This window comes from Acidobacterium sp. FHG110202_01, assembly GCF_059115305.1.
This window is the reverse complement of record NZ_JBZYWJ010000001.1, coordinates 286,005-343,675: the sequence shown is the minus strand read 5'-3', so window position 1 is coordinate 343,675 and position 57,671 is coordinate 286,005. Positions and strand designations below refer to the sequence as shown.

42 protein-coding genes (2 of these 42 cut by a window edge) are annotated in these 57,671 nt (G+C 55.9%); 17 read left to right on the top strand and 25 right to left on the bottom strand.

Features of this window, described 5'->3' with window-relative positions:
* The 3 genes from AC5S16_RS01375 to dcd all read right to left on the bottom strand — a co-directional run.
* A protein-coding gene (locus AC5S16_RS01375; RefSeq protein WP_493928207.1) for a lipid-binding SYLF domain-containing protein crosses the window boundary here: on the bottom strand, nucleotides 1–21 show its start. It extends 663 nt beyond the left edge of the window; the window shows 21 of its 684 coding nt (coding positions 1–21); its start codon is at nucleotides 19–21; the stop codon falls past the left edge of the window.
* 339 nt (nucleotides 22–360) lie between these two features.
* On the bottom strand, nucleotides 361–1,023 hold the full coding sequence (locus tag AC5S16_RS01370; protein ID WP_493928206.1) for a LuxR C-terminal-related transcriptional regulator: 663 nt from the start codon (nucleotides 1,021–1,023) through the stop codon (nucleotides 361–363).
* Nucleotides 1,023–1,577, bottom strand: coding sequence for a dCTP deaminase (dcd, locus tag AC5S16_RS01365; protein ID WP_493928205.1), 555 nt, complete (start codon nucleotides 1,575–1,577; stop codon nucleotides 1,023–1,025). Before dcd ends, AC5S16_RS01370 begins: the two co-directional genes overlap by 1 nt.
* Before the next feature lie 159 nt (nucleotides 1,578–1,736).
* Here dcd and AC5S16_RS01360 point away from each other — a divergent pair, with 159 nt between their 5' ends.
* Nucleotides 1,737–2,006, top strand: coding sequence for an HU family DNA-binding protein (locus AC5S16_RS01360; protein WP_493928204.1), 270 nt, complete (start codon nucleotides 1,737–1,739; stop codon nucleotides 2,004–2,006).
* Between the two features lie 152 nt (nucleotides 2,007–2,158).
* On the opposite strand, the gene priA is transcribed toward AC5S16_RS01360, so the two are convergent.
* On the bottom strand, nucleotides 2,159–4,759 hold the full coding sequence (gene priA / locus AC5S16_RS01355; RefSeq protein WP_493928203.1) for a replication restart helicase PriA: 2,601 nt from the start codon (nucleotides 4,757–4,759) through the stop codon (nucleotides 2,159–2,161).
* Between the two features lie 127 nt (nucleotides 4,760–4,886).
* Here priA and AC5S16_RS01350 point away from each other — a divergent pair, with 127 nt between their 5' ends.
* Nucleotides 4,887–5,624: an SDR family oxidoreductase gene (locus AC5S16_RS01350; protein ID WP_493928202.1), complete on the top strand. Its 738-nt coding sequence runs from the start codon at nucleotides 4,887–4,889 to the stop codon at nucleotides 5,622–5,624.
* Nucleotides 5,625–5,727: 103 nt separating this feature from the next.
* On the opposite strand, the gene lysA is transcribed toward AC5S16_RS01350, so the two are convergent.
* Nucleotides 5,728–7,002 carry a diaminopimelate decarboxylase gene (gene lysA / locus AC5S16_RS01345; protein ID WP_493928201.1) on the bottom strand — a complete coding sequence of 425 codons (1,275 nt, stop codon included), beginning with the start codon at nucleotides 7,000–7,002 and terminating at the stop codon, nucleotides 5,728–5,730.
* A 79-nt stretch (nucleotides 7,003–7,081) separates the two neighbouring features.
* Here lysA and AC5S16_RS01340 point away from each other — a divergent pair, with 79 nt between their 5' ends.
* On the top strand, nucleotides 7,082–7,360 hold the full coding sequence (locus tag AC5S16_RS01340) for a hypothetical protein (RefSeq protein WP_493928200.1): 279 nt from the start codon (nucleotides 7,082–7,084) through the stop codon (nucleotides 7,358–7,360).
* Nucleotides 7,351–7,767: a PIN domain-containing protein gene (locus AC5S16_RS01335; RefSeq protein ID WP_493928199.1), complete on the top strand. Its 417-nt coding sequence runs from the start codon at nucleotides 7,351–7,353 to the stop codon at nucleotides 7,765–7,767. Before AC5S16_RS01340 ends, AC5S16_RS01335 begins: the two co-directional genes overlap by 10 nt.
* Nucleotides 7,768–7,770: 3 nt before the next feature.
* Here the strand turns inward: AC5S16_RS01335 and AC5S16_RS01330 are convergent, their stop codons facing one another.
* The 3 genes from AC5S16_RS01330 to AC5S16_RS01320 are packed head-to-tail and all read right to left on the bottom strand — an operon-like array spanning nucleotide 7,771 to nucleotide 9,442.
* Nucleotides 7,771–8,250 (bottom strand): hypothetical protein, encoded by a 480-nt coding sequence (locus AC5S16_RS01330; protein WP_493928198.1) that lies wholly within the window; start codon nucleotides 8,248–8,250, stop codon nucleotides 7,771–7,773.
* A 46-nt stretch (nucleotides 8,251–8,296) separates the two neighbouring features.
* Nucleotides 8,297–9,103, bottom strand: a complete 807-nt coding sequence (locus AC5S16_RS01325) for an alpha/beta fold hydrolase (protein ID WP_493928197.1) — start codon at nucleotides 9,101–9,103, stop codon at nucleotides 8,297–8,299.
* A 3-nt stretch (nucleotides 9,104–9,106) separates the two neighbouring features.
* On the bottom strand, nucleotides 9,107–9,442 hold the full coding sequence (locus AC5S16_RS01320; protein ID WP_493928196.1) for a PspC domain-containing protein: 336 nt from the start codon (nucleotides 9,440–9,442) through the stop codon (nucleotides 9,107–9,109).
* 347 nt (nucleotides 9,443–9,789) lie between these two features.
* On the opposite strand from AC5S16_RS01320, the gene AC5S16_RS01315 reads away from it, so the two are divergent.
* Nucleotides 9,790–11,304, top strand: coding sequence for a M20/M25/M40 family metallo-hydrolase (locus tag AC5S16_RS01315; protein ID WP_493928195.1), 1,515 nt, complete (start codon nucleotides 9,790–9,792; stop codon nucleotides 11,302–11,304).
* Between the two features lie 4 nt (nucleotides 11,305–11,308).
* Here AC5S16_RS01315 and AC5S16_RS01310 read toward each other — a convergent pair whose 3' ends face one another.
* The 8 genes from AC5S16_RS01310 to AC5S16_RS01275 form a co-directional block, all read right to left on the bottom strand.
* Nucleotides 11,309–12,325 carry an aldolase gene (locus AC5S16_RS01310; RefSeq protein ID WP_493928194.1) on the bottom strand — a complete coding sequence of 339 codons (1,017 nt, stop codon included), beginning with the start codon at nucleotides 12,323–12,325 and terminating at the stop codon, nucleotides 11,309–11,311.
* A gap of 134 nt (nucleotides 12,326–12,459) precedes the next feature.
* Nucleotides 12,460–14,382 carry a primary-amine oxidase gene (locus AC5S16_RS01305; protein WP_493928193.1) on the bottom strand — a complete coding sequence of 641 codons (1,923 nt, stop codon included), beginning with the start codon at nucleotides 14,380–14,382 and terminating at the stop codon, nucleotides 12,460–12,462.
* 26 nt (nucleotides 14,383–14,408) lie between these two features.
* Nucleotides 14,409–15,674, bottom strand: coding sequence for an MFS transporter (locus AC5S16_RS01300; protein ID WP_493928192.1), 1,266 nt, complete (start codon nucleotides 15,672–15,674; stop codon nucleotides 14,409–14,411).
* On the bottom strand, nucleotides 15,667–16,605 hold the full coding sequence (locus AC5S16_RS01295) for an ROK family protein (RefSeq protein WP_493928191.1): 939 nt from the start codon (nucleotides 16,603–16,605) through the stop codon (nucleotides 15,667–15,669). The genes AC5S16_RS01300 and AC5S16_RS01295 overlap by 8 nt, the downstream gene beginning before the upstream one ends.
* A gap of 6 nt (nucleotides 16,606–16,611) precedes the next feature.
* Nucleotides 16,612–17,691, bottom strand: a complete 1,080-nt coding sequence (locus AC5S16_RS01290; protein ID WP_493928190.1) for an SIS domain-containing protein — start codon at nucleotides 17,689–17,691, stop codon at nucleotides 16,612–16,614.
* A 19-nt stretch (nucleotides 17,692–17,710) separates the two neighbouring features.
* On the bottom strand, nucleotides 17,711–18,652 hold the full coding sequence (locus tag AC5S16_RS01285; RefSeq protein ID WP_493928189.1) for a 3-keto-disaccharide hydrolase: 942 nt from the start codon (nucleotides 18,650–18,652) through the stop codon (nucleotides 17,711–17,713).
* Between the two features lie 46 nt (nucleotides 18,653–18,698).
* Nucleotides 18,699–20,057 (bottom strand): Gfo/Idh/MocA family protein, encoded by a 1,359-nt coding sequence (locus AC5S16_RS01280; RefSeq protein WP_493928188.1) that lies wholly within the window; start codon nucleotides 20,055–20,057, stop codon nucleotides 18,699–18,701.
* Between the two features lie 93 nt (nucleotides 20,058–20,150).
* Nucleotides 20,151–23,459 (bottom strand): TonB-dependent receptor, encoded by a 3,309-nt coding sequence (locus tag AC5S16_RS01275; RefSeq protein ID WP_493928187.1) that lies wholly within the window; start codon nucleotides 23,457–23,459, stop codon nucleotides 20,151–20,153.
* Between the two features lie 348 nt (nucleotides 23,460–23,807).
* On the opposite strand from AC5S16_RS01275, the gene AC5S16_RS01270 reads away from it, so the two are divergent.
* Nucleotides 23,808–24,824 (top strand): LacI family DNA-binding transcriptional regulator, encoded by a 1,017-nt coding sequence (locus AC5S16_RS01270; RefSeq protein WP_493928186.1) that lies wholly within the window; start codon nucleotides 23,808–23,810, stop codon nucleotides 24,822–24,824.
* A 3-nt stretch (nucleotides 24,825–24,827) separates the two neighbouring features.
* Here AC5S16_RS01270 and AC5S16_RS01265 read toward each other — a convergent pair whose 3' ends face one another.
* Nucleotides 24,828–27,962 (bottom strand): VPS10 domain-containing protein, encoded by a 3,135-nt coding sequence (locus AC5S16_RS01265; protein WP_493928185.1) that lies wholly within the window; start codon nucleotides 27,960–27,962, stop codon nucleotides 24,828–24,830.
* A gap of 311 nt (nucleotides 27,963–28,273) precedes the next feature.
* On the opposite strand from AC5S16_RS01265, the gene AC5S16_RS01260 reads away from it, so the two are divergent.
* A complete protein-coding gene (locus AC5S16_RS01260; RefSeq protein WP_493928184.1) occupies nucleotides 28,274–31,129 on the top strand; it encodes a M14 family metallopeptidase in 2,856 nt (951 codons plus the stop codon).
* Between the two features lie 194 nt (nucleotides 31,130–31,323).
* On the opposite strand, the gene AC5S16_RS01255 is transcribed toward AC5S16_RS01260, so the two are convergent.
* Both AC5S16_RS01255 and AC5S16_RS01250 read right to left on the bottom strand, forming a co-directional pair.
* Nucleotides 31,324–31,671 (bottom strand): hypothetical protein, encoded by a 348-nt coding sequence (locus tag AC5S16_RS01255; protein WP_493928183.1) that lies wholly within the window; start codon nucleotides 31,669–31,671, stop codon nucleotides 31,324–31,326.
* Between the two features lie 52 nt (nucleotides 31,672–31,723).
* Nucleotides 31,724–32,824 carry an alpha/beta hydrolase gene (locus AC5S16_RS01250; protein ID WP_493928182.1) on the bottom strand — a complete coding sequence of 367 codons (1,101 nt, stop codon included), beginning with the start codon at nucleotides 32,822–32,824 and terminating at the stop codon, nucleotides 31,724–31,726.
* Nucleotides 32,825–32,964: 140 nt separating this feature from the next.
* On the opposite strand from AC5S16_RS01250, the gene AC5S16_RS01245 reads away from it, so the two are divergent.
* From AC5S16_RS01245 to AC5S16_RS01225, 5 genes are read left to right on the top strand one after another with little or no spacing between them, the layout of a single operon-like run.
* Nucleotides 32,965–33,906, top strand: a complete 942-nt coding sequence (locus tag AC5S16_RS01245) for a universal stress protein (protein WP_493928181.1) — start codon at nucleotides 32,965–32,967, stop codon at nucleotides 33,904–33,906.
* Nucleotides 33,907–33,941: 35 nt separating this feature from the next.
* Complete coding sequence (locus tag AC5S16_RS01240) at nucleotides 33,942–35,060, top strand: ABC transporter permease (protein ID WP_493928180.1); 1,119 nt, start codon at nucleotides 33,942–33,944, stop codon at nucleotides 35,058–35,060.
* 1 nt (nucleotide 35,061) lies between these two features.
* The gene (locus AC5S16_RS01235) at nucleotides 35,062–35,757 is read left to right on the top strand and encodes an ABC transporter ATP-binding protein (protein WP_493928179.1); all 696 of its coding nucleotides are present in this window, start codon (nucleotides 35,062–35,064) and stop codon (nucleotides 35,755–35,757) included.
* Nucleotides 35,754–36,836, top strand: a complete 1,083-nt coding sequence (locus AC5S16_RS01230; protein WP_493928178.1) for an HlyD family secretion protein — start codon at nucleotides 35,754–35,756, stop codon at nucleotides 36,834–36,836. The genes AC5S16_RS01235 and AC5S16_RS01230 overlap by 4 nt, the downstream gene beginning before the upstream one ends.
* Entirely contained in the window at nucleotides 36,817–38,304 is a 1,488-nt protein-coding gene (locus tag AC5S16_RS01225) for an efflux transporter outer membrane subunit (RefSeq protein ID WP_493928177.1), read from the top strand. Before AC5S16_RS01230 ends, AC5S16_RS01225 begins: the two co-directional genes overlap by 20 nt.
* On the opposite strand, the gene AC5S16_RS01220 is transcribed toward AC5S16_RS01225, so the two are convergent.
* Together AC5S16_RS01220 and AC5S16_RS01215 are read right to left on the bottom strand one after the other, a co-directional pair.
* Nucleotides 38,301–40,184, bottom strand: a complete 1,884-nt coding sequence (locus AC5S16_RS01220) for a pyruvate kinase (RefSeq protein WP_493928176.1) — start codon at nucleotides 40,182–40,184, stop codon at nucleotides 38,301–38,303. The genes AC5S16_RS01225 and AC5S16_RS01220 overlap by 4 nt on opposite strands.
* A gap of 16 nt (nucleotides 40,185–40,200) precedes the next feature.
* On the bottom strand, nucleotides 40,201–41,070 hold the full coding sequence (locus AC5S16_RS01215) for a universal stress protein (RefSeq protein ID WP_493928175.1): 870 nt from the start codon (nucleotides 41,068–41,070) through the stop codon (nucleotides 40,201–40,203).
* Between the two features lie 191 nt (nucleotides 41,071–41,261).
* On the opposite strand from AC5S16_RS01215, the gene AC5S16_RS01210 reads away from it, so the two are divergent.
* Entirely contained in the window at nucleotides 41,262–42,140 is an 879-nt protein-coding gene (locus tag AC5S16_RS01210; protein WP_493928174.1) for a universal stress protein, read from the top strand.
* A 115-nt stretch (nucleotides 42,141–42,255) separates the two neighbouring features.
* The gene (locus tag AC5S16_RS01205) at nucleotides 42,256–44,826 is read left to right on the top strand and encodes a bifunctional YncE family protein/alkaline phosphatase family protein (RefSeq protein WP_493928173.1); all 2,571 of its coding nucleotides are present in this window, start codon (nucleotides 42,256–42,258) and stop codon (nucleotides 44,824–44,826) included.
* A 74-nt stretch (nucleotides 44,827–44,900) separates the two neighbouring features.
* Here the strand turns inward: AC5S16_RS01205 and AC5S16_RS01200 are convergent, their stop codons facing one another.
* The gene (locus tag AC5S16_RS01200) at nucleotides 44,901–45,887 is read right to left on the bottom strand and encodes an SDR family NAD(P)-dependent oxidoreductase (protein WP_493928172.1); all 987 of its coding nucleotides are present in this window, start codon (nucleotides 45,885–45,887) and stop codon (nucleotides 44,901–44,903) included.
* Nucleotides 45,888–46,016: 129 nt separating this feature from the next.
* Between AC5S16_RS01200 and AC5S16_RS01195 the strand changes: the two genes are divergently transcribed.
* Both AC5S16_RS01195 and AC5S16_RS01190 read left to right on the top strand, forming a co-directional pair.
* Nucleotides 46,017–46,652 (top strand): TetR/AcrR family transcriptional regulator, encoded by a 636-nt coding sequence (locus tag AC5S16_RS01195; RefSeq protein ID WP_493928171.1) that lies wholly within the window; start codon nucleotides 46,017–46,019, stop codon nucleotides 46,650–46,652.
* Nucleotides 46,653–46,672: 20 nt separating this feature from the next.
* A complete protein-coding gene (locus AC5S16_RS01190; RefSeq protein WP_493928170.1) occupies nucleotides 46,673–48,220 on the top strand; it encodes a glycoside hydrolase family 32 protein in 1,548 nt (515 codons plus the stop codon).
* A 231-nt stretch (nucleotides 48,221–48,451) separates the two neighbouring features.
* On the opposite strand, the gene AC5S16_RS01185 is transcribed toward AC5S16_RS01190, so the two are convergent.
* The 3 genes from AC5S16_RS01185 to AC5S16_RS01175 form a co-directional block, all read right to left on the bottom strand.
* Entirely contained in the window at nucleotides 48,452–52,258 is a 3,807-nt protein-coding gene (locus AC5S16_RS01185) for a TonB-dependent receptor (RefSeq protein WP_493928169.1), read from the bottom strand.
* A 344-nt stretch (nucleotides 52,259–52,602) separates the two neighbouring features.
* Complete coding sequence (locus AC5S16_RS01180) at nucleotides 52,603–53,613, bottom strand: tetratricopeptide repeat protein (RefSeq protein ID WP_493928168.1); 1,011 nt, start codon at nucleotides 53,611–53,613, stop codon at nucleotides 52,603–52,605.
* Nucleotides 53,614–53,739: 126 nt separating this feature from the next.
* A complete protein-coding gene (locus tag AC5S16_RS01175; protein ID WP_493928167.1) occupies nucleotides 53,740–55,734 on the bottom strand; it encodes a glycoside hydrolase family 127 protein in 1,995 nt (664 codons plus the stop codon).
* A gap of 211 nt (nucleotides 55,735–55,945) precedes the next feature.
* Between AC5S16_RS01175 and AC5S16_RS01170 the strand changes: the two genes are divergently transcribed.
* Nucleotides 55,946–57,671: the 5' portion of a DUF5695 domain-containing protein gene (locus tag AC5S16_RS01170; protein ID WP_493928166.1), read on the top strand. Its footprint extends 1,013 nt past the window's final position; 1,726 of the gene's 2,739 nt are visible here — the first part of the coding sequence; its start codon is at nucleotides 55,946–55,948; the stop codon falls past the right edge of the window.

Below are 57,671 nucleotides of genomic sequence, written 5' to 3'. Positions count from 1 at the left end.
CAAAGTCAAAAATTTCTTCATATCGATTTTCGATCTCCCTTTTCATTGGCGTGTCTGTTCCTCGGAATGACAGCCACATCTAAACATCTCATTTTTCTCGTTTTTGCGGGAATACAGGCCGCTTCCACATACTCGGATGCGAAGTGCTCTCGATAGGTTGAAGAGGGAGTGTCAGGAAGAACACAGAAATACAACGGAAGGAAACGATACCAAAAAAGGGGGGCTGTATCTTGACAGCCCCGTTCCCCAGATCTGCGTTGTTGCTGATTACGTTTGTAAGCCATGGAAGTTTCCTGCACAAGATAACGGAGGTAGTATGTACCTCCGTGCAATTTGAATGAGAAGGAAAGAAAGGAGAGCTTAAGAATCCTGGCCGGTAGTACCCAGGGAATGCTTGGCGGCATGGATCGAGAGAGCGATCCGGTTACCCACGCCAACCTTCTTCATCATCCGCCCAATATAAGACTTTACTGTGCGAACTTCAATTCCCAGTGCCTGGGCAATTTCCCGGTTTGACCGCGCCGATACCAGCAGCTGCAGCACTTCCAGCTCACGATTGGTAAACTGAGGCGCTGAACGTGCAGAGAGAGGTCCGCTCGCAAGAATGCGGTCGACCAGCATCGATAAGGTATGCCGCGGGGCCCAGATCGAGCCGCTGGCCACCAGTTCCACCGCCTGCATCACTTCCTCAGGAGTAGCCGTGTCTGCCAAGTAGCCTTTGGCGCCGGCAGAGATCGCCGCAATGATGCTCTCATCATCGCGATCCGGGCTCATAACAATTACGCGGAGTGCCGGGCGCTCGGTCCAAAGCTGGGTTACCGACGTTAAAACTTCTTCATGGTCTACCAGGCTGACTATGGCAATATCCACATTCTCGACGCGGAGTAAGCCCTCGAAACCCTGGTCCACCAGCTCGATTCCGCGGACATCTTCGAGTACGCTGCACAGTCCGGCGTGGCGTATTGGCTCAACGGCAAACAGCCCGACCCGCAGATTCTTTCCGTATTGGCGCTGATCTTCCATCAAAGCTTAGGTAATACAATGCCCTGCTGCTTCTGGTACTTCCCTTTACGGTCAGCGTAGCTTATCTCGCAAACTTCGTCCGACTGGAAAAAGAGAATCTGGCAAAGTCCTTCATTCGCATAGACGCGAGCTGGTAGCGGCGTCGTATTCGATATCTCCAGGGTCACGTACCCCTCCCACTCTGGCTCAAACGGGGTTACGTTTACGATGATTCCACACCGTGCATAGGTTGACTTGCCTACGCAAATTGTTAAAACATCCCGCGGAATCTTGAAATATTCAACCGAGCGCGCCAGCGCAAACGAATTCGGCGGAACAATCACCGAATCAGCCTGCACGGTCACAAAGGACCGCTCATCAAAGTTCTTAGGATCTATAATAGCGCTATTTACGTTTGTAAATATTTTAAATTCATCAGAAACTCGCAAATCGTAGCCGTACGAAGACAATCCAAAGGAAACTACGCCTTCTTTCACCTGTTTTTCGCTGAAAGGATGGATCATTCCGTGCTTCGTGGCCATTTCGCGGATCCAGCGGTCACTCTTAATCGACATTGAACTCCTTGCCTATACCGTTAGAAAAAATCAGAATAATTACCCCGAAATCTGCATCTTAAGGGACATCCGGCGCATTGACAAATAGTGGAAAAGCTTTCTACTATCCAAGTTAGTTTCAGCGTGCAGGTAAAACTTTGAAAACAGAGGGTGAAGGCATTGATTAAACAAGATATTATTCACCATGTGATTGAGCGCACCGGCCTGCCCCGCAACAAGGCCGAGGCCGCCGTAGACAAAGTTTTTGAAAGCCTGAAGAAGGCCCTTGCCGCCGGCGACCGCATTGAACTCCGCGGCTTCGGCGTCTTCAACGTGCGTCCACGCAAGACCGGGATAGGCCGCAATCCCCGCACGGGAGCCGAGGTCAACATCACTCCCGGCAAAGCAGTCCGTTTCAAGCCCGGCAAAGAACTCCACCTGATCGACTGACAACTTATTGCTGTCATCCTGAGCGCAGCGAAGTCGAAGGACCTGCTTTTTGTGTTGGTTGCCCATAACCTCGGGTGCCCCATCCTTTGCGAAGCAAAATGGTGGGAGGGTTATAAATCAGATGACTGCGCGTGTCGCTGGACGCGAAGTCCCTACATAAGAGAAACAGCATCCACATCCACCACCAGGTTCCTTCGAGGAATCCCCCGCTCCTCCGCATGCGCCAGCATCGCCCGCAGAGCCTGCGCCAGCAACTGCCGTTTTTCCGACTTCATAATCAGATGAAACCGGTAAATACGCTTGATCTTCGCAATAGGAGCAGTCGCCGGCCCCAGCACGCGCACGCCCGTCAGCTGCGTCTGCTGCAGCCACCGCCCCAGAGTAGCCGCCCATCCTGCAGCTTCTTCAAACTGCTGGCTCTGAATCAGTACATTGGCCAGCGCATTGAATGGCGGATAATGCATCCACCGACGATACTTCATCTCCCGCGTTACAAAGCTGTGAAAGTCGTGCTTCGCCGCATACTCAATCGCATAATGGTCAGGATGGTAAGTCTGAACAATCACCTTCCCTGGAAGCTCGCCGCGTCCCGCGCGTCCTGAAACCTGCGTCATCAACTGAAAAACACGCTCCGCCGCCCGAAAATCCGGCATCCCCAGTGCATGGTCGCAGCCCACCACACCAACCAGGGTGACTCCGTGAATATCATGCCCCTTGGCAATCATCTGCGTCCCTACCAGCAGATTGATCTCCCCCGAATGCAACCGGACCAGCAACCGCTCCAGATCATGCCGTCCTCGCACCGTGTCGCGATCCATACGCCCGATGCGCGCGCCGGGAAAAATCTCCTGCAGCCGTTCCTCACCCTGCTGCGACCCCGCTCCGAGAAAATACAGGTGCTCGCTCTCGCACTTCGGACAAAGCTTCGGCACCGTCCTTTTGTACCCGCAGTAGTGACATTCCAGCCGCTGCCCCACATGCGCGCGCGCATCCTCGCTCGGGACCGCCTTGTGATACGTGAGTGAAATCGCGCAGTTCTCGCACTCCAGCTTTTCGCCGCACGCCCGGCACATCACCACAAACGAATAGCCGCGCCGGTTCAGCAGAATGATCGCCTGTTCGCCGCGATCAAGCGTTGCCTTGGTCTCCTCGATCAGTGCGCGCGAAAACAGATGCTCCTGCCCTGTTTCCTGAAACTCGCGCCGCATGTCTACCAGCTCCACCACAGGCAGCGGACGCTGGTTCACACGCTCATGCATCTCGATCTTCATGTACCGTCCGCGCTCCGCATTCTGCCACGATTCAAGCGATGGAGTAGCCGACCCCAGCACGATAGCCGCCGAAGACAGCTTCGCCCGCATCACCGCCACATCGCGCGCATGGTACCGCGGCGTTTCCTCCTGCTTGTAGCTCGAATCATGCTCCTCATCGACTACGATCAATCCCAGATCCTTCACCGGTGCAAACACTGCCGACCGCGTGCCCACCACAATCCGCGCCTCACCCTTGCGGATACGGTGCCACTGCTCCGCCCGCTCCTCCGGAGTCAGCGCCGAATGCAGCAACGCCACCTCCGTTCCAAAGACATGATGCAGCTGTGCCGCCATCGCCGGAGTCAACCCGATCTCCGGAACCAGCAGAATCGCCGACTTCCCCGCATCGAGCGCATACCGCATCGCCGCCAGATATACCGCCGTCTTGCCCGACCCCGTCACACCATGCAACAAATGCGGACGAAACTCCCCTGAAGCCACCGCCGAAGTGATCGCATCAAACGCCGCCTTCTGCTGCGCATTCAACTCATATTCAGGATGGTTCACGCCCAGCCGTGTCAGGTGAAAATCCGCAGCTCGCTCCTCGACCGCAACCAGCCCGCGCTTCACCAGAGTTGCCAGCGTCGACTGCGGCACCTCCAGCCTGCGCAATTCCGCCATCGGAAGCTCGCCACCCGCTCCAGCCAGCTCCGCCAGAATCAGTTGCTGATTCTCATTCAATTTAGGCAGTCGCTTCCCTGCCATTGAATCCAGGTTCTCTACAAGTTTGTCCTCCTGAGGCGAAGCCGAAGGATCTGCTTTTTGCGATATATCGGTAAACACGACATCGGACACACCATCCTTTGCATCAGCAAAGGATGGGAGAACAATCCCTCGACCAGCCAGCACCACATACCGTACCAACCGCCGCGCATCCCGCGCATCCGCCTGAGTCTCCCGTACAATCCACTTCTTACGAAGCATCCCCAGAAGTAAACCCATTCCAGCCCCGGTAGCCGAACGCACCCGCGCAACCCGGGCCAGTTCTCCATTCTCGAGATAATTCAGAACCGCATATTCAATCTTCTGCTCTTCCGGAGAAAGCTTCGACCGCCGCGACGATCCCTTCTCCGCGCCCTCATACAACACCTGCCGCCCCATATCCGTAATCCGGAACAGCGTCACATGCCGTACTTCAGCCATCAACGGCAGCATTCCGCGCAGAACCTCGCCAATAGGGGCGATATAGTACTGAGCAATCCATTGCGCCAGTTCGAGCAGCGTTCCCGACACAACCGGCTCGCGGTCCAGCACCGTAAGCAGCGCCTTCGCCTCCACCGGAGGAGCATCATCATGCCCCCGCACCACAACCCCGGCCATCTTCTCGTTACGAAATGGAACCAGTACACGGCAGCCCACATCCGGAATCTCGCCGTTCAACGCATACGTAAACGCGCGGTCCAGCGGAACAGGCAAAGCAACATCGCAAAATGCAGGCATGATCCCTATTGTTTCAGAGATGTTTCAATCGGAGCCTCTGTGCTCTCTGTGGTAGATTCCTTTGCAAGCTCTCTCGAATCCGATTTCGCCCACCAGCATCAGATGAACTACATCTGGGAGGAAGAAAATGGCTACAAAGAAAGTCGCATTCATCACCGGCGGAAACCGGGGCATCGGCTTGGAAACCGCCCGTCAGCTGGGAAAACTTGATGGCATTAAGGTTGTCATCGGCTCGCGCGACCTTGCAAAGGGGAAGGAAGCTGCTGAAGCCCTGAGCTCAGAAGGAGCCGATGTAGAGGCCATCCGCTTCGACATCACCAAACCCTCTGATTACAAGGAAGCCTACGATTACTTCGACAAAAACTATGGCAAGCTCGATATCCTCATCAACAATGCCGGCGTCTCAAAAGCAGACTTCCTCAAAGAAAATGCTAGCAGCGTTTCACAGTCGGTTCTGCGCGAAACTTTTGACACAAACTTTTTCGGAACCATCGAACTGACACAAACACTGCTGCCGCTGATCAGGAAAGCCCCTGAAGGCCGCATCGTAAACCTGTCAAGCATTCTTGGATCGCTCACTCTGCACGCCGATCCTGGCTCACCCATCGCCGGCGCCAAGGAACTGGCGTACAACGCATCCAAGACCGCCTTGAATGCCTTTACTATCCACCTCGCGTATGAGCTTCGCGACACGAAGATCAAGGTCAACTCTGCTCATCCGGGCTGGGTAAAGACCGAAATGGGCACAGAAGCCGCCCCCATGGAAATCCCCGACGGCGCAAAGACAAGCGTGGCACTCGCCACGCTGCCAGCCGACGGCCCCACGGGTGCTTACATTCACCTCGGCGAAGCCCTCCCCTGGTAAATTCGGGTACCGGGTGCCCCAGAGCCTGCCCTGAGCGAAGTCGAATGGGTTCGCTCAGCTAACCTGGGGTTTCTTAGGGTCCTTAGCGGCTGGGCAGTATTTTCTAAAGGACTTCAGCGTCCAGCAGATCGTTCATCGTCTCGCGTCTGCGGATGAGGCGTGCGCGCTTGCCTTCGACCAATACCTCGGCCGGACGGGGCCGCGAATTGTAGTTCGAGCTAAGCGAAAGCCCATAGGCGCCAGCGTCCAAAATAGCCACCAGATCGCCCGATTTGAGTTCCGGCAGCTCACGGTCGCGGGCGAAAAAATCCCCTGTCTCGCATACAGGGCCAACTACATCGACAACACGCTTGCGCGCGCCTTTGAGCCTCACTACCGGAACAATGTCGTGGTAAGCCTGATAGAGAGCAGGACGGATAAGATCGTTCATCGCAGCATCCGTAACAACGAAGGTCTTCTCGCCATTCTTCTTGACATAGAGCACGCGCGTCACCAAGGCTCCAGCCTGGGCTATGATGAAGCGCCCCGGTTCAAGCAATAATTGCAGATCTTCGATCGGCTTGAGCGCCTTGAGCAGAGCCGACGCATATTGGTGAATCTTCTCTTCAGGATGAAAGCTGTGGTCTGCGTGATATTCGATGCCCAGGCCACCGCCTACATCTACGGAGCGGATAGGCAATCCATCGGCGCGGAGATCAAGTACCAGCTGCGCAACGCGTTGTGCAGCTGCTCCAAATGGATCGGCGCTCCGAATCTGCGAGCCAATATGTACGCTGACGCCATACGGCTCAAGATACTTCTGCTTCGCCGCGAGTTTATAAACCTTTTTTGCTTCTTTGATATCGATGCCGAACTTGTGCTCCCGTAGTCCGGTGGAGATATAAGGATGTGTTTCAGCAAACACATCGGGGTTAACGCGCAGAGCCACGCGCGCGCGGATACGCAATTTGCTGGCGCGCTCAGCCAGCAGCTCGAGTTCTGCCGCGCTCTCCACGTTGAAGATGAGAATCCGGGAACGAAGCGCGAGATCCATTTCTGCTGCGGTCTTCCCTACTCCGGAGAAGACCACGCGCCCTGCTGCTTTTTGATTCACGCGCAGTACACGCTCCAGCTCACCGCCGGAGACAATGTCGAAGCCTGCACCCTTCTCTTCAAGGAGCTTGAGAATTGCCAGCGAGGAATTAGCCTTTACCGAGTAGCAGACCAGGTGCGATACGGACTGAAAGGCATCGGCAAACAACTGCAGGCGATAAAGGATCTGATTCGCAGAGTAAACATAAAGTGGCGTGCCGTGTTTCTTTGCGAGCAAGTCTAGACGAACGCCATCGCAGCCAAGCGGCGACTGAGCATCAGGATGAGCAAACGGACGTGAATTCAAGCAGCCTCAAAAAGTGAATAAGAACAGAGGGAATATTTAAAACTTATACCAGATATGGGTTAAGCAGTATCATCAATGCATGGCCGTGATTCACATCTCGGAAGCTGATGCCGCGCGGGACTTTGCTTCCCTGATAGCGCGTGTGCGTGAAGGCACTGAGGTTGTAATTGAGAGCGGAACACGTGCTGTCGCCGTTGTAAAACCAGCTGCTGTTCGTCCTGGTCGCCTATTGTCCGAATCCATAGCTTCTGCTGAGGAGCGCGGTTCCAATACAACGCTGGATGAGAATTTCGGCCACGATCTTGAAGAGATTATCAACAGTCATAGGGAACCACTTAATCCACCGGAATGGGACTGATTCTCGACTCCAGCATCATTATTGCAGCAGAGCGGCGAGGTGACACAGTCGCTCAATTGCTGAAACAAGTCGTTTCCACTGCTGGAGACCAGGAAGCTGTACTTTCAGCCATAGGCCTTACCGAACTCGTTCATGCCATCTATCGAGCGCAAATTCCTGCTATCCGCGACCGCCGCGATCGCTTCATTCAGGAACTGCTGCTCGACATCGAGGTGCTTCCATATACAAAAGAAACCGCCCTGCTCGCAGGTAAAATTGACGGCCAGCAACGAGCTCAAGGCATCACAATCCCATCCGTAGATTTATTCATCGGGGCTTCCGCGCTTGAATATGGATATGCGCTCGTCACATTAAATCTGCGCCACTTCCAGATGATTCCTGGACTGCGCGTGATTGAACTCCAATAAGGTTCATCGGATCGGTGGCGGAGGCATCGGATATGCAGCGTACTTTCTTCGGCGCACAAAAGAGATCAATCCGTAGATCATCAAACCGAGAACGATGAATGGCAGCAGAACCAGAATCAACGGAAAGTTGACCGTATCGCCGCCAATAGTGCTGTTGCCCCGCCGATGAATCGGCCCTCCAAAAACAACGCAGTCTCCGTCAATGCGTGATTCGTCGCTCATGGCCACATCGCCGAAAAAGGAGACCACATCGCCGCCAATTTCACCGTTCAGGTGTATCCCTCCCAAAAATGCCACAGCATCGCCGCTCAGTTTTCCATCCACGCGGATCGAACACAGAAAACAGACAGCATCATCGACTTCTTCTGTATCGTTCACGGTGATGTCATGGAAAAAGGAGACGCGATCCGCAGAGGCATGCGCCTGAGGAACAAGACCGCCGATCAGGAAAAGCACACTGCAAAGTACAGGCCAACGTAACATGAATGCTCCTCGACTGTCGTACGCAAAGTGAACTACCGGAGTTCCCTTAACCAATTACAGAATCAAAGAAGCGCCGCAGTATCGGGCCGACAGTCTCCGGCTGTTCCCACGGAGCATAGTGCCCGGCATCATGCAGCACATGGAAATCGGCGCCGTAGCCACCATTGCGGATCGTCTCAGCGAGCAGCTTCATGTCTTCCACAGTGCTGCCCGTATCTTCCGCTCCAGCGACAACGCAGCACGGCACACGGATGCTGCCTGCCGTGGCTACCGAATCGGGGCGCGCGCCTAGTCCCTGCTGCACAGCGATGACAGCGTTAGCAGACATCGCCTGCATCATCTCACGCGCTTCGCCGATCTTCTGCGGAAAGCGGCGGCGCGCTGTCGGGCCGATCAGGCTGTTCAGCATCTGCTCAAAGAAGTCGCCTGTGCCGCGCAGCTGGATGCCTTCGACCCACTCCCTGCGTTTGGCGCGGTTTGCGTCTGCATCGGCCTGCGGCTTCGAGCAGCAGAATGCGAGCGCGGTGATGCGCTCGGGCATCCTGCGCCAGAGTTCGTAGAGCGTATAGCCGCCGATTGAGCACCCGGCAAAAAGCGCTTTGCGGATGCCAAGTTCATCGAGCAGACGCTCTATGTCTGCTCCGAGCCTTTCTATCGTGATTGGCCCTTCGCCCGATTCGGACTGCCCATGACCGCGCAGATCGGGCATGATGACGCGATACTTCTGTGCCAGAATTTCCGCCACCGGGGCCCAGAATGCATTATGAACAGGCGTGGGGTGGAGCAGGATTACATCCTGCCCCTCGCCCATGGTCTCTACAAAAAGCCGCGCTCCATTCGAGGAATAGAACACAGGCTAGTTACCGTTCGACTGCGTATAGGTAGTTGTTACCGACGGCAGAAGGTAAGGCTCATCAGGCATGACCAGCCAGAAGACAATATATGCGATGAGACCAGCGCCGCTTGAAAAGATCGTTGCCAATACGGTAACGACGCGCACCCATACTACGTCCCAGCGATAGTTGTTTGCCAGTCCCTGGCACACCCCGGCAATAATACGTCCAGACCGTGGCCGAACCATCCGTGTTTGCACAAATGCTGGAGTTGCAGGATATACCTGCCTTCCGCAGGCGGAACAGAAACGCGCATCATCTCCAAGAGACTTGCCGCAATTACCGCAATAGACTGCCATGTATCACTCCTTCAAACCAGAAATACGAAAATCCCCGGTTCGCGGTTCCCTTCTGTAACCTGCCTAACATTCTATTAGCCCACTCTGCAATCCAAATCTGCAGGCCGGCTTATGGGTTCGTGAAAACAACGACGGTCGCACTTAAAAAGTCAGGTGTGAGACTCAAAATTACTTGCACAAGATCCCTTTATTGTCATAAATTTACAGCAAATACTTCATTAAGACATTTATTGTTTTCAGGCAGTTCCAGTTATCTGGCGAAATCAGGTTTTTTTGAAGCAGGCAGCGCGTGCGTCTATTCCAGGCGCGCGCGTCTCTAGTGCAACCCAGCAGTCAGGAGATGGATCGTGAAAGTTTTGGCTCTCGCCGCAGCCGGCGTCGTCCTCTGTATTGGAAGCGCGGCTCAAGCTCAGAAACTGGATTTCCTCGACACCGGCGCCCCGCTGAAACCAGCTCCCACTGATCCGCAGATAGCTGCTGCTCTGCGTGATGTCTCACCCGAGAAGATTCACAAAAATATCGAGACACTGGTCAACTTCAAGAACCGGAGCACCCTCAGCAGCATGGAAACCGATCTGCCTCCGGGCACCGGAGTCCTTGCCGCCGCCGACTATATCAAGGGCCAGTTCGAAGCGATCTCCAAAGAGTGCGGCGGATGTCTTGAAGTAAAGACTGACGACTTTATTCTCCCCGGCTCCAATGCCCCCGGTTCGCGCGTCACCAAAGACACGCGCCTCGTCAATGTCTATGCCGTGCTCAAGGGAACGGATCCGGCGCAGGCCAAACGCATCTATCTCGTCTCCGGACATTACGACACACGCAACAGTGACAACTTCAACACGCATGACCCTGCTCCCGGCGCGAATGATGACACCAGCGGCACAGCCGTCAGCATGGAATGCGCCCGCGTTCTCAGCAAGCACAAGTTCCCTGCCACGATTATCTTCCTCACGGTTCCCGGCGAAGAACAGGGCCTGAACGGCAGCGCGCATTTCGCCAAAATGGCGAAGGACCAGGGTTGGGACCTCGAAGGCGTGCTCAACAACGACATCGTTGGCGGCAACACCACTCCCGGGGAAGCACACCAGAGCAAAACCCGCGTTCGCATCTTCTCAGAAAACGTCCCTCAGAATGCGACTGTCGAAGAGATGCGCCGCCTCGTCATGTACGGCAATGAGAGCGACACGCCATCGCGCGAGCTCGCGCGTGAAGTGCTCGACGTATCGCGCATCTATTTCCATGTCCCGTCCAGTGCCTCTGCAGAATCAAAAGCGCCTTACGCGATTCAGCCGGTCATGGAGATGCGGCTTGATCGCTACGGCCGTGGAGGCGATCATCGCTCCTTTAACCAGGAAGGCTTCGCCGGTGTGCGCGTCACAGAGTGGCGCGAGGATTACAACCATCAACATCAGAATGTCCGCACTGAGAATGGCATTGAATACGGCGACCTGCTCAAGTTTGATGACTTCGATTACATTGCCAGGGTAGCGCGCATCAATGCTGCGACTCTTGCAACCATGGCCTCCGCGCCTGGACAGCCGAAGAACGCAACCATGTCAGCGCGCAATCAGGACAATAACTCTGTAATGAAGTTCACCGCTCCTGATGGAGCTCCCTCCGACACGTGGTATCAGGTTGTATGGCGCGAAACCAATGCATCTGACTGGCAATATGCAGGCGACGCAGCGCAATACAACGACAAGGTAGATGGCATCACGCACACCATCACCGTCCCCATATCAAAAGACAATGTCTACTTCGGCATCCGCTCCTGCGATAAGAAAGGACATTGCAGCGCGGCCGCTGCTCCCTATCCCGAGATCCCAAGCCGCACAAGCACGCGTCCTGCAGCAGCCCAGTAATCTTTCAGAGAAAATCATCGCCCTCCCGCACCAGCATCCGCAGCCTGTCAATGGCGTCTTCCAGCCGGCTGTAACGAAGCTCGAACACCTCGGCGGTCAGCAGCCGCTCTATTGCCGCGCGTTGCGCGGGGAGCGATTCAGGCGGCCCGAAAAGCATTTGCTGCATGAAGTGCCGCGCCACATCTTTACGATAGGGCACAAGCTCGGCACCTCCATGCGCGCTTCGCTTCAGGAAAACCATGAAGTCAACCCTTGTGGTATCCGTGCAGGTAATGTGCTTCATCGGAGCAGTGGGCAATTCAACGGACGGTTTGCCCGCAGCCCGCGGCGTAGTCGGAAGTCCCGTGAGCTCAGGAAAAAGTTCCGCGGCTGATGGACGAAAACGCACCTGATGCGAGTTCCCGATAACGATGCGCTCCCCTCCGCCGTTGAAAAGATAGCATGCATCGTCGCTCACATAGGTCCATCCGGCGCAGGCGCAGGCGTACGACAAAGTTGACTTCCCTGCTCCCGAATCACCACACAGCAGAACACCGCATCCATCCAGTGCCACGCATCCGGCATGGATCGGCGTTGCATGTCGTGATGCCAGGCAGCAGATCGAAGCTCCCAGTAGAAAATATTCAGAATAGAGCGGATACCGCAGCGCAGCGCGGGAGATAGCGATCTTCGTTACACAGCGCTCAAGATCGACAATGCTGTAATTGTCTGCGTCTGCGACGAACATAAGAAGCGGCTGCATGATGCGATAGCTCGGTGCTGGCGGGCACTCGGTTGAATCGCTTTCCACAAGTTGTACGTCGGTGACGAACGGCTCAGTGTCATGCAGTTTCTCGAACTTCCCCCAGAGCTCTTCATACTGCTCCAGCACTTCACGGGAATTGGTCCGCACCTCGGCAGGAAAGCCATACGGATAAAAAGTTGCCCTCAGTGAAAGCTCAGGCGCTTCAATATCGTGCCGCGAGAAATCGAGCGGCAAAGAAACATCGCAGGCAGACTCAATCTCTGCAATGGTCAGCATCGTAAAATTCCGCAGGGTGTTTTCATACTCATCGCTCGACAGCGTTGTTGCGTTAAGCCCGAGTATCAAGCGCCCGCGGCAGTCAGTTGTTACTCATTTGTCATTTCTTTGTCCCTATATAAGATGGCCAGATCTCAAGAGCAATGATGGCACTCTTTATGATCTGATGCAGCCTGCGACGGAGGCACATCGTTTGCAGGATTCTGATCAAAGAAGCCGTTCGGCTTCAGCAGAAATCCGATATACGCCGTTGGCATCACAGGATAGTCTTCCGGGCGCGGAATATGCGTATGCCCGAAGGTATACCAGAAAATAATGTCAGTATTCGCGATAGGCCGGTCGGCCTCGGTCCACTTTATAAGGCCATCGCCTCCGCTGCTCTGGTTGGGATAATCGCCCGCCGCGTACTTCTCGTTTTCCTCATAGGGCGTCACCCACACGTGATGATTTACAAATCCGGCGCGCTTGCGCCACCAGGCAGTCCGGGAGGCCAAAGGAACACAATTGTCACCGGGAAAGAATTTGTAACCGACCGGGTTACCAACTGCATTCTTCACCGAAGGGTTGATAATCTTCCACGTCCTCGCAGTCTCTACATTGAGGCCTGCTCTGGCCTGCTTCTCTGTTTCCAGATCGGTGGTCTTCAGATAGAAGGCATTTTCAAACGGGTTCGCTTCATCCAGCGCATCCGCCACTACATCCTGCTGCTGCACCGTGTTGTTGATTCCATCGATGCCCATATCCAGGCGCACATTGAAGAAGTGCTGATGATTCGGTGCATATAACAACGGCGCAATCATCGTTCCATGAATGGGCGTTTCGCCTTCATGAACAGTGCCGAGAGAAAGAATGCCGGTCAATTTAATCTCGAACTGTATATTGCCGTCCTGATAGAAGTACCAGAAGAATCCATATTCGTAGTTCTCCACCGTCGAGATGGAAGAGACGACCAGACGGCGCGACCGGCGCACTTCAGGAGCATACGGAAGACGGCGGTCCGTATGCTTCCAGAGAATTCCATAATCCTCTTCGTGAATGCAGATTGCATTAGGGATAGTCAGCTCGCGCCCATGGCTATCGCAGAGATGCGCATCGAGATACTGAATATAGCCCAGACAATCGCAACCCAGCCGCAGGCTGTTCGCGCACATTCCCATGCCATATTCACCGACATCAAATGCATTCTTGCGGGCCTGCGTCGGACGGGGATCACCATAAGGCACCACCATCTCCGTGAGCGAGCCACGGTACAGGATCGGGCGTTTCCGGCCTTTATCCGAGTAGCGCACGTGATGAATAGTGAGTCCTTCGCGCGCGTTGAAGCCGATGACAAAATCCCAGTTCTGCCAGCTGATGTGGTTGCCTTCGAGCGTGAAGCTCGGGCCATCGGGCTGCGTAATCACCAGTGGCTTGATGTCCGTGCGGTGTTCCGTCACTTTCTCAGCAGAGTAGTTGCCGGGATTCGGAGGAAGCGGCCACTTGCCATACTCTTCCACGCGAATCACCTGCATCAGATTCAGATCAACGACTGGGCGAATCCCTTCAATGGGACGCGCATAACCATTATCTGTAGGATCGCTGCGCAAAAAACAAAGAGGCCTCGTCAGTCTGCGTGTGCGGTCTTCTTCCGATCCATAATTTCCGGCGCTCCATATATCGACCATAACCAGTGATGTATCTGTTATGCCGTAATGCTTCTCGAGAGCCGCCTTGAACTCCTCGCTCGCCAGGACAGCCTGCTCGCATTCGGTCTGCTCATCCATCGAAAGTGTCGGCTGTGAATGAGGCGGAGCCTTTTCAAGCTTCACCAACGCACCGGAAGTAAGATTCAACGTGGCCGTCGACGCAGCGTTCACAGCATTGTCCAGAAGAACAGCAATGGCCTCGCGGTCCGGGATATCGCCATTAGGCCACGCATGCACACTCGACTTGGCCGGCTCTTTCAGCATGAGACTGATGATCCGTGTTGTGGAAGTAAAGAATGGCTGCGCCTGCAGCAACTTGACTGCAGCCTGCATCTCGGATGAAGACAGCGGCTCTAATGGATGGGCCGGCATAACTCTGGCTCCTTTATTGGGGATATTCAAACAGCCGTAGAAAGATCAGTCCGCTTCATGCGAAGCGTAGCGTTATTCACCAGGGGCTTCGCCCAGAAGCCAACGCTGAAAATAAAACCGAAGGTCAAATACAGAAGCATCAGCCCGCTTCGCAATCCAAAGTGGTCGCCGATGCGCCCGATAATTGCCGGCAGTATCGCGCCTCCCATGATTCCAGTAGCGAGAATGCCGGTGAACGAGCCGTGATATTCCGCGACTGAATTGAGCGCGAGCGAAATCAGAATGGGCCACATGACCGACGCAAACAAGCCCACGAGAGGAAATGCAATCTCTGATGTCCCAGCCGGGCCGAACAGTGCGAAAGAAAGAAAGAAGAGCGCGCCTGCCGATGCGCCGATCAACACGTAACGGCTATCGATGAGTTTCAGCAGCAGCACGCCTACCAGGCAGCCGAAAGTCATCAGCCCCCAGAACCACGCAACAGCACGCGCTCCGGCCGTATGAGGATCGAGATGGTGATACTGGCTCAGAAATTGCGACATCCAGTTGGCGGAACCCTGCTCGCATCCAACATAAGCAAAGATCGCAAGAAAATAGAGCCACACCAGACGCCGGCTTATCAGGCTTTTGTACATCTCGAAGGTGCCCGGCCGCTCTTCGTCTTTGTGCTCAACGCGTGGAAACTTCGACACGCACAGCACCAGAATCATTGCGAGAGCAACCGCCGTGAAAATCCAGTACAGAGAAACCCACGGCAGCGCAGTAGGAGTGACTTTTCCAAGGGCCCCAAGTAGCAGGCTCGAATTCTGCGAGCTGCGATTCAGATTCAGGACAAGGTACGAATAGATATGGGGACTGAGAAACGACGCGGAGCCAAATAATAATTGCGCCAGCACCTCATTAAAGGCAAAGTGTTCTTCGCCGCCCGAGACGCGCAGCAGCGGATTGATGGCAACCTGCAGAATCGCCATCCCCGCTCCAATAACAAACAGCGAAATGACAGCCACTTTGTATTCCGGAAAAAGCGCAAAGCTCAGGGAGCCGACAGCCGCAGCAACAAAGGCTGAAATCATGACAGGCTTTTCTGCGTAACGCTCTACCAGAAATCCCGCAGGAATCGACATCACTCCATATGCAATAAAAAAAGAAAAGACCAGAAACCCTGCAGCTGTCAGACTCACATGAAAGTTGTTGATGATATCTGGCACAATTGGACCGAGAATGTTCGTGAGCAGAGAGATCACGAAGAATGTAAGCAGGACCAGGCAGACCATGTAGCGATTTCTAGCCATAGACACCATCCGTTGCGAAGCGATGATGCCAGGCGCGGGCCGCTCCAATCAGGTTTGCGTCTTCACCTAGCGAAGCCAGAGCAAGCTCCACTTTTTCCAGCGGCACGAATCTACAACCCTGATGCATCACCTTGCGGATTCCGTCAAGAAAGAGACCAGCGCTCTTCATCACGCTTCCACCCAGCACCAATGCATCAGGAGCAAACATGTTCACCAAATTGGCAAGTCCAAGCCCCAGATAAAAGCTCTCTCTCTGGACAGCGCTCAGCGCCAGTCCATCCTCAGAATAAGCAAGCTCGCAGACCAGCTTCGCCGTAAGCTCTTCGTCGCCGGAATACTCGGGATGGCTCTCCATCCACAATGCCATGGCGGGACCGGAAGCCAATGCTTCCCAGCACCCATGCAATCCGCAAGAGCATAAAGGCCCGGATGTATCGATTACCTGATGGCCGATCTCTGGATGCGCTCCATCCACGCCGCGATAGAGCTCTCCATCCAGAATGATCCCTCCACCGATTCCTGTTCCGACAGTGACGTAGATCAGCCGCGACTTGCTTCGTCCCGCACCCCAGCCCGCTTCAGCCAGTGCTGCAGCATCGGCATCGTTTTCAAGCGCCACCGGAACATGAAAGCTCTGCTCAAGATCATCCACAATGCTTTCGCCGCTCCACTGCGGAAGAAAGTCGACATTCCCGAATCGTCCCGTAGATGGCTCGACCGGGCCGGTTGAACCGACACCGATCCCTGCAATATTCAGGCCTGTTTCCCGCATCGCCTTGCGCAACATTTCTGCGATAAGACTCACTCCATCGCGATAAGCTCCGACTTCACTCGACGGAGCTTCCATGCGTGACAGGAGATGGCCGTTTTCATCGACAATGCCAACGGCTATCTTCGTCCCGCCAATATCTATTGCGCCAATCGCAGTCATAGACAACTATGCTTCACTTACCTTCGATCCAGTAATTCCGTTAGGCAGAAGGCCGTGATCATCTTCCACAATGTAGGAAGCGAACCGGAATGAATCGCAGTCAACTCCGGCCAGATGCGCCAGACGCTCCGCAGCAAGCTGCGCCGGAAAAACATCCACCAGAAACTGCCACTGTCGAGGCAATCGAGGAAGCTCAAATACCAGGTCCCCGGAATCAGACGGTATGTCATAGCCCGTAAGCACTACGGATGCGCCCAGATCCCGCAGGTCATGAGCGATGGCCAGATCCTGTTCGCGCATCTGCTCTTCATCAATCCAGATGGCAATGCGAACATCCTGCATCATCACTTCCTGCGGCCCATGGCGAAAGCTGCCGGTTCCCATCGCGGTTGCCGGCAATTTGACTCCTTCTTCCCAAAGGAGTGCGGATTCATAAGCGCTCGCCAGGCTCACGCCGCGCGCCAGAAAATAATACGGAGCACCAGGCAGAAGCCACGACGCATGCTTAAGCTGCTGTTGCCACTGCGGAATTCTCCTTGCAGTTTCCGCAACAGCGCCCGAGAGAGCAGCGGCCAGTTGAGCATCAAACGAACTCACTGTGGCGCTCGCAATGGCTGCTGCTGCTGTTGCAAGTGCAGAGTAAGTATTCACGGATATCCCATGATCAGCTTTCACAGGAATCACAAAGGGAATATCCGCTTCCTGTGCCAGTGGACCATCTTCAAAATTGGTCACGCCGATCACAGTCGAGCCAGCCGCGCGAAACTTGTCCAGCAATTTTACGATCTCTATACTCTTGCCGCTGCGCGAGAGAACCAGAATCGCTGTATCCGTAGGAATTTTTCCGAACTGCAGCAACTCCGACGCATCAAGCATGTACGCGGGCCGGCCGCCGGCATGAAAGATCGATCCCGCGCTCAGCGCCGCATTCCAGCTGGCGCCTATACCGGTGACGTAAACGTGGCGCGCACCGCGAATCGTCTGGGCAGCAGATTCGAGCATGGCCCGCCCCGCCCCATTCAGGTAATCGATCACTCGCAGCAGTTCATCCGGTTGACGAAGTATGTCCTGCAAAAAACGGGTCATTCATTTCCCTCAGCATGGCTTACTTCGCCGGCGTAATCACGATATTGCGAAAGGCAACGTGCCCCTTCTCGCTGCCCTGCAGGTAGATCGGCCCTGGCTGTGCTTCGTGGCTGTCCACTGCGCCGCCGGTAATGCCGGGAATCTCCTGGTTGTCGATAACGGTCTTGCCATTTAGAACTACGGTGACTTTTCTCCCGATCAGAGTAATGTCATATGTCTGCCATACATCCGGCGTGCGCGGCTGCTCTGGTGTTGGATTAAGAAAACCGTACACGCCTCCCGTATGGTGACTCGGAGGCTCTGCTTCTGACTCTGTTTCAATCTGCACTTCGTAGCGTCCACGAATATAGACTCCGCTGTTTGCATCCTTACCGCAGTTGAATTCAAGATGCAGTTTGAAGTCCTGAAATTTCGCGTCGCTGATGAGCTCAGGACCATTCCCTGGACTGACGATGTTTCCATCCTTCACTGTCCACTCCGGCGGACCGGGCTTGCTCATCTTCCATCCGGTCAGGTCCTTTCCGTTGAACAGCTGCACCGGTTTGCCCCACACTGGAGTGCCACTTTTTATCAGAGCCGGCGCCTTTACGCCGACCCACTGCCATGTCTTTCCATCCGGACCATTGACTGTGCCCGTCAGAGTCTTGCCTGTGAGCTTGCCCTGAAATACTAGATCAGATTTGCTGCCTTCCTCATCCTTAGGAGAAACAAATGTGAGCTGGCCATTGGATACTTCAACTTTGGGCAACGGGCGCGCATTCCCCCAGCGGCCAGTCATCTGCGCCTTCAACTCACCGCCTTCTTCTTTTACTTCAAGCCACGAAGGATGCTCACCATCCGGGGCCTTCAAAGTAAGGTCCCACCGCCCAAGAAAAGGCGCGGCGGAATTGCCTGCTGTCTGTGAATACATCAAGACACTGACAAAGAATACTGCAACGAAACCAATTCTCTTTAACTTCACCAATCCGAACTCCTTAGGTTTCTTACTTTGAATTCCGAAGGTAGACTCATCCGACCGCCTTGATCTTCTCAGCTGCTGCATCCCAATACACCGGACTCTTGCGGAAGTACGACTCATTCGCAAGATGACATGCCAATGCTGCATTGTGGCCGAAGACCGCATCCTGCAGCACAGGCTTCCGCGACCGGACCGCTTCGAAGAACTTCCACAGATGCGGCTTGAGATCGTCATAGTCGTTTCCGTTATAGGTAATCGACTCCGGCGCCGGTTCCTGCCCCGGCACAGGATCATTCTTCTCATGCCATTGCTTCACGTACGCGCTCCTCATGCTCGATGGAAACGACGCCGAATAATAACTCGGCGATGTATCCACACCCGGCTGCGGAATATAGGTCACACTGAATTCGCGCAGCTCGATCGCGCCCTTCGGTCCTTGAAAGCGCGTGACTTCAGTCGACTCGCACGCAAGCGTCAACCGCATATAAACAGGAATGTTTCCATACTCGAAAAGAACAGGATGCACGTCCGGCATATTGCGCCCGTCCTTCCAGTGAAAAATGCCCCCGAAGGCCGACACGCGCTTCGGCACTTCATTGATGCCTAGAACAGTTTGCATGCCGCTGATCAGATGCACGAGCAGGTCTCCCGCTACTCCTGTTCCATACTCCTTCCAGCAGCGCCAGCGCGCGAATTTTGCCGCATCGAAAGGTATCTTCGGGACTGTCCCCTGCCATGTATCCCAATCCAGAGTCTGAGGCGACAAATCCGTTGGCAGAGGATATTCCCACGCGCCATTAGGATCGTTGCGCCCATACGTCGCTTCCACCAGGTTCAGTTCTCCAATGGCTCCCTTCTCATACAGCTCTTTCGCTTTTGCGCAAAGCACGGAGCTCGTGCGCTGCGCGCCGATCTGAACAATGCGATCGGTCTTCTTTGCCGCCGCCACCATCGCCAGTCCGTCTTGCGGATTGTGCGACATGGGCTTCTCACAATACACATCCTTGCCCGCGGCCAGCGCGTCCACTACCACCTGCTTATGCCAATGGTCAGGAACAGCCACAATGATGGCGTCGATGTCCTTCGAGTCGAGCAGTTCCTTATAGCGGCGCGTCGTCCGGATCGGCTTGCCGACAATCTCCTTCGCCACCTCATGCCGTCCGTCATAAAGATCGGCAGCAGCCACGCACTCCACGCCGCGGAGCTGAATGGCCGTCGTAAGCAGTCCCGAGCCTTCCATCCCTACGCCTATAATTCCAAAGCGAACCTGATCGCTGGGCGCAACTGCCTGCGACGCAGAAGGAATAGGCTCAGCGCTGAGAAAGTTAGCTCCTGAAATCAACGAAGCACCCGCGGCGCCTGCAGTTGTCTGCAGAAATTTGCGCCGCGAAAAGAGGGCTTTACTCATAGTTCCGATTCTCCTCTCCGGTTTGACCGGTACAAAGTCCGGAGTCATTACAAGCTCTTACTGATAAGGTTTTCAACTTCTTTCTTCACGCAGCTAGAAGATGAACCTGAGGCCAAACTGCATCTCACGCTCGCCCGTGCCCGTTCCCCCCAGGCTGGAGGTAGCCGTGCTTGTCGAGAGTCCGAAGCTCGAGCTGCCGATGCTCCCGCTGGGCGTCCCGAACGTCGGATGGTTGAAGATGTTGAAGAATTCAGCGCGGAACTGCATATTGAGTGCTTCCGTCAAACGAGTGTCTTTCAGCACCGAGAAATCCATGTTCCACCAGCCTGGCCCGGTGTAAGTATTGCGCCCCAGGTTTCCCGGCGCCGTCTGCACAGTGCCAACGCCCGCGACAGTGCTGGTCATAGTCGGCTCACTGAAATAGGCACTGGTATTGTTAATTGCGTCGCTCGTGAAAAACTGCTCGCGATGCTGCGGATCGCGCTGTGCCCACTTGATGAAGAAAGGCCGCGCGCCAACACCATTTAAAGTGTCAAATCCGAATTGGTTGGTGCCCAACGGACCGACAATGGTGAACGGAAATCCGCTCTGCGCTGAATAAATGCCCAACAACTGCCAACCTTTGCTGAGAGCTGTGGGAACGAACCCCCATACACCCGGTACGTTATAGGAAAAGTTGGCAACGAAACGCTGCCTCAAGTCATAGCTGGCGCGCGCATACTCGCAAGGAATACAGGTGGGATTGTTCTGCGTAACGCCACCGCTCGTGCCCGGAGCGCTCCAGACTGCATCAGCATCCGTCAGATTCTTCCCCCATGTGTAGTTGATCTGGTACTGCAGCCCATGCAGCGGAGATATCTTTCGCATCTGTAGCTGCATGGCGTTGTAGTGAGAGATAGCATTGTTGTAAAAGACCTCTACCTCGCCAAGCCCCGGAGTCACATTTGTGAATGGAGTGTACTGCGGTTGCGCGCCGGTAAATGCATTGGGATAGCTGCTCTGATAAAGACTGATTCCGTTGTTGGTGATAAATGACATTTGCAGAGCGAGATCGCCCGGCAGCTGCTGCTCAATCGTGAAGTTGCCGGTCAGCGTATAACCATTCTTCATTTTGTCTGATGGCCAGTCACCGATGATCGGTCCCGTCTGTGCGGCAATCGGAGACAGATCAACAGGCGTGTTCGCTGGAATCTTCTTCGTTCCACCGCTCGGCGGCATCACTGCGCCTGACGTGCTCAGCAGAGTCGGCAGACTCACAGGTAGAGGAGTAAGAGAGTATGGCGGATTTGAAAGGGAGCTGTAACTGGCTAGCGGAAAATTCACTGCAGCCTGATCGGGATAAACCATCGGAATCGTATTTGTAAAGATGGCGATGCCGCCGCGCAGGATTGTCTTCTCCTTCGCCTGGTAGGCAATTCCAAAGCGCGGCGCGAAGCTCAAACGATCAGGCGGATAAAGAGGCTTCGGATTCAGTACAAAGTGCCCATACAGCGAGCCCGTATCCGCAATGCCGCCAAGACGGCTTTCAATCTCATACGGCACGGAGTTGTATTCATACCTCAAGCCCAGGTTTACCGTGAGCTTGGGCGTGAACTTGATATCGTCCTGTATAAAGGGTGCAATGTGCCACACACGCAGTCCCCAGTGAACACCACCACCTCCCGGAGGACCAAAACCCGGAATCGTTGTCGAGCGCTTGTAGCTTTGCGCGTCGCCCGCCATAAGGCTGACAAGACCGCTGGGGCTGCCGGTTCCCGCTGTGATCGTAGGGCCGCCATTCGTCGAAGGAATATCTTCTGTGAGCGGAGTGCCTGCAGTAAATGTATATTGCCCGTTCGGGCCGGCACTCGTCACACCGAAGCCATTGTCCTGCCCATAGCGATAGTCTCCCCCAATCGAAAGATAATGCCGCCCCCAGTTCCATCGCAGCTTATCTGAGGCAATGTAATAGGTCTCTACATACTTAGTGATAAAAGTGTCCGGGCCCCAGTTTGAGAGCGTCCCATCACCCGTCGAGGTCTGTGTGTACTGCTGCGACAGCGGCGTGCTGCCCTCAATCTGCCGGTTGACCGAAAAGGTGAGATTGTTGATCACGGCGGGCGAGAAGATATGCGTCTCGCTGATCGCATAATTGCGCGGGTTATTGATATTTTCCGCCGAGAAAGATGGATCTTCGATGGCAGCTATCGGATCAGTATCTTTCTGGCTGTTGTTGATATAGGAGGCGCGGCCAAAGATGCTGTCCTTGTCGGAAATCTTGTGATCGATACGCACAGAAAATTGATCGACATCTGTCGGTTGCTTGAAGAGCGTGTTATAGGTCTGGTCGCCGTAGATTCCCGACGGCTGGTTGGGCAACGGATACTTGCTCAGTACCTGTTGCGCAACCGAGTTCAAAGGAACCTGATACTGGTAGCCATTAATGGTGACAAGGCCGTTTCGTTGATCCTGGGTCGGGACTTCCATCACCGTTGTCTGGCCATATCGCTGACGGAAGCCCGCATACTCGCCAAAGAAGAATGTCTTGTTCCGGATGATCGGTCCACCGATCGTTGCCCCGAATTCATTCCTCTGAAAAGGTGAAACACCTGATGATGAAAAATAATTGGCCGCATCGAATACGCTGTTGCGAATGAACTCGAACGCACTTCCATGAAACTGGTTCGTGCCTGATTTGCTTACGATCTGCGTGATCGTGCCGCCGCCTTGCCCAAACTCAGCCGAATAATTCGCCTGCTGTACCTTGAACTCCGCGATGGCGTCCAGGTTGAAATTCCAGAACTGCACCGTGCCCATTTCTGTGTCCGTAGCATCGGAGCCATCGAGCGTCGCGACCTCCGTCTCTCCCCGGTTGCCGTTGCTGATCCATTGCGGAGCAAGCCATCCCATGCTGCCCGAGTCCTGCGCCATGCCCGGCTGCAGCATCACCAGGTTCTGTATGCTGCGCCCGTTCAGCGGCAGAGATTGCACCTGTTGCTCAGACACCAATCCGGCCAGTGACCCATCGCTCGTATTGATCAGTGGCGGAGCGGCAGTCACTTCAGCCGTTTGCACTGTTCCCGCAGCTGTAAGGTGGAAATCAACATTGCGTTGCTGGCTCACATCAAGCGTAATTCCCGAGATGCTTCTTGCCGAAAAGCCCACTGCGTCGACCTGAACGGTATAAGTTCCGACCGGCAGGTTCGGAATCAGAAAGGTTCCGGAATCGTTTGTCACCGTAGAATGGCCGACCTTCGTGTCCTCGCGCACAGCCGTTACCTTCGCGTGGGTGATGACAGCACCGCTAGGGTCAGTGACTGTGCCCGCGATGGATCCCACAGCCTGTGCAGAAAGCCTCACCGCAGCCAGGCTCATTGCCGCAAGCAGCCAGCTCCAGCATATGCGTCTTCTGTTGATGTTCATGGCCATCAATCCTCCGAAAACAACTGCTCCGATTTCGTTTGAAACCTGTTCCTGGGCGTCCAGTGATACGCGCAGCAGCTATCTCCTCAAAGGGGAACGCCTGTAAAATTATCGATAGGAAATCGGTTTCAGAAATCGATTTCCGAAATTCTCAACCTCTGGGCCATGGTTGTCAAACAAATATTTTCAGGATTGATATTTTTTATCCGGCGCTTCGCGCTATTTCATGCCGCCGTGTTACTTTTTGAGGTGGATTTTTCAAGACTCTGCTGCAAAAACATTGCCGTCGCTCTTCTTCCTGAAATACCGTTTGTAAGTTGGCTCGAATTACACCCACGAGGAAGGTGAATGGCTCATACGATGAAGGAAGTTGCGAAACTGGCCGGGGTTTCCCCTGCCACGGTGTCGCGCGTCCTCAATAACACGCATTACATTTCTGCCGAAACTGAAAAGCGCGTGCTTGAAGCAGTCAGCAAGCTCAACTACTACAAGAATGTTCATGCGAAGCGGCTCTCCACCGGCCAGAGCGACCTCTTCGGCCTCGTGATTTCAGAAATTGCCAACCCCTATTTCCCTGAAATCATCCGCGGCTTTCAGGCCGCCGCATGGGATCGCGGTTTCGATGTCCTGCTCTGCAATACCGAGTACAGCCCCGAGCGCACCGCGTCCGTGATCGATAAATTGATACAAAGCGATGTTCGCGGCGTCGCCATCGTGACCTCTTCCATCGACAACAGCATGACCTCCGACCTCATCAAGGCAGGCATCGGCGTGGTCTTCTGCAACCTGTGCCCGCCGGGCAAGCTCGTCAGCAATATTTCGATTGATTATGCGCGCGGCGTGCTGCAGGCAATCGAGCACGTCGTGGCACTCGGACATCAACGTGCCGCCGTCATCGCCGGGCCGGAAACAAACCGCACCGCAGCGAATATCAAGCAGGCCCTCCTGGCCGGCCTGAAACGAAGAGGCATCCGCCCCTTCCCTGTCACCAGCTCCGATTACCGCATCGATGCAGGCGCCTCCGCCGTTAAAGCGATCCTCTCAGCGCCCGAAAGGCCGACAGTGATTTTTTGCGGAAGCGACCTCATCGCCATGGGCGCCATGAACACACTCGAAGAAGCAGGCGTAAGAATTCCGGAAGATATTTCCATTATCGGCATCGACGACATATCTTTCGCCTATCTCGCCCGCCCGCCGCTCACGACCATCAGCGTTCCCCGCGAACGCCTGGGCATCACCGCATTTCACGCATTGGACAAGATGCTCAAGCTGAAACGCCGCACCGGCGCTGACTATCGCCTCGAGACAGAATTAGTTGTCCGCAAGTCCACGGCCCCGGCAAAGCACGGAAAGCTGCGTAAATAGGCCTCACTGGTTCTCGTCATCATCGCCAACAGCGACGGATACATCCCCGGGAAACGCAGGCGTTCCGAGATCGGCAAACTGCGGTCCGAGTATCGCCTGCAACTGTGCATTCTGCGCGTCGAGCGCTTTCCGCAGCACATCGTACCGCTCCACAGCATCGCGGCCGATCTTCTGGTCGGTGCTGTTGGTCATTCCATACAGATAGGTAATGTGCGTCTGCAGCTCCGGCTTGCTGTAACGGATCGGCGGAGTAATCAGGTGCGATGCCACCTCATTCACCTTGGCAAGTTTGGCCGGATCATCGATGATTTTCTTCCTTGCTTCAAGCACGCGCGCGACGCTCTTGTTCACCTCGCTGACCAGATCGCGCGCCTTCATATTGTGGTCGAACTGTTCCTGCAGATCGGCAGTCGTTACGCCATCTGCTGTGATGCGAGGGTCCTCGATCACCGTAAAGGGCTGCGTTGAAGTATAAGAACCCACAGTAAGCTTCGCCACGTACTGCCCCGGAACTGCTGTCGGACCATTCGGCCCTTCCGGCATGTTCATGCTCATCCAAGGTCCCGGATAACGCAGATCCCAGGTGAAGCGATGCATCCCCGGCGTCTTGTCAAGACGCGCTGCCGCGCCACGAAAGCGGCGCGGCTCCTGCGCCTCTTCATCATTGCCGGATGCATCACTCGCGGATCTTTGACGTACAGGCGCAGCACTCGTAAAGGTCCGAATATGATTGCCCTTGCCATCCAGAATCTCAAGCGTGATGTCCCCCGCTGGCTCTTCCGGCAGATAATAATCGATCAGCGCGCCGGGTCGAGGATAGGCAGGCGAAGGTGGATAGTGCTCAATAGCATCTCCACCAAAACCACCGCTGCCCGGAGTGCGCACAGCCTCGCGCGGCTTGAAGAGGAACGGCGCGCTTTCTGTTTTCGCAGTGATCTGGTGCAGCGGCGTAATGTCATCCAGAATGTAGAACGACCGTCCCTGCGTAGCCAGCTGAAGGTCCTTATGCGTGACCTTGATGTCGGTCACAGGAGTCACCGGCAGATTCAGCTGAAACGGCTGCCAGTGCTCGCCATTATCAAAGGAGACGTACATCCCGAACTCAGTTCCCGCATAAAGCAGTCCCGCGCGATCCGGATCTTCGCGCACAACGCGCGTCGGGCTGTCCTTCGGAATGCCATTCTTGCCGTCAGTCAAAAGCTTCCATGACTTGCCGTAGTCGTCGGTCCTGTAAATGTACGGAGCAAAGTCGCCATCGTATAAATAGCGATAGATAGCCGCGTAAGCAGTACCAGCTTTATGCGGACTGGGCTCAAGGTTCTGCACACGCCCTCCCGGCGGAAGCCCTTTGGGCGTCACATTCGTCCACGTCTTGCCATCATCGCGCGTCACATAAATCAGGCCGTCATTCGAGCCGGTCCATATCACTCCCTTTTGAATCGGCGACTCGCGAATACTGTAGAGCACGCTGTAAATCTCTTCGCCGGTCGCATCGCGCGTGATCGGCTCGCCACTCGCTCCCTGCGTTCCCAGTGGATGTGCCGTGAGGTCAGGGCTGATGCGCTCCCAGGTCACTCCGCCGTCTTTGGTGCGATGCAGATACTGCGAGCCGTAATACTCAACGTGCGGATAGTTCGGCGAGACCTCCATCGGAGCAACGCGCTGAAAGCGATAGATCAGGTCGCTGCCCGCATTGCCGTAGAGCGATTCCGCACCGATCCAGTAATTCTCTTCATTGCGCGTGTTGATGTTCATGCGGGTGAACTGCCCTTTGCACCCGCCATAGACGATGTTGGGATCAGTCGTATCCGGAATGATCGGCCCTGTCTCGCATCCCGGCCCTTCACGAAAGTCCTGAGCATTGCCCAGCGGCAAACTCGGGACAATGAGCGTTGTATTATCCTGCTGCGCGCCGTAAAGGCGATACGGATATTGATTGTCCACGTATATCTGATAAATCTCCGCAGTCGGCTGGTTGTTCTGCGGAGTCCATGTATTTCCACCATCCAGCGAAACTGTAGCGCCTCCATCATCGCCCTGAATCATGTAAAGCGAGTTGGTCGGATTGATCCACACATCATGGTTGTCGCCATGCGGAATCGGCATGTGCTTGAACGTCTTTCCCGCATCGGTTGACTTGAACCAGCCTTCATCGCCCAGCCAGAGAACATCCGCATTGTTCGGATCAGCGCTCAACGTCGTGTAGTAGAAGGGCCGTGTCGTAATCTCCGCCGAATGATTCACCAGCGTCCACGTAGCTCCCGCGTCGTCTGAACGGTAAAGGCCCTGTCCCGGTTTAGCCTCCATCAGCGCATAAACGCGGTCAGGATTCGCATTCGAGACAGCGACATTGCTGCGCCCAATGAGCCCGGTGGGCAGTCCTCCGGCAAGCTTCGTCCAGTGCTCGCCGCCGTCGGTGCTTTTGTAGATGCCACCTTCTTCCGCACCGCTGATAATCGTCCAGGGCTTGCGCAGAGCATGCCACATGCACGCGAAGATCACATCAGGATGCCCCGGCTGGATCTCAATATCCGCCGCACCGGCCGTGTCTGAGATATGCAGTACCTGCTTCCATGTTTTGCCGCCATCTGTTGACTTATAGACACCGCGCTCGGGATTTGCGCGGAAGGGACTGCCCTGCGCAGCAACATAGACGACGTCAGGATTCGCAGGATCAACGCGCACCGTCGCAATCTGCCCGGTATCCGGAAGGCCAGTAAAGCTCCACGTCTTCCCTGCATCCGTCGACTTGTACATCCCTCTGCCAATCGACACGTTGCTGCGAATCTTCGAAGAGCCAGTGCCTACATAGATGACATTCGGATCCGATGGAGCCACAGTCACCGCTCCAATCGAACCCACAGAGAAGAAGCCATCGGAAACGTTGACGAAGGTGTGCCCCGCATCGGTCGTCTTCCAGATGCCGCCGCCGGTCGATCCCATGTAGAAGGTATAAGGCTGCGAAGCTACGCCCGTGACCGCCGTGACGCGGCCGCCACGGATAGGTCCGACCATGCGGTAATGCAACCCAGACCAGAGCTTCGGATCAAGCGTCTGCGCTTTCGTCGCGGAAAAAGAATGTAGCCCCAGCGTAACCATGAGCGCCGCGCTCAGCACGCTGCTTACACTTCTTGCCATGCCGCCCCCTCGTAAATGCCGGTCGTATACGCTCTCAATGAGCGCGCAAAGAGAAATGAAATAAATGACGCAGTTTTTGCTGTAGTACGAGTCAGCCTCTGATTAAGTTTCACTGCCGGCTTCAATTTTTCCAGTTGCAGGAGAGATCAAAAAACCTCTTGCGTGAAATGTATTTCATGTTACGGTTTCGATTTACGAATGAAATATCACTTTCTCACCGCAGCATGATTCTGCCAACGGTGGATTGTATTTACTCAGTGTGCACGTATCTATTCAAGCTATTGTCAATCTGGTTCTCACGGAGAAACTTCATGTTCGACTGTCGCAGCTCTGCGTCACGGATTGCATTTACGCTCACAGTTGCAGTGTTGGCCATTTCGCCTGCATGGTCTCAGGCGCCTCGCAAAATCACGACTCCGATGCAGCAGTTTGGTCACGACATTGGCGCAGACTACCAGCTCGTGAATTACACACAGGAAACAGAGTATCTCCAGAAGCTCGCCAAAGAATCGGACCGCATGAAGCTGGTCGATATCGGACCGACTGCCGAAGGCCGCCATCAATACATGGCGATCATTAGCGCGCCGGAGAACATCGCCAAACTTGAGCACTATCGCGAGATCAGCGAAAAGCTCGCCCGCGCAAAAAACCTCACTGACGACCAGGCACATGCGCTTGCCGAGGAGGGCAAAGCAGTCGTCTGGATTGACGGCGGCCTGCATGCATCCGAAACTGTCGGCGCTCAGCAGCTTATCGAGACCATCTACGAGCTCAACAGCAAGACCGATCCGGAGACGCTGCGTTTTCTGCATGACGACATTGCGCTCTGCACCTTCGCCAATCCAGATGGCATGGAGCTTGTCTCCAACTGGTACATGCGCAATTCCGATCCAACGAAACGTTCCCTTGCCGGCGTTCCCCGTCTCTGGCAGAAGTACATCGGTCACGACAACAACCGCGACTTCTACATGAGCAACATGCCGGAATCGACCAACATCAACCGCATCCTGTTCCGCGTATGGTATCCGCAGATTGTCTACAACCATCACCAGGCAGGTCCCGCAGGCACGGTCATCTTCATGCCGCCCTTCCGCGACCCGAACAGCTATCATTACGACCCGCTGCTTGTTCTGGGAATCGAAGCTGTCGGCACAGCGATGCACGAGCGTCTTGTCGAAGAAAACAAGCCCGGCTCTACTTCGAAGTCAGGCTCGACCTACTCCACATGGTTCAACGGCGGCCTGCGCACCATTTCCTACTTCCACAATGAAATCGGCTTATTGACGGAAATCATCGGCAATCCAACACCAGAACCACTGCCTCTCATTCCAGCCAATCAGCTGCCGAGGAACGACCTCGTCTTCCCTGTTCCTCCGCAGACATGGCATTATGCGCAGTCCATCGCCTACGAGCAGACCAACAACCGCGCCGTATTGGACTACGCTTCGCGCGAACGCACGCACCTGCTCTACAACATTTACCTCATGGGCAAAAAGTCCATCGATGCAGGCAACACAGACTCATGGACCATCACACCGAAACGCGTCGACGCGCTTGAAGAAGCAGCAGCGAAGGAGACCGGAGCATCTCTCGATGCCATTCATCGAGCTGGCCGTGGTGTACTCGATCCCGATGCTCCTAATGGAAGCGTCAGAGGCAACGGCGTGCCGGCCTCGCTTTACAACTCCGTGCTGCATGATCCGGCAAAGCGCGACCCACGCGGATACATCATCACCGCCGATCAGCCCGACTTCCCCACCGCAACTAAATTCATCAACACTCTGATGAAAAGCGGCATCGAAGTCCAGCAGGCCACTGCCGCCTTCAACGTAGCCGGCAAGCACTATCCCGCCGGCTCCTATGTCGTGATGTGCAATCAGGCATTCCGTCCGGAAATCCTCGACCAGTTTGAGCCGCAGGACCACCCAAACGACTTTCCTTATCCCGGAGGCCCTCCGAACCGCCCCTACGACACGACAGGCTGGACGCTCGCGTACCAGATGGGCGTCAAGTTCGATCGCGAGATCGAGCCCTTCAGCGGCCCGTTTGAAGCCATCAAGACCGATCTCGCAAAACCTATCGCTGGCGGAATCTCAGGCGCCAGCGGCACACCCGCGGGCTATCTCGTCAGCCATGAGTACAACGATGCCTACACGCTCACCAATCGCCTGTTGAAAGCAGGACAACCCGTCTACTGGCTGAAAGACTCTGTCACTGCAGATGACAAGCAGTTGCCGCCGGGCGCGCTCTGGCTGCCGTACTCTGCCGAGACCGCCAGGCTGCTCGATACCGCGACGAAGACACTCGGCATCCATGCAGTCGCTGTAGCGCAGGCACCCTCCGGCGAGACTATTCAACTGCACCCTGTGCGCATCGGACTCGCCGACCAGTACGGCGGCTCCATGCCCTCAGGCTGGATTCGCTGGCTCTTCGAGCAGTACGAATTCCCCTACACCGTCGTTTACCCGCAGGAACTCGACGCAGGCAATCTTCACGCGAAATACGATGTCCTCGTCTTTCCTGATGGCCTCATACGCCAGGCTCGCGGATCACGTGGCGGCGGAGAAGGATTTGGCTTCCGCCAGCCCGCGCCTGAAGAAATTCCCGCCGAGTTCCGGCCCTGGCTAGGAAGCATCACTCCGGACAAGACCATCCCGCAGCTCGAAGCCTTCGTCAAGGACGGAGGCTCCGTGCTCGCCATCGGCTCCTCCACATCCGTTGCATCCTTCATGAAGCTGCCGCTGCAGAACGCTCCCACCGAAATGGTCAAAGGCGTCCAAACGCCGGTTTCTCCCGACCGCTTCTACATTCCGGGATCACTTCTGCATGCTCGCGTGAACACCACCGACCCGATTGCCTACGGCGTTCCTTCAAGGACCATCGTCGATTTCGATCACAGCCCGTCTTTCATCCTGGCCCCCGACGCAGCGCAGAAGGGGATCAAGACTGTCGCGTGGTATGGCAGTGAACCTCTGCTCGCCAGCGGCTGGGCGTGGGGCGAGCAGTACATCCACAACACCACCGCCATAGCAGAAGCATCCGTAGGCAAAGGCAGAGTCGTCCTCTATGGACCCGAGATAACCTTCAGAGGCCAACCGCACGGCACCTTCAAATTTCTGTTCAATGGCGTGCTGTCCAGCTCATCAATGGAAGCCGCTGTGAAATGACCCGGGCGTTCTACATGATCTATGCCGAATCAGGAAGCATATTTTTGGGCGAAGCACCTGCCCTTAGAAGGTATTGAAAAGTCGTTGTTTTGAAGGGGCACGACTTTAGTCGTGCCATAAAAGCATAGAATTATGCGCGGCTTCAGCCGCTGAGGGATTGCCTTTTTTAAAACAAAATGGACTCTATTTAAAGATTAGAAAATATGCTTCACGCCTTTGCCAATGCCCTTGGCAATCTTACCGGTCCCTTTTGTCGTGCCGACAGCGACATTCTTGCCTGCGGAAGCGCCGCCCTTGCCAACAGAGGTCGCCGCGCTCACAGGATGCAGCGTCACCAGATCAACAGCACCCTTTCCGGTGCCCGAAGCAAGATTACCCGCGCCCTTGGCCGCGCCTTTGCCGATGTCGCCGCTCCCGCTCGCCATCTCATGGCCGGCGCCATTTCCCTTTTTCTGGGGCTGCGCACTCGACTGGCTCTGAGCAAGAACAGCAGTCATCGCCCCTGACAGCATAAAGGTGATAAGCAGAAGTTTCGCTTTCATCGTTCTTTCCTCACCATCATTAGATGCGCCACACGCACATTTCAGCAGGAACTTACTTCCCGTATCCATGCCATACATATTCAAGAGCTTCCGGCAGCGTCTGCTCCTTCACCGCGCGGTCGACGTGCCCGGCATTGCGCGCAAAAACAAACTGGTAATGATATCCCTTGGCCGCAAGAACTTTCGCCATTTCCTCATTGGCCAGCACCCAGTCATGCATGTTGTCGCGCATCACATTCGGATTCAGCAAATCTCTGTCCCCAACCTCCATCCAGATGCGCAGCGGCTTCACCGGCGAATTCGGAATGAGATGCTCATGAAATTCCCACGCTCCATGCGGAATCTCAGGGTTATACGGCCATTGCTGATTCACATAGGTGCCGGAATAAGTGAGCACGCGATGGTACAGCTCCGGGTGATACCACGCCATGATCAAAGCGCACGAGCCGCCTGAGCTGCCACCCATCGTCGCCCGTCCATCAGGGTCCTTCGTCAGCTTCACGTGGTAGCGCGCCTCCACCTGGGGCAATACTTCGCTCTCCACAAATTCGGCGTACCTGCCTGACATCGTGTCATACTCCAGGCCGCGCTCGCTTCCCTGTGCATCGCCGCCTCCATTGCCGATGGAAATAGCAATCATCGCCGGTACGCGATGCTCCGCAATGACCTTGTCCAGCGCCGCAAACAATAAGCGGTCCGGTCCATCCGCACCCACAATAAACGGCGCGACGCTGCCCGCAACATATTGTTTCGGAATGTAAACCGTCACCTTGCGCGTATAAGGAGCTGGATGGCTCGTAGTCAAAACAAGCTTCGCCGGATTGGCCGGGTCCGGCGTGCCAAATGTATTCGGCTCCCGCGCAATGCCCGGATACATCCTGCTGTCAGCCGAATTCATCGTGAACTCGAGCACATCTCCCTGCGGCACAGCCTGCGTCGAGCTCTCCGGAGCTGGAGCATGCGTAGGACCGAGAATGAAGTTGCCATCAGCAACCGCGGGAGCATTCTTCCCGTCAGGCAATTCCGTAGCCGCAACGTAGCCGGGCGTATGCGGGTCACGGGTAGGTGGTGTCGGGCGCACTGAAGAAGTCTGGGCCAGCGCCAGACATGCCCCAGCCATAATAGTGCCTGTAAAAGAAAGCAGTTTCGTCACAATAGCTCACATCCTCCACTTATCTCCGCCTCTCAGGCAAGCCCCAAATCTGAAAGTGATGCCCGTCACACCTGTATGTGTGCTGCGACACGGCGATGGGATGCATTGACGCTGCATCCTTGGAACAAAGGAGGTTCGTAATGCATACCGATGTTCAGCACGCCTGGGTATACCCTGAGTCCATCGCCGTCGCCACCGACCTGAGCGACCTCGAATATCTTCTTCCCCATGCGAAGGCCCAGGCCGCCGCAACCGGAGCAGCCTTGTGGCTGGTGCATGTCATTCCACCAGAAATCTACGTCTCTCCAGCATCAGGCGCGTATCCCTGCTCGCCGAAAGAACAGGCCTATCGCAAAGTAGAAAAAGTACTGGAGAAAGAAGCGGACTGCCTGCGTAAAGAAGGCCTCCGTTGCGAATACGAGATTCGCCGCTGGTTCGCAGCCGAACAGATCGCCGCATTCATACACCAGAAAAAGATCGGCCGCCTCATCATCGGCACATCAGGTAAAAGCAAGCTTGGGAAGCTTCTCCTCGGCTCGGTCGCGGAAGATCTGATTCGCACCGTCGATATCCCGGTCTGCACGATCGGGCCGCATGTCAGACCAAAGGGACTCAGACATCCGCGTCATATCCTCTACGCCTCTTCTTTGCGTCACGAGCCGGAAGCCAGCCTGCAATTCGCAGTTGCCTTCGCCGCGGCGCATCAGGCGGAGCTCACCATCCTTCACGTGATCGAGCACTCCTCGATCGAGGCATGGGAAGAGCTCGATGCAAGAGTAAAGATGAGCTATCTCGTGAAGGAAGCCGCTGGCAAGATGGTCCAGCCGCAAAGCATCACGCGTCTCGGTGATCCCGCCGACCAGATCCTGCATGAAGCTGAAGATCTGCAGCCGGATCTGCTCATTCTGGGCGCCGTGCCTACATCGAGTCTGGCAGCCATGGCGCACACCGGTGTCGCCTACGAACTGATCGCAAAGTCCCCGTGCCCGGTGCTCACGCTGCGCGAATCACTCTGTGCAACATGCGGAAAACATCATGCTTTGCACGCAGACGGTAAGGCCGCCGTGCGGGCTTCATACTGAGATCACAGGAGCGCAGAGTGCTGGGGATATTCAAGTTGGCATACAAACTCCTGGTGAATGACAGGACAAAGTTCACTGCATTGCTTATTGGCGTAACCTTTGCCGCCTTTCTCATGGTGGTCATGATGTCCCTCTTCTCCGGCGTCCTGTACCGCGCCTCGTCGACCGTCATCAATATCGGAGCGGATATGTGGGTCATGGACCCTTCAGTGCAAACCGTTGCCAACACGATAGGGATACCCGACTATCTGCTCGATGCCGTCCGCAGCATACGCGGCGTCAAGTACGCTGTGCCGCTCTTCTCAGGCGGAGCGCTGGTGAAGCTCGATAACGGCGCCTACCAGTCGGTGTCTGTCGTGGGACTGGATGACACCAGCCTCTTCGGTAGACCAACGATGGTGCAGGGCCGGATCAGCGATATCTTTGCAGAAAACTCCTTCATCGTTGTTCACGATTCGGAGTTCCCGAAGTTCGGCAATCCTCATATCGGATCTGTCTTTGAATTGAACGACCACCGCGGCGTTGTTGTCGGCATCGCCGATGTGGCATCAAGCGGTCTCTTCGGCGTTCCCACGCTCTATACAACCTACAACCGCGCCATTCAGTACATCCCCAATCCACGCTTCACCATTTCTTACATTCTCGTCGAGCCGAAATCCCCGGCAGATATTCCCGAGATTCAGAAGCAGGTGCACGCCCTGGGCTATCTCGCTCTTACGCGCGAGCAGTTTGAGGACCGGATCACGAACTTCTACGAGTATCAGACCGGCCTGGGCATGAACATTCTCATCATGACCATGATCAGCTTCGTTGTCGGCCTTACCATTTCGGGGCAGACCTTCTACTCCTTCATTCTCGAGAACCTTGAAAAGTTCGGCGCGCTCAAAGCCATAGGCGCAAAGAGCCACGAGCTGATGCTCATGATTCTCTTTCAGGCAGTGTTTACCGCGCTCACCGGATACGGCCTGGGCGTAGGACTCTGTGCCGCGCTTACCAAACTTGCAAAGATGCGCCTGCCCGACTACGCATCGCGCATCACCTACTTCAACATGGGCCTGGCCTTGCTGAATGTCCTGGTCATCGCTGCTTTCTCCAGCTACAGGGGCGTGCGCAAGGTTCTTCGCATCGAGCCCTTCGACATCTTCCGAGGTTGATATGCCAGATACAGCAATCAAAGCCGAGGGCATCGTGAAATGGTTCGGAGAAGGCGAAGCGCGGACCAATGCGCTGAAAGATGTCCGTCTCGAAGCTTTTTTTGGAGAGATGGCCTATATCGTGGGCCCATCCGGTAGCGGCAAGACGACGCTGCTCAGCGTCCTGTCCGGAATTCTCCGCCCGGATGCCGGCCGGGTCCTGAGTGAAAACATCGACATCTGGAACCTCAGCAAAGATGAGCTGGCAACTTTCCGCCTGAATAAAATCGGCTTCGTATTTCAGGATTACCATCTCTTCCCGCGCCTCACCACGGCTGAAAACGTAGCCATTCCCCTCATCCTCAGGCGCTGGAGTTGGGACAATGCGGTCCAGGAAGCACACAAGTATCTGGACATTGTCGGCATGAAAAACCGCGCCGACCTGATGCCGGTAAAACTCAGCGGCGGCGAGCAGCAGCGCGTGGCCATTGCGCGCGCCATCATCAGCCAGCCGGACATTCTCATCATGGATGAGCCCACCGCATCGCTCGACGGCGATACCGGCCGCGCGATAGTCGGTTTTGTGAAGACCGAGTTCCTCAATGCGAAGCGCTGCATCGTTATCGTCACCCATGACAGCAGAATCTATGAATTCGCCACCAGGATCCTGCACATGGAGGACGGCAGATTGACCGGCGAGGAGAAGGTAGCGTCATGAAGAACAGATGGGTGTTCGTTCTCTCCATCGCCGGCATTGTAGGCGCAGGCATTGCGGCATACTTCTCGAGCATCACGAAGGCCGCCGAGCCCCCGGTATTCAATCCGGCCTCGAATCCCTACGGAGAAGGCATCTATGCCGAGGGCATCGTCGAAAGCGTGCAGTCCACCGGCGTCAATATCAACATGTATCCCGAAGTTGCCGGAACAGTAAAAGAGATCTTCGTCGGTGAAGGCCAGGTCGTACGCAAAGGCACACCATTACTGCTGGTCGATGACTCCATCCAGCGCGCTACCGTAGCGCAGCAGCAGGCGCAGGCACAGGCCGCCCAGGCCCTGCTCGAAGAGCTCAGAGCCGAACCGCGCAAAGAAACGCTCGACGTGACAGCAGCGCAGGTAGATTCCGCGCAGTCTTCGCTCAAGACCGCGAATGACACGCTCGACAAGCAGCAGGCAGCGTTCAGGTTCGACCCGCGCTCCGTCAGCAAGGATGCTCTCGACAGTGCCATCAACAGCGCCGCAGTAGCCAGGGCGAATCTTGAAGTAGCAAAGAAGCAATACACGCTGACCAAAGCGGGCGCATGGGTCTATGACATCCGCAACCAGGAAAAACAGCAGGCAGCGCTGCAGAAGGCCTACCTCGCATCAGACGCTCTACTCGCGAAATACACTCTGCACGCTCCACGTGATGGAGTAGTGTTATCCATCAATACGGTCGTAGGCGCGTATGTCTCTTCGCAGGGCGCGTATAACGCCTACACCCAGGGAACGGACCCAATCCTGATCGTCGGCGATAGCGACAATAGTCTGCATGTGCGCTGCTATGTCGATGAAATTCTGGTCTCGCACCTCCCTGATCCAACAAAGATCAAAGCGCAGATGACGATTCGTGGCACGGACATTCATATCCCGCTGACCTTCGATCGCATCCAGCCTTTTGTCTCGCCCAAAATTGAGCTGTCCAACCAGCGGCAGGAAAGAGTCGATGTCCGCGTGCTGCCCGTGATCTTCCGCTTGGAAAGGCCGAAGAACGTCAACCTCTATCCCGGGGAATTAGTCGATGTATACATCGGACAGTAGCGGCACGCGGCGCTCTACTCGCGTCCTTCTTGCATGCGCAGCGGCCGGCTGCGTCTTATTGTCCGGATGCAGCGTCGGCCCAAAGTACCAAAAACCATCCGTGCAAACCGCCCCCGCATATAAGGAGCTGGACGCCGCCTCATGGAAGAGCGCCGAGCCAAACGACAACGCGATCCGCGGCAAGTGGTGGGAGGTGTTCCATGATCCGCAGCTCAACGCATTAGAGGAGCAGATCGACGCAGGCAGCCAGAACATTGCCGCTGCTGCCGCCAACTACTCCGCAGCGCGCGCGCTGGTGCGGCAGGTACGCTCGCAATACTATCCGACGCTCACAACCAATCCCGCGATCACCAATGTCAGAGTCGCTGCGATTACAATCCCCAGCGCAACAGAAAAAAGCTACACCTACAGCGAATATCAATTTCCGCTGACGGCATCGTGGGAGCCTGATCTCTGGACGCGTGTCAGAAAAAATGTTCAGGCCAACACCTTCGCAGCCCAGGCAAGCGCTGCCGATCTTGAGAATGTGCGCCTGCTGGCGCATGCGGAGCTGGCCGCAGACTACTTCCAGCTTCGCGGCGTAGAACAGCAGAAGCAGATCCTCGAGCAGACCGTCAAAGCCTATCAGGATTATCTCGACCTGATCCGCGGCTTATACAAAAGCGGCCTCGATGCAGACGAAGCCGTGGCCGCCGCCGAATCTCAACTGAAAGCAACCCAGGCGCAGGACACCAACCTTGGCATCACGCGTGCCCAGTACGAGCACGCGATAGCAGTGCTCATGGGGCAGTCCCCTTCCTCATTTACTTTGCCCTATTCGCAAGCTGAGCTGCATCTGCCTGCCATTCCAACAGGCCTTCCGGCCGAACTTCTTGAGAGACGGCCGGATATTGCCGAGGCAGAACGCTCGATGGCCCAGGCAAACCGCCAGATAGGCGCAGCCAGAACAGCCTACTTCCCCAACATTCTGCTCAGCGCTACCGGAGGGTTCGAGAGCCTGACCATCGCCGACTGGTTTACCTGGCCCAGCCGCTTCTGGTCAGTCGGCCCGTCCGCAGCGGAAACCATCTTCGACGCCGGATACCGTAAAGCCACAGTCCGACAGTATCAGGCGAATTACGACAAGGCAGTAGCCAACTATCGGCAGACCGCGCTCACCGCCTTTCAGCAGGTAGAAGACAATCTCGCAGCCTTGAGGATTCTGTCACTGGACATCGAACAGCAGAACGAAGCAGTTCAATCCGCGCAGCGTTTCTTAGCTCAGGCGCAGATCCGCAACACGGCAGGACTTGATCCGTTCCTGAACGTTCTCACCGCTCAGGTAAGCCTCCTCGTATATCGGCAGACCTACGTCTCATTCCAGACACAACAAATGGTCGCCAGCGTCCAGCTCATCGAAGCATTGGGCGGAGGATGGGATGCATCGCAGTTGCCGACGCCAAAACAGGTAGCGGCGAAACAACATTAGCCTGCATCTGCAAACGCTGTAGCAACCTTGAGACGCCGAAGCATGGAGCGCTTCTTCTCTTGATGGTCCTGCATGCGTTGCAGAATATCCGCAAGTGCGCTGACAGCCTGCACAACATACGGCCCTTTATTGAGCATGACGCATTCGGCACGCTCTCCCATGGCCGCATCTGTAATTTCAGAGCGCGAAGGAATGCCATTTTTAGACAGGCTCTCAAGCACCTGCGTTGCCCAGATCACCGGAACATGCGCCGCCTCGCAGATCCAGAGAATTTCTTCCTGTATCTCCGCAAGGCGCTGGTAACCGCACTCCACCGCCAGATCGCCCCGTGCAATCATCACGCCGACTGCGCGCAACGCCATCGCGGCAAGAACCAATCCGGGGAGATTTTCAAACGCTTTCCGTGTCTCGATCTTCAGCACAATGCCAAGCGATTCCGCCTTGAGCTCGCGCAGATGGGCCAGAAGCTGGTGCACATCATCTTCGCTTCGCACAAAAGAATAGCCAACAAGATCAGCGTGCTCAGCAATAAATTTCAGATGTTCGAGATCTTCCGCGGTAAGCGCCGGCAGATCAATACGCGTGTCAGGAAGGTTGATTCCTTTTCCCTCGCCAAGCTTCTCGCCCTGTGGGCGCGCCTGCGTAATCTCAACATGCACACTCTCGCTGTTCACGGAACGAACAACGCCACCAATCTTCCCATCATCAAACCAGATCGGCTCACCTGCTTTTATGTGCTCGAAGTATTTCGGCAAAGTGATTCCGATTCGCGCCGGCGAAGTAACCCGGCCTTCCCTGTTGCGCCGCGCCGGCCTGCCCGGCTGCGCATTGTGCGTCAGGATGAGCGTCTCACCCGGCTTAAGCAGCAGCCGTTGCGCCCGTGCCGGAACAGGCCCGATCCGGCCCTTCCAGGGCTTCGCTTTGCCATGATGTGAGTTCTTGTTGGCAATAGCATGCAATTCCATGTCTGGAACAAAGTAAGCTGTCCGTCTTAACTCAGCCCAGCAACCCGAATCTTCAACCCCCGCAATCCTCATCATGCGGTGCGCATTGCGGGCGTCGCGGAAACGAATCATACCGCCGGCTTGCAGCTTAGCAACAAATCGCTGCGGCAACGGAAGCGCAGCCGCTGCGCCTGCCGGAGCCCGTTCATTCTTTTCCATCGCAGCAAGCCAGATGCGCGCCGGCTTGGTGACGCGGCCAAAATCATCACGCTCCGGACGGCAGCGAATCACCGCAGGGCCAGGCACAATCGGACCTGTTCGCAGCTTGGGCCCTGCAAGATCCATCTCAATGCGGCAGAGGCGGCCTGTTTCCTCCCTTGCCTTCTGAAGATTGCGGATCATCCCCAGCCACGCTTCCGGACCGTCATGCGCACAATTGATGCGCATGCAATCCATCCCGTTCTTCACCAGATCACGTACCAGCTCATAATCGGTTGCCGCCTCGGTGGGCATAGTCACCATGATGCGAACTTTGCGCCCCGATGGCTCAGGCCCCAGAAGCGTTTCAGTATTGTGATCGAGCAGATCGGAGCCCTCGCCCATTTTTACCGGAGGCTCAGGCAGCAGAGGAAGCTCATCTTCCGATCCAAGCAGAGTGGCCAGCACGTGGTACACAGTCTGAATAGCAGAGAGGACATGGCCCTCAGTCCTGCCTAGAGAAGAAAGACCCAGAACCGCAAGCTCCGCCTGCAATTCACGAAGATCGTGCCGCCGCAGGGCCAGATAATGCACCAGGTTGCGCGCGCTCCGGCGATGATCTTCATGTACCGGAGGAGAATGCTCGAGCAGCGCGGTTTCAAGATCGAGTATGTCCGCGCATAGCTCGCGCAGCTTCGACGCAGCCTGCTGCAGCAGTTTTCTGTCTGCTTCCTTCATGTGAAAGCCCCGATCGCTACTGGTGAAGTGTCATGACCGGGCAAGGCGCATCAGTAAACACCTGCGGCACCGTTCCGCGTAACAGATGAGTAACGGCAGATGAAGCACTGCGCGCGCCCATCACGATCAGGTCCGCCTGGCGCTCCTTTGCAGCATCCACAATTCTGTCCCCAGGTACGTCTCCAAACAGTTCCTGCAAAGGCTTGGCAGGAGCGATGCCCGGCGGCAGATTCTTCCTGAAAGCATCCTCAAAGCGGGTCCAGTCTCCGTTCTTGTTCAGGAGCAGTGTATTCCCCACATTCATCATCAGGAATTCTGCCTGGTGCTCCTCAGCAAGCTGGAATGCATAGGCGGCGATCCATGCGCTATCCGGATCGAGCGTGGTTGCGCAAAGTACATACCTGGGCGGCCATACGGGCTTGGTATCTTCAGCAACAGACGGGCCGATCACTAGCACCGGGCACGGTACGCGCCGCGATAAACCTTCCGCCTCAGAACCGAAGAGCAGCCGTTCCAGGCCAATTCGTCCATGCGTGCCCATCACAATCAGGTCGATCTTTTTTTCTTTGATGAACGAAAGCACCTCATCCTTCACTCCGCCGATCACACAACTCGTCTCGGCCTGGAATCCCGCAGAGCGCAACTTCTCCCCGTCTTTCGCCAGCCGCACCGACCATTGCCGCCGGATTGACTCCTGGTCGATCCACACTGCTTCTGCCGGAGTGATAGGGTTAATAGGCTCGTTCACATGCAGCAGAAAAAGCTGCGAATGAAACTCTTTTGCGATTCCTTCGGCATACTCCACAGCGCGTTGCGATAAGTCGGAAAAATCCGTCGGAATCAGGATGTGTTCAAAGGCAATCTTTGCTGGAGCCAGGGTTGTCATAGCAGTCTCCCATGCGGCGCGATTTGTGATTACTTCCCTGCGCCGACCTACAAGCAAAATGTAGCGGCTTCAGTTAGCCGCCGGCTGTGACACCAGTCACAAAGAAGATGAAAATTCACACTGCTTCAAGAGTTCACATAAGTGATCCACATCACGTCATCCACGCCTGAACCGCGATAATGTGATGCTGCATGCCGGGCACCACAGCCAATACGACGCACGCTGTCCTCTTTGCCACCGACCTTTCCGGCAATTCGCACATCGCTTTAAGCTATGCAGCCGGACTGGCGTCGATATACAAGGCCAGGCTCTTTCTCGTTCACGTGCTTGATCCGGCAAAGGCCGCCAATTCCTTAAGCAATACCTCGCCTTCAGAGCTGCGCAACCTCGCCCACTCCGCAAAAAGCGAATTGAAATCGATAGCAGAAAGCCTGCTTGCGGCCCAGGGAATCGCAGGAGAAGTACTGGTGCGTCACGGCAATGTCAGGGATGTCATCTTTCAGGCCTGCCAGGAATATTCTGCAGACATCGTCGTGCTCGGCTCAAGTGGACGCAAGGCCGGACATGGCAAGGGACTAGGCTCCATCGCGGAAGCGATCCTGCGCGGCATGTCATGCAGCGTGCTGACAGTAGGCCCCAACGTCAGGCGGCCTTTCTCCTCTGCAAGTGCGCAGGCTGTGCTTTTCCCGACAGACTTCTCAGCCGTCTCGCTTGCTGCTCTGCCCACGGCGATCTCCTTTGCCGGAAAGCTCGACGCCAGGCTGCTCCTTCTTCATGTCTGCGATCCGAACGCGCTGCATGAAGTGCTCTGCCACAGAGAACTCAGCAAGCTGGTCCAGTCCATTGAAAAACAGACAGCGCGAGTGGAAGCGTTCACGCTGGAGGGCCGCATTGCTGAAAATATCGTATCGTTCGCCCGGGAAGAGAACGCTGACATGCTCGTACTGGGCGTTCATCGCGGCGATCTCGCGGATGGAACACGATTGCACGGAATCGTGACTGAGCTTGTGAGAGAAGCGAGTTGTCCGATACTTACCGTAGCTGAGAAATCGCTCCCCCATCTGCAGTAACGCTCCATCCCCCATTCCAACAGCTGCGTACTTCATGAAAGATGATTTTTAACGTTCTGATCATCTTGCAGTGTTCTACTCAATACCTACCCAAAAAACTGAAAAGGGACTTCCGATGATGTCTGCCAAATTCTCTTTGCTCGCTGTGGCTACTGTAGTGCTGACTCTTCCTGGAATGTTTCCCGTGCCCAGTCAGGCGCAGAGCACCGACGGGCACGTAACAGCAATGCATGGGCAGAAGCTGCCAAAACATTTTGACGGTGGAGCCGATCTGCCCAACGGCTGGCGCATCACTCCCGCAGGCAAGGCCATCGGCTCCATGGGAGATCTGGTAACGAACCTCACCGCCTCGCCCGACGGCCGTATCGTAGTCTCCGTCAATTCCGGATTCCTGCCCCACGGCATCGATGTCTTCGACACAAAAACGCAGAAGCCCATCCAGCACATCGATCTGACGTCGACCTTTCTGGGCATGGCCTGGTCGCCCGACGGCAATACCTTATATGTGGCAGGTGGCAACGCATCGGGTACCAGGAGCAAAGCCGATCCTGTAGCGCCGGTCTACGAATTCACCTATGCAAATGGCCGCCTGAGCGAAACGCCCTCCGGCAAACTGACTGAGACCATCGACCCTAAATTAGTATGGTGGTCCGGCCTTGCCTACCTTTCCGGCAAAAATTGGCTGTACGCAGCCAATCGCGGCACAGGAAACGGCCCCAGCAATGTCGTGGTTTTCGATACAAAGACCCGCCAGATCGTCACGCGCATCCCCGTTGAGACCACCCCATATCAGACCGTCCTGACTCCCGACGGCAAACACCTGTTCGTCTCCAACTGGTCGAGCGAATCGGTAAGCGTCATCGACACAGACACAAATCAGGTCATCCGCACGCTGCGCGTCGGCATGAATCCCAACGACATGAAGCTCTCCGCCGATGGACGTCTCTTCGTCGCCTGCTCGAACGACAACACCGTCTACGTCATCGACACGCACACGCTCAACGTCATCGAGCGCCTGTCAACCACGCTGACGCCTTTCGCCCCTGAAGGATCTACGCCCGACGCACTCGCCATCGACGACGCTCGCAAGCTTCTCTACATCGCGAACGCGGACAACAACTCCATCGCCGTCGCACATATCGAGAACCGCGCCCACAGCACCGTCGTCGGATTCATCCCGACAGGCTGGTATCCCTCTGCCCTGCTCCTGGCCGACCACAACCGCACGCTCTACATCGGCAATGCAAAAGGAGAAGAAGGCCATCCCGATCCGCACGGCCCGCACAGCCCTCTGGCGCAGCCCGGCGAAACCGACAGCGTAAAATCCCTGCAGAAGAGCAGTCTCGAAGTATTGCCCATCATCGATCTGAAGGCCCAGCTTCCGCACTGGACCGAACAGGTAACGCACAACACTCCCTACAACGATTCCCTGCTCTCTGAAGCACGCCCGCCGCAGGAGCCAAGCATCATCCCGCAGCACGTAGGCACGCCGTCTGAGATCAAGCACATCATCTACATCATTAAAGAGAACCGCACCTACGATCAGGAGTTCGGCGATCTGCCAAACGCTAACGGTGACCCGGATCTCACCATCTTCGGCGAAAAAGTTACGCCCAACCAGCACGCGCTGGCGAAAGAGTATGTCACCCTCGACAATCTCTACTGCGACGGAGAAGTCAGTGTCGACGGCCACTCCTGGTCAAACTCCTCCTACGCCACCGACTTCAATGAGAAGCAGTGGCCTCCGGAATACGGCAGCCACAGCACCGCTGCTTACACCGTCAATGCCATGGTCCCCTCTGCTGGCCATCTGTGGGACATTGCGCAGCGCAAGGGCCTGACCTACCGCTCATACGGTGAGAACGCCGCGCGCGCCAGCACCGGCACCACCATGGACGCAGCCCCCGGAGCAAAAGGTCTGGTCGGTCATGTCTCGAAGGATTATATAAACGGGCTTGAGGTACGCGACACCGCCAAGATCGAAGTATTTCTGCGCGAGTTCAAGGAGTACGAAGCGAACTACGACAGCCCCGATCCGCAAAAGCGCCTGCCCAACTACATCGTCATGAGCATGCCCGGAGATCACACCGAAGGCGCGCGCCCAGGAGCATTCACGCCGCAGGCCATGGTTGCCGACAACGACTACGCCATCGGTCAGCTTGTCGAAGGCGTAAGCCACAGCCGCTACTGGCCCAATACCGCCATCTTCATCATCGAAGACGATGCACAGGATGGAGCCGATCATGTAGATGGCCGCCGCACCATGGGCCTGGTCATCAGCCCCTACGTCAAGCGCGGCATCGTGGACAGCACCTTGTACTCCACCAGTTCCATGGTGCGTTCGATGGAGCTCCTGCTCGGTCTGCCCCCCATGAGCCAGTACGACGCCGCTGCCATGCCCATGTACGCATCCTTCGGCACAACACCGGTCACCACGCCTTTCACCGCCATCAAGCCTCTCATCGACGTGAATGTGAAGAACACTGAAAAGTCTTACGGCGCAAAAGAGAGCAGCAGAATGGACTTCTCCGACGTTGACCGCGCGCCCATGCACGCTCTGAATGAAATTATCTGGAAAAGCGTCAAAGGCGAGGACGCAGCCATGCCCGCGCCGGTGCATCGTTATCGTCCCATTTCCGACGTCAGCGAATCCGGTGATAGAGACGATGATGGTGACAAAGAATAAAAGCGATTCATAGACCGGAATAAAGAGCGGCGTCCGTCTCAGACGGACGCCGCTCTTCTTGGCCCTTCAGATCGTTAGAACGATTCCCCAACCATCTCTTCGCTTTTCTTCCAGAGCGCCTCGGCACTCACAGGATCAAGCGCATATAGACGCACACCTTCGCTCATCACATTAATATTCACACTGTCCGGCACAATATTACCGACGTGGCAATTCTCGCAATAGCGTCCGCCAACCTCGTCAGCAGGAGCTACTATAGCTGCCCACACTGAAGTTGCCGCACCCTGAGGAACCGTCTTGAACTGGAAGGGTGGCTTGCCCTCTGCCGCAAGGTGCTGGTTTATCTGTTCGATCCTCTCCTGAAGCGCCTGGATCTCTGCCGCGCCCATATACCGTCCCAGTTCTGTCTGGATGCCTCCCGGGTGCACAGCCGCAGCGCGCACGCCGCGGTCCCGATGCCGCTTGTCAAAGGCAACAGCAAAAAGAATATTTGCCGTTTTCGACCGGCCATACCCGATGAAGGGCTGATACTCCGTCCGCTCAAAGTTCGGATCTTCCAGGTTAACGTCCGAGAAGCGGTGCCCTGCAGAAGACAAATTGACGAGCCGCCCGCCGTCACGGATCAGCGGTGCAATCCGGTTGACGAAAACAAAGTGGCCCAGGTGATTGGTGCCAAACTGTGTCTCGAACCCATCAACCGTATGTCCCAATGGAGTAGCCATCACTCCTGCATTTGCGATGATCACATCGAAAGGCTCGCCCTTTTTAAGCAACGCGTCAGCAGCAGCGCGAACGCTCGCCAGATTGGCAAGATCGAGCTCGATAAGCTCGAAGCCTCCGCCATTGGCTGCAGCGTCTTTCCGCACCTGCTCAGTCGCCCTCTCGGCCTTCGCCAGGTCCCTTGCCGCACCCACTACATAAGCGCCATGCGCAGCCAGCGACCGCGCAGTTTCCACGCCCAGTCCGGCCGAAACCCCGGTAACCAGAATTCGCTTTCCCTTAAGATTTACGCCGGACAAAACATCTTCCGTCGTCGAGGTCGCGCCAAATGTCTCTGCCATTCATTTCTCCTGTTTACGGGACACTCTGAATCCTGATTGACTCGCATTGCATCAGCAAATAAAACGGAGAGTGTCTCCATAACAGAATAGAGAACCGGAGACTGTCTCCGGTTGCAAAAAATATTCCGCATGCCGAAGAAATCTGCAAAACCTGCCCCCCGAAAGCCTCGCGCCGACGCACAGAGAAACCGGGAGCGCATTCTCGAAATCGCAAAGCAGTCCTTCACCCGCTCAGGAGTTGATGTCAGCCTCGACGACGTAGCCAAAGAAGCAGGCGTTGGAGCAGGAACCCTGTATCGTCACTTCCCCACGCGAGAAGCGCTCCTTGAGGCCGTCTACCGCACCGAAGTAGGAAAGCTCGCGGCAGCCGAGCGCGAGTTCTCGCGGAAAATGCCTCCCGTCGAAGCATTACGCGCATGGATGCTACTTTTCATCGACTACATCGCAGCCAAGCAGATCATCGCTCCCGCTCTGAACCGGCTTGTCGAACAGCCTTCAAAGATCTTTGAAGCCACCGGCGAACAGATCAAGGGAGCCATTGACACATTAGTCGAGCGTGCTATCAAGAGCGGCGATCTGCGCGCAGACCTTGAGCCTCTCGATCTCCTCCGCGCCCTCATCGGCGTTTCCAACGTGGCCTCCGCGCCCGACTGGCAGCCAAGTGCAAGACGACTCGTGGACATTCTCATCCTCGGCTCGCGGCCAACCGGTGCTCAACCGTCCTTGAAGCGCAATACCGGCAAAGATAAACTGACTCGTTCATAACAATTTTCCGAGGGCCATCAATGATGCTGAATCGCCGCAGTTTCCTGTCCAGATCGCTTGCAACGCTCAGCATCGCAGCCTTCCATCCTCTTCTGTCTCTGCGCCAGGCTCTGGCTTCCGTCTCTCCTGTCACCATGGCTGCCGATCCCCGGCGTCCGCAATTCCACCTGCTGCCCGCTGCGAACTGGATGAACGATCCCAACGGCCCCGTCTATTGGAAGGGTCAATACCACATGTTCTACCAGTACAATCCCAACGGCGCATATTGGGGAGATATGCACTGGGGCCACGCCGTCAGCCCCGACATGGTCCATTGGCAGCATCTTCCCGTCGCGCTCGCTCCCACGCCCGGTGGCCCGGATTCCGCCGGCGTCTTCTCCGGCACAGCCGTCGTGAACGGCGATGAAGTGGCCATGCTCTACACCGGCGTTGTCCCTGCTCCGGAAAACGAAGCGACCATCCGCGACGGACAACACAGCCTCAACGAATTGCAGTGCCTGGCCGTCAGCTCTGATCAGGACCTGACAACATGGACCAAAAAGCCGCAGCCCGTCATCGCCGCGCCCCCGCCCGGACTGGATGTGACCGGCTTCCGCGATCCATCCCCATGGAAGCATGGCGACTGGTGGCACATGGTGGTAGGCTCCGGCATTCGCGGCAAAGGCGGAGCCATCCTGCTCTATCGATCAAAAGATCTGCGCCACTGGGAATACCTGCACGTGCTTCTGCAGGGCTCGAATAGCGGCAGGAACACCGCAAACCCGCTCGATGGAGATATGTGGGAATGCCCCGACTTCTTCCCCCTCGGCGACAAGCATGTGCTGATCCATTCCACCCAGGGAAAAGCATTCTGGCAGGTCGGCGTACTCGACCCCGAACAACTCATCTTCCACCCCGAACAAAGCGGCATACTCGACTACGGCGCATATTACGCACCGAAAACGCAGCTCGACGAGCACCAGAACCGCATCCTCTGGGGATGGATTCAGGAAAAGCGCCCGCTTGAAGAATACCGGGCATCAGGCTGGGCAGGCGTCATGTCCCTCCCGCGCGTCCTGACCCTCGATGACAAATCGAATCTGAGCATGAGCCTGGCTCCGGCAGTAGAGAAGCTGCGCCAAAGCCCTCAGACCCTGCACCTATCGAGCAACGAAGAACAGAATCAAAAACGAATCGCGCAACTGCAGATTAAGAATGGCTGCGGCGAAATTCTGTGCAAGGTGAAACCCGCATCCGGTGTATTCGCGCTCTCGCTGGTGAGCAACAGCGTCGCCAGGCCATGGCTCAGCGTACAGTACGATCCCGCGCATCCCGATGAAATCAAGCTGGACGAGAAAACCGTACCATTCCCCTCCGGCACAGCCGGAGAACTCGAGCTCCACTTCTACATCGACGGCTCCGTCATCGAAACCTTCGTGAATCAACACACCGCCTATACAAAGCGTTTCTATGACTCCGGAACATCAACGCCGCAGTTAGGAATAAAAATCAGTGGAAAAACAACCAGCATCTCCAGCCTGAAGCTCTGGCAGCTATCGCCCATCAGCCCGGACCGTCTCACAACCTGACAAAACAAAGCCGCGGAAGACTCCCCTCCGCGGCCCCTGTAGAAAATTCCGAGTAGCGGGTCAGTTTAATCGGTTTTGAAGGGGCACGACTTTAGTCGTGCCGTAAAAGTACCGTAAATCAGCGCGGCTTTAGCCGCCGAGGGATTGTTTTTCAAATCAATTGCACTTTTTCAGCACCTTCATTAGCCCCTGAGGAAATTCAAACTGACTCATTACTAAATTCCGAATAACCTAAAAATCCACGTTGAAGCGCAGCTCAATCTGGCGCGGCGTATACGCCGGTGTAGTGCCTGAAGAAAGCTCCGTACCGGTTCCAAAACTCGTGCCCTGAATATTTCCGTTGTAGTATGTGTTGCCGCTACCGCCGTTGCCGAAGAGCGGATGGTTCCACGCATTGAGAAACTCGCCCTGGAACCTGACGCGTATGCTCTCGTTAATCGGGAACGCCTTGGTAAGCGACACATCGTCCTGGAACGTGTGCGGCTGATAGAGGTAGAGGGTACGACCGAAAGTGCCGGGCGTCGTGTTCGGAGTGATATATGTCGGATTCCCTCCGCCGCTCGGGCTTGCAAGATATTTCGGATCCATCAGGTCAACAAACGTTGCCGCGCTGCCTCCATTTTGTGCGGGAGTAATGTGGCGCACACCAACCGAATGCTGCAGTTGTGAAGACGTGACGCCGTTCAGCACGATGCCGCCGTCGCCGTAGTCATTGAAGGTGTTGTAGCCGCCGGTCAGCCGCCATGGAGCGCCGCTCTGGAAAGTAAGAATAGTTCCCACCGTCCAGTTGCCTAGCAGTTTGTCAACCAGATGGCCGGAGCTGAGAAATGGTTTTCCTGCTCCCAGTGGCAGATCATACGTCCCGCTCACATGAAGCACATTGTGCACATCGAAGAGCGATGGTCCATAGCTCTTCGCCAGGTCCCGCAGCGTGTAAGCGGCAAAAGCACTGGTCCAGTCGTTAAAGGTCGAGAGCCCCAGCGAATGGCTCCACGTATAGTTGGCATCGAACTGCAAGCCGTTCCACGAGTTCTGCCGGAAATCGATCTGCAGCGCGTTGTAATTGGAGTAGCCGGCCGCAGTCATATAGCCCGTCGACGACCCTGCGGCAAAGGGATTGGCCTGGAAGAAATTGATTGGATAGCCTGCTCCGCCGCCGGTATATCCGGCATTGGTGACGCAGGGAGCAAAGCTCGAACCTACCAGGTTGCAGAAGTACGGAGCAGTGCCGTTGATACCAGCAAGCACATTGGCCATCGCCCCTGCCTGCCCTGTCTGCAGATAGGTGATGAACTGGCTGTTGGCATAATCCTGCAAAGGCGCACCCGGGCCGCCCGAAGATTCGCCGGCAAAAGCCGCGTCAAAAATCGGCAGCGGCTTCTGCCCGACCTGGCCGTTGTTTGCAAACGACGCCCCGCCGTTAAGAGCGAGATTCGTCTGCGCATTCTTGAACTCGTTCAGGAATCCGTTTTCGAAAATATTCACTTCGTTCGGATTCAGATTGAGCCATTGGTGAATCGTGCGGTTGCCGTTGTATCGAATCTCGATAGCACGCGAACTCCCCAGTTGCCGCTGGATTCCGAAGTTCCACGCCTCGCTGTACGGCTGCTTGATTCCATGATCGATGCCGTTCGTCCCCACTGCGTTGTTGAAAGTAAAGTCAGCCAGCGGCTCGGATTTCTGATAGGTTGCAGGCGCCAGGCCATACGGAGGCAGGCTGTTTCCAAGCGAAAGGCTGCCGGGCGCAAACGTGCCGGGCTGCCCGGTATTGTTCGCATTGAGATAGAAGGTCTGATAGAAGAACGCGGCATAGTCTGAAGCAGCGTCCCAGAAGTATTGATACGGCTCAGTGAAACGGCGCAGATTAAAGCCGCCGCGGACAACAGTCTTGCCGTCGCCAAAGAGCTTGCCCAGCACGCTGTCATCGCCCAGCTTCGGGTTCCATGCAAACCCGATGGCCGGCTGTGGAGACACGTTCCACGGATTGTAGGCATGAGGCTGATCTGTGATCTGCGGGTCCATCTCGCCCTGCAGCGAGCCTGGATTGAAGAGGTTTCCGACGCCCGAAGGCCCGAAGATGCCGCTCGTAGAAACCGAGTGGTAGGCCCCGGTCATGTCGTGGTTGTCGCCGGTAAAGTCCCAGCGCAATCCGTAGTTCAAAGTGAAGGTCGGCGTTATATGCCAGGAGTCCTCGAAGAACACGCCCCAGGCTTTCGAAAGCTCATCGAGGTTGTAAGAGCCGATTCCGTTGAAGTAGGTGCCTGTCTTCGGATTGTAAGCAAAGGTGCCGTTCACAGGCCCGCTCGCCCCTGAGCCGCTGCCGCCGATTCTTCCCGTAAGCACAGCATAGAGTTGCTGCGCTTCACCCTGTAAATGCGTGCTGGCTCCGGGCAACGTCGTAGCGTTGAAGGCCTGCAGCGCAGGATCGCCTGTGGAGAGCCCGAGGTTGTAGGTCGGGAAACCCAGCGGTCCGTTCCAGTAGTGGTCCTGCTCGCGGTACCATGAGAAGCCGAAGTTCAGCGTATGCGACTGGTGCTGCCACGTCACAGCATCCGATATGTTGAAGACCGGGTAATAAGGCCCGATCGGTGTCTGATAGCACTGCCCGGACATGCCATTGTTGTTGCAGTTGTTGCTCGTGGAGCCATAGCCGTTAAAGTTCCACGCAATGGTAGGCTCCGTCGCATAGAGCGGCTTCGCATTGTAAGAGTACTTCGTTGCGTTGTAGAGAAACCCGGCCTTGAACTGGTTGATCAGCGACGGCGAAATAATCCAGTCCAGACCGTAAGACGTAACGTAGCTCCGGGTCCAGTTCCCTGTAGTCTGGTCGCTGAAATCACTGCCCGGAAAGTTCGGGGGATTGACGCTCGGTTGCGTCACCTGCGTCATGTTCCACGCCAGATACATACGCAGCTTTTGTGAGAAATCGTAATCCACTCTTACGGTCGGATAATAGTAGGTGGTGGGCGACGGCACATTCCAGCGCACGATGTTGAAGTTCGGGTCTGAACTCGAAGAAACACTGCCGCCTTGCAAAGAGTTATTGATGGTCTGGAACTGGCTTGCGATCGCCGAATTCAAGGTAGTCGGCAGATTAGGATTCGTCTGCTGCGCAAGCTGAAAGAGATTAACCGTGTGCGTCTGCCCGTCGCTTCCCGTGTACGTGAAATTTCCGGCCTGCGCATTCTGCGTAAACACGTTGTTGTGAGCTGTAATCGTGGCCGGCTGCTTGGTAAACGCAAAGCTGCCGAAGAAAAACAGCTTGTCATGCAGAATGGGGCCGCCGATATTCGCGCCGAAGCTGTTCTTGATGTATTTATCTCTGCGAACGCCCGCTGCATTATTCGTCCATGTATTGGCATTCAATCCGGAGTTCTGAAAGTCTCCGAACACGCCGCCGTGATAATGATTTGTGCCTCGCTTGGTTACAAAATTGATCTGCATGCTCGACTGGCCGAAACCCGTATTCAAAGCAAGCTGATCGGTCTGGATGGTCATCTCCTCGATATCTTCCAGACGCGCCGTGACCGCCGGTGCGGCATTGCCGCCGAACTTCATGCGCGAAGGGCTGCCCATCACTCCGTCGATATTGCTTCCCTGGTCGATCGAAGGCAGTCCGTTCCAGGTGCCGTTGTAGCCCGGAGTCAACTGCGACAGCGAAGAAAGATCACGGTCGGCAACCGGCAGGTCCTGTATCTGCTTCATGTCAACCACAGTGCCGATGGCATTGGACGAAGTCTCAATCACCGGCGTCGCGCTCTCCGATACCTGGACCGTCTGGCTCGTCTGCCCCACCTTCAATTCAGCCTTGATGCTGGTGACCTGCGAAGAATGCACCACCACCGATTCGAATTGCTGCTGCGCAAATCCGGGCTTTGTGATCGTGAGCCGGTATGTGCCGATGTTGAGATTGACGAAGGTATACGTTCCCCCTTCACGGGTCTCAGCCATGCGCGTGTCATTGGTTGACCTGTCGATCAGTTCCAGGGTTGCGCCCGGCACCACGCTGCCGCTCGGGTCCTGCACAGAGACGGCCACGCTTCCCTGCGATCCGCTTTGTCCACGTACTGGCAAGGTAAAAACACCCGCGCTCAGCAAACAACAGGCGAGCAAACAGGCAAGGTTGCATTTGAATATCCGCTGACGCATCTCTTTCCTCCAAATCTCGCCGCATCCGTCGTCCACGAGCTGAATAGCCGTACACGATGGGGAAAACGATTTCCCGTTTTACTTGTTCTCCTACTGGATCGCTGTTCCCGGATCGGCTCAAAGAATCGTACATAATTATGTATTTAGTTTTGTATTTTCATCAAGATTTTATTTTGCATCCATAATAAGGCAATCTTTTCAAAGACTTAGCGCCTATTTAGAAGAAAGAGGCGTTATTGCGGCTGGTCCGCAATCTGAAGCAGCCCCTGCAATTGATGCAGTGTTTCCTCTGCCTTTTTCTCGTAGCCCGCCCTGCGATACGCATGCGCGAGACTCGTATAAACAGCCTGGTTCTGCGGCTCAAGCCGGCGCCCAATCTCCAGATGCCCGATAGCGTCCTTGAACCGGTCTTCCATCAGATAAAGTTTTCCCAGCGCGATCTGCGCCGTGGAATAGTCCGGTTTCTGCGCTACAGAATCTTCAAGAAGCTGCCGGGCCTCAGAGAAATCGCGCTGCCCGGGAGTTGCGCCTCCATGCACAAGTATTCCCGCCAGCAACGTCTCCAGAACTGCATCATGATGCCCTTCGCGGATCCCGCTTCGAACTGCTTCCGTCGCCCGCTTGATATCGCTCTCGAAGAGCGCCTCCTGCGCCGACGCTAGATAAGCGATATTGCCATCGTGATCCAAAGCCGCAGCGCGCTCGAATTCCGGCTTTGCCTGCTCGAAACGGTCGAGCTGCGCCATGAACATCGCATGTTCATAATGCAATCGCGCTGAAGAAGGAAACGTTTGCAGCCCTAGCTCTGCGACTTGCAGTCCAAGTTCGTACTGCTTATTGTCTGTGCATGCATCCGCAGCAAAGATGTAGGGCCTCTCGCTCGCGGGTGAGAGCCTGCTCGCCTGTTTGAGAGCGGCCAGCGCCTGATCAGACTTGCGCACACCGATGTACGTTTGCGCCAGCAGCGTATTCACCTGGGCGCCGTTATAGTCCACATCGCGCAGCGCTTCCAGAAGCTCGATCGCCTGCGCATAACGGCGCAGGCCCAGGTAGCACAGTGCAAGATCAAAGCTCGCGGGATTCTTCAGCGCAGCACTGCTGCGCGCCGCAACAAGATAAGGCACTGCTTCCTCAAGCCTTCCCGCCCGGGTAAGAGAAGCACCCGTTTGAAATGCTTTTTGCGGATCAGCAGCAGCCGTCGCCTGCTGGATGGAAGCGTAGCTTATCGATGACTGCGGCAACATGGTTCCAGCCGCCAGAAGCAGGCAGGACGCATGCCTTTTGAATTCTTGCCTCATCGCTACTATTATGTGGGCTTCGATCTTAAATACCAGCAATAAATATGGCTGGTTCTGTCGTGTGAATCGCTTTTACGTGATCGACAGATTGCGCACGTAGACCGAATATCGTTCATCCATGATCTGGTTCATCGGCACAAGCGTGTGCGTCGGCCCTCTGCCCTTCGTCCTGAATTGCAGCGCATAACGCCGCGAGGCCTCGATACGCTCAAACCACACGCCATCCGGCGGCGGCGCAACCGTCTGCGCATCGCTTCCCCGGCGATGCACAGGCCGCAGGTCCACAGTCGGCAATGGATACCCATCATCCCCAAACGGCCCCGATCCTCCATAAATCATGTACGTCGTAAGCCCCTCAGTCCCCTGCAGCACAGCCAGCACCAGCGGACCATACATCGCTGCCTGCACCTGCTTATCGTCAGGAGCCGTATTGATGTGCAGTTGCAAAGGCAGATCGAGCGCAACGGTATCGCCGCTCTTCCAGTCATGGCTCAAGGTGATGTAGCTCGAAGGCGCAGCCGCAGCCTGCTGAGCCTCGCCATTGATAGATACCGCAACGCCCGACGTCGCCCAGTAAGGAACGCGGATCTTCAGCGCCGTCGCCTTCGAAGGCGCTTTATCGATCGTGAACGTGATGCGCTCCTCTTCAGGGAACTTGCTCGTCTGCCGCAGCGCAAATGAACGATCCTTCCAGTCCAGCTTCGAAGGAATAAACAGATTCACATACACCGCATCGTTGTCATGGAAATAGATCGAGTCGTTGAGTTTGGCATATTCCTCGCTGCCCGTTCCCGTGCAGCACCAGAAAGCGTCAAAAGGAGTGCCGAAGGTCTTGTACATGCCCGGCTGCAGCGGCACGTAATACATCAGCATGCCGTTGCGGTCCTGCGTCCCATAGCGAACGTTGTAAAGAAGCCGCTCATAATAGTCGAAATACTTCGGATCCGGATCCTGCCCATACAACAGCCTTGAAAGCTTCATCATGTTGTAGGAACAGCAGCACTCTTCCGCTGCAGGCCCAAGCTGCGTAGCAATCTGATCGGCCTCATGCCACATCTCGCCATTGCTGGTGCCGCCCGTGCAATACGCATGGTGCTCGGTCACAATGCGGTAGAAATTCTGGCTGATCGTCTGATAGCGCCCGTCTCCAGTCAGCTCATAACCGCGCGCCGCGCCGATCATCTTCGGAATATTCGTATTCGCATGGTTCCCTGCCAGTTTGTCTTCGTTATTCGCCAGCGGATCAAAAATTTTCTTATGCTCAAATCGGTAAGCCAGGTCGCGATACTTCGCATTGCCCGTAATGGCATAAAGATTGAACGAAACCTCGTTCATACCGCCATGCTCCACCAGCAGCACACGCTGCCAGTCATCGTCAGAAAATGAATGAGCATACGTCGAGGCCCAGTCCGCCATCTTCAACGCCATCTCCAGTGCCTGGCGATTCCCTGTGTGCTCATACATATCTACGAGCCCGGCCATAATCTTGTGGTACGTGTAGAAAGGCGCCCACACCTTCTGGTGCGCGCGCAGCCGGTCATAAAAAGAAGTCGGATACGCGCCGAGATATCCATCTTTCGCCTGGCATTCCGCCAGCATCCCGACAAGCTCATTCGCCTTCACCAGAATCGCCTTGTCGCCCGTTCCCGCATACAGCAGAGAGCAGCCCGAAAGATAATGTCCCACGTAGTGTCCGCGCAGCTCGCAGTCCGGAGCTTCCCATCCGCCCAGCGGATCAGCATCCGAAGGAATGCCCGCAGTCACGCGAAAATTATGCGCCAGCCTCTCATTAGGCAGTGAGTAGAGAAAGCTGCGGTTGAGCTCCATCGTGTCCTTCCAGAAGCCCGGCAGAAGCCTGACCTCGGTCATCGAAAACGGCACAACCTTCCACTGCGTTTTCGCCACAGCAGCATGAGTCAGGTCACGTATGGCAACATCTTCCGCAGCGCCGGCCGCTGCCTTCTGCTCCGGCTTGTCCTTGGCAAACGTTACAGGAGAAAACAAGGACGCGCCGCTCGCAGCAGCCGCGCTTCCCAGAAAACGTCTTCGCGAAACCAGATGACCCATGACCAAAGCTCCTTGATTGCCTCTCGACGCACTCAAGAAGAGATACGACGAGTCAGAGGAATTGGGTTTTCGGTAGAAGCATCGGCCTTGAGGCCGGTGAATAAGAACCAAAAACCCAGAGGCTTTAGCCTCGGCCCTCACCCAATTCGCCAGGTATCACTTTAAAAGTGCATTTTATAAATACAATTTAGTATACATTAATACAAAACCGATGAGACCATGCTTCCTGAAATTCGCGCTCTTCTTCCTTGCTTCAAACCTGGCATGGGCTCAGCAACCACATCCTCTGCCGCCAGGCCCCATGCTCAATGGAGGCCACATTACGCTGCAAACTCCCTCCCTGTCCATTGACCTGCTGCGCTACTCCGGAACAGCCGCAAAACTCACCCCGTCCGCAGACACCACCCTCGACTACACTCCCGGCGATCAGCTCACCCAGCGCTCCGCCGACACCTTCTATTATCTCGGCGACCTCGACCTCCGCATCCGAACAAGCAACTCAGACTGGCGCGACCTCTCCACCGCCTTCGAGCGCCACCCGGTTCAGCTCACCGCCGCTGACGCGACTCACTTCGAAACCGACCTCACACCCACCCTGCCCGCCAATCTGCCAATCAAAGTAGTGCGCACATGGCTCATTGACCGCGGCGATCTCGTCCTGCGCTTCACCATCCGCAATACTTCGCCCCATGCAGTCGATATCGGCGCCATCGGCATACCGATGGTCTTCAACAACATCCTCACCGGACGCACACTCGACCAGGCCTATCGCACCTGCTCTTTCTACGATCCATATATAGGCGAGGACGCAGGCTACATCCAGGTCGTCCGCCTGACCGGCAAAGGCCCCGTACTACTCGTGGTCCCCGACGGCCACACGCCCTTCGAAGCCTGGAAGCCGATCCTCGACCACCGTGACCGCACAACCGGCAAAGGACTCCCCGCCAACGATCCCACCCCGCGAAGCACCACCTTCGAAGGATCGTATGACTGGATGGTCCACTCCGCAGGCTATGCGCAGACCGACTGGAAAGGCGCAGAGGAATGGAACCCTTCGACAAAAGAAACTCTGCCGCCCAACAGCAGCACAACCTTCGGCCTGCGCTTCATCGTCGCGCCGGAGCTCCGCAAAATCGAATCAACCCTGGCCGAGCATCATCGCCCCGTAGCAGTCGGCATCCCCGGTTACATCCTCCCTCAGGATATGGAAGCGCGCCTCTTCCTCCGCTATGACTCCACCGTCCGCTCCATCGTCAGCGAGCCCGCCGGAGCCATCGAAATTCACGACGACGGGAAAACGCATTCCAGCCTGCACGCCTACACGCTGCGCGGCAAACAATGGGGACGCTCGCGTCTCGTCATCACCTACGCCGACGGCACAATACAGGCCATCGCTTACCGCACCATCAAACCGGAAACACAAGCCGTCGCCGACATGGGCCGCTTCCTCTTCCATGAACAGTGGTTCACCGACGCATCTGATCCCTTCCATCGCGCGCCGTCGATCATCAGCTATGACGACTCCACCGGAAAGCAGGTCGTTCAGGATCCGCGCGTCTGGATTGCCGGCCTCTCCGATGAAGCCGGAGCGGGATCCTGGCTCGCCGCCGCCATGAAGGAATACACCGAGCCTACTCGATCGGAAGTCGCGCAGCTTGAAAGCTTCATCGACGGCGTGCTCTGGGGACATCTGCAGGAAAGCTCCGGCGAACACAAATATGGCGTCCACAAAAGTCTCTTCTTCTATCAGCCGGACCTGCTCCCTAACTACCCATACAACCCTTCCTTCAACTGGAAGAGCTGGACAAGCTGGAATAAGAAAGGCGCCGACGATGTAGGCCGCACCTACAACTATCCTCACGTCGTCGCTGCCTATTGGTCGCTCTATCGCATAGCGCGCAACACCACCGGTCTCGCCACCACACACAAGTGGGACT

What these genes read in the sequence shown, in the direction of transcription:
- AC5S16_RS01370 (WP_493928206.1), bottom strand. Translation starts at nt 1,023, where the DNA reads ATGGAAGATCAGCGCCAATACGGAAAGAATCTGCGGGTCGGGCTGTTT.
- dcd (WP_493928205.1), bottom strand. Translation starts at nt 1,577, where the DNA reads ATGTCGATTAAGAGTGACCGCTGGATCCGCGAAATGGCCACGAAGCAC.
- priA (WP_493928203.1), bottom strand. Translation starts at nt 4,759, where the DNA reads ATGCCTGCATTTTGCGATGTTGCTTTGCCTGTTCCGCTGGACCGCGCG.
- AC5S16_RS01350 (WP_493928202.1), top strand. Translation starts at nt 4,887, where the DNA reads ATGGCTACAAAGAAAGTCGCATTCATCACCGGCGGAAACCGGGGCATC.
- AC5S16_RS01340 (WP_493928200.1), top strand. Translation starts at nt 7,082, where the DNA reads ATGGCCGTGATTCACATCTCGGAAGCTGATGCCGCGCGGGACTTTGCT.
- AC5S16_RS01335 (WP_493928199.1), top strand. Translation starts at nt 7,351, where the DNA reads ATGGGACTGATTCTCGACTCCAGCATCATTATTGCAGCAGAGCGGCGA.
- AC5S16_RS01330 (WP_493928198.1), bottom strand. Translation starts at nt 8,250, where the DNA reads ATGTTACGTTGGCCTGTACTTTGCAGTGTGCTTTTCCTGATCGGCGGT.
- AC5S16_RS01320 (WP_493928196.1), bottom strand. Translation starts at nt 9,442, where the DNA reads ATGGCAGTCTATTGCGGTAATTGCGGCAAGTCTCTTGGAGATGATGCG.
- AC5S16_RS01310 (WP_493928194.1), bottom strand. Translation starts at nt 12,325, where the DNA reads ATGCTGACCATTGCAGAGATTGAGTCTGCCTGCGATGTTTCTTTGCCG.
- AC5S16_RS01305 (WP_493928193.1), bottom strand. Translation starts at nt 14,382, where the DNA reads ATGCCGGCCCATCCATTAGAGCCGCTGTCTTCATCCGAGATGCAGGCT.
- AC5S16_RS01300 (WP_493928192.1), bottom strand. Translation starts at nt 15,674, where the DNA reads ATGGCTAGAAATCGCTACATGGTCTGCCTGGTCCTGCTTACATTCTTC.
- AC5S16_RS01295 (WP_493928191.1), bottom strand. Translation starts at nt 16,605, where the DNA reads ATGACTGCGATTGGCGCAATAGATATTGGCGGGACGAAGATAGCCGTT.
- AC5S16_RS01290 (WP_493928190.1), bottom strand. Translation starts at nt 17,691, where the DNA reads ATGACCCGTTTTTTGCAGGACATACTTCGTCAACCGGATGAACTGCTG.
- AC5S16_RS01280 (WP_493928188.1), bottom strand. Translation starts at nt 20,057, where the DNA reads ATGAGTAAAGCCCTCTTTTCGCGGCGCAAATTTCTGCAGACAACTGCA.
- AC5S16_RS01275 (WP_493928187.1), bottom strand. Translation starts at nt 23,459, where the DNA reads ATGAACATCAACAGAAGACGCATATGCTGGAGCTGGCTGCTTGCGGCA.
- AC5S16_RS01270 (WP_493928186.1), top strand. Translation starts at nt 23,808, where the DNA reads ATGGCTCATACGATGAAGGAAGTTGCGAAACTGGCCGGGGTTTCCCCT.
- AC5S16_RS01265 (WP_493928185.1), bottom strand. Translation starts at nt 27,962, where the DNA reads ATGGCAAGAAGTGTAAGCAGCGTGCTGAGCGCGGCGCTCATGGTTACG.
- AC5S16_RS01260 (WP_493928184.1), top strand. Translation starts at nt 28,274, where the DNA reads ATGTTCGACTGTCGCAGCTCTGCGTCACGGATTGCATTTACGCTCACA.
- AC5S16_RS01255 (WP_493928183.1), bottom strand. Translation starts at nt 31,671, where the DNA reads ATGAAAGCGAAACTTCTGCTTATCACCTTTATGCTGTCAGGGGCGATG.
- AC5S16_RS01245 (WP_493928181.1), top strand. Translation starts at nt 32,965, where the DNA reads ATGCATACCGATGTTCAGCACGCCTGGGTATACCCTGAGTCCATCGCC.
- AC5S16_RS01235 (WP_493928179.1), top strand. Translation starts at nt 35,062, where the DNA reads ATGCCAGATACAGCAATCAAAGCCGAGGGCATCGTGAAATGGTTCGGA.
- AC5S16_RS01230 (WP_493928178.1), top strand. Translation starts at nt 35,754, where the DNA reads ATGAAGAACAGATGGGTGTTCGTTCTCTCCATCGCCGGCATTGTAGGC.
- AC5S16_RS01225 (WP_493928177.1), top strand. Translation starts at nt 36,817, where the DNA reads ATGTATACATCGGACAGTAGCGGCACGCGGCGCTCTACTCGCGTCCTT.
- AC5S16_RS01220 (WP_493928176.1), bottom strand. Translation starts at nt 40,184, where the DNA reads ATGAAGGAAGCAGACAGAAAACTGCTGCAGCAGGCTGCGTCGAAGCTG.
- AC5S16_RS01215 (WP_493928175.1), bottom strand. Translation starts at nt 41,070, where the DNA reads ATGACAACCCTGGCTCCAGCAAAGATTGCCTTTGAACACATCCTGATT.
- AC5S16_RS01210 (WP_493928174.1), top strand. Translation starts at nt 41,262, where the DNA reads ATGCCGGGCACCACAGCCAATACGACGCACGCTGTCCTCTTTGCCACC.
- AC5S16_RS01205 (WP_493928173.1), top strand. Translation starts at nt 42,256, where the DNA reads ATGATGTCTGCCAAATTCTCTTTGCTCGCTGTGGCTACTGTAGTGCTG.
- AC5S16_RS01200 (WP_493928172.1), bottom strand. Translation starts at nt 45,887, where the DNA reads ATGGCAGAGACATTTGGCGCGACCTCGACGACGGAAGATGTTTTGTCC.
- AC5S16_RS01195 (WP_493928171.1), top strand. Translation starts at nt 46,017, where the DNA reads ATGCCGAAGAAATCTGCAAAACCTGCCCCCCGAAAGCCTCGCGCCGAC.
- AC5S16_RS01190 (WP_493928170.1), top strand. Translation starts at nt 46,673, where the DNA reads ATGATGCTGAATCGCCGCAGTTTCCTGTCCAGATCGCTTGCAACGCTC.
- AC5S16_RS01180 (WP_493928168.1), bottom strand. Translation starts at nt 53,613, where the DNA reads ATGTTGCCGCAGTCATCGATAAGCTACGCTTCCATCCAGCAGGCGACG.
- AC5S16_RS01175 (WP_493928167.1), bottom strand. Translation starts at nt 55,734, where the DNA reads ATGGGTCATCTGGTTTCGCGAAGACGTTTTCTGGGAAGCGCGGCTGCT.